This window comes from Bradyrhizobium sp. USDA3516, assembly GCF_057651995.1.
The window spans coordinates 1-57671 of sequence record NZ_JBYGYN010000013.1 but is presented as its reverse complement, the minus strand read 5'-3'; the positions used below and the strand labels follow the sequence as shown (position 1 = coordinate 57671).

At 58.0% G+C, this 57671-nt stretch carries 51 protein-coding genes and 7 pseudogenes (1 of these 58 running past the window's edge); 41 read left to right on the top strand and 17 right to left on the bottom strand.

Annotation, left to right across the window (positions count from 1 at the left end):
- Window positions 1-491 carry part of the coding region annotated (locus AC24YW_RS32320; RefSeq protein ID WP_487486512.1) for a Ulp1 family isopeptidase on the top strand (this coding region is incomplete at its 5' end). The annotated region extends 613 nt beyond the left edge of the window, so 491 of the 1104 annotated nt are shown.
- A 201-nt stretch (window positions 492-692) separates the two neighbouring features.
- On the opposite strand, the pseudogene AC24YW_RS32315 reads toward AC24YW_RS32320, so the two are convergent.
- The 3 genes and pseudogenes from AC24YW_RS32315 to AC24YW_RS32305 all read right to left on the bottom strand — a co-directional run.
- Window positions 693-1012: pseudogene (locus tag AC24YW_RS32315) on the bottom strand (IS66 family transposase); the annotation flags it as partial.
- Between the two features lie 503 nt (window positions 1013-1515).
- Entirely contained in the window at window positions 1516-1935 is a 420-nt protein-coding gene (locus tag AC24YW_RS32310; protein WP_271596584.1) for an SET domain-containing protein, read from the bottom strand.
- Between the two features lie 1167 nt (window positions 1936-3102).
- Window positions 3103-4476 carry a hypothetical protein gene (locus tag AC24YW_RS32305; RefSeq protein WP_487486511.1) on the bottom strand — a complete coding sequence of 458 codons (1374 nt, stop codon included), beginning with the start codon at window positions 4474-4476 and terminating at the stop codon, window positions 3103-3105.
- A 1452-nt stretch (window positions 4477-5928) separates the two neighbouring features.
- Between AC24YW_RS32305 and AC24YW_RS32300 the strand changes: the two genes are divergently transcribed.
- The 3 genes from AC24YW_RS32300 to rpoN all read left to right on the top strand — a co-directional run bounded on the left by AC24YW_RS32300 (window position 5929) and on the right by rpoN (window position 12011).
- Entirely contained in the window at window positions 5929-6552 is a 624-nt protein-coding gene (locus AC24YW_RS32300; protein ID WP_487486510.1) for a J domain-containing protein, read from the top strand.
- A 1148-nt stretch (window positions 6553-7700) separates the two neighbouring features.
- Window positions 7701-8486 (top strand): helix-turn-helix transcriptional regulator, encoded by a 786-nt coding sequence (locus AC24YW_RS32295; protein WP_487486509.1) that lies wholly within the window; start codon window positions 7701-7703, stop codon window positions 8484-8486.
- 2019 nt (window positions 8487-10505) lie between these two features.
- A complete protein-coding gene (gene rpoN / locus AC24YW_RS32290; RefSeq protein ID WP_487486508.1) occupies window positions 10506-12011 on the top strand; it encodes an RNA polymerase factor sigma-54 in 1506 nt (501 codons plus the stop codon).
- Here rpoN and AC24YW_RS32285 read toward each other — a convergent pair.
- The 3 genes from AC24YW_RS32285 to AC24YW_RS32275 form a co-directional block, all read right to left on the bottom strand.
- Window positions 11972-12472, bottom strand: coding sequence for a hypothetical protein (locus AC24YW_RS32285; protein WP_487486507.1), 501 nt, complete (start codon window positions 12470-12472; stop codon window positions 11972-11974). The two genes, rpoN and AC24YW_RS32285, sit on opposite strands and share 40 nt — an antisense overlap.
- A 584-nt stretch (window positions 12473-13056) precedes the next feature.
- Window positions 13057-13548, bottom strand: a complete 492-nt coding sequence (locus AC24YW_RS32280; protein WP_487486506.1) for a hypothetical protein — start codon at window positions 13546-13548, stop codon at window positions 13057-13059.
- Window positions 13549-14063: 515 nt separating this feature from the next.
- A complete protein-coding gene (locus AC24YW_RS32275) occupies window positions 14064-14363 on the bottom strand; it encodes a helix-turn-helix domain-containing protein (protein ID WP_487486505.1) in 300 nt (99 codons plus the stop codon).
- 378 nt (window positions 14364-14741) lie between these two features.
- Between AC24YW_RS32275 and AC24YW_RS32270 the strand changes: the two genes are divergently transcribed.
- The 4 genes from AC24YW_RS32270 to AC24YW_RS32255 all read left to right on the top strand — a co-directional run bounded on the left by AC24YW_RS32270 (window position 14742) and on the right by AC24YW_RS32255 (window position 19063).
- A complete protein-coding gene (locus AC24YW_RS32270) occupies window positions 14742-15317 on the top strand; it encodes a hypothetical protein (RefSeq protein ID WP_487486504.1) in 576 nt (191 codons plus the stop codon).
- Between the two features lie 725 nt (window positions 15318-16042).
- Complete coding sequence (locus AC24YW_RS32265) at window positions 16043-16759, top strand: DUF4145 domain-containing protein (RefSeq protein ID WP_487486503.1); 717 nt, start codon at window positions 16043-16045, stop codon at window positions 16757-16759.
- Window positions 16760-17119: 360 nt separating this feature from the next.
- Window positions 17120-17875: a type I restriction enzyme HsdR N-terminal domain-containing protein gene (locus tag AC24YW_RS32260; protein ID WP_487486502.1), complete on the top strand. Its 756-nt coding sequence runs from the start codon at window positions 17120-17122 to the stop codon at window positions 17873-17875.
- Window positions 17876-18793: 918 nt separating this feature from the next.
- A complete protein-coding gene (locus AC24YW_RS32255; protein ID WP_487486501.1) occupies window positions 18794-19063 on the top strand; it encodes a terminase large subunit domain-containing protein in 270 nt (89 codons plus the stop codon).
- Window positions 19064-19090: 27 nt separating this feature from the next.
- Here AC24YW_RS32255 and AC24YW_RS32250 read toward each other — a convergent pair whose 3' ends face one another.
- Both AC24YW_RS32250 and AC24YW_RS32245 read right to left on the bottom strand, forming a co-directional pair.
- A complete protein-coding gene (locus AC24YW_RS32250; RefSeq protein WP_487486500.1) occupies window positions 19091-19687 on the bottom strand; it encodes a hypothetical protein in 597 nt (198 codons plus the stop codon).
- A 716-nt stretch (window positions 19688-20403) separates the two neighbouring features.
- Window positions 20404-20880 (bottom strand): Lrp/AsnC family transcriptional regulator, encoded by a 477-nt coding sequence (locus AC24YW_RS32245; protein ID WP_487486499.1) that lies wholly within the window; start codon window positions 20878-20880, stop codon window positions 20404-20406.
- Window positions 20881-20976: 96 nt separating this feature from the next.
- Here AC24YW_RS32245 and AC24YW_RS32240 point away from each other — a divergent pair, with 96 nt between their 5' ends.
- Window positions 20977-21357, top strand: a complete 381-nt coding sequence (locus AC24YW_RS32240) for a ribbon-helix-helix domain-containing protein (protein ID WP_487486640.1) — start codon at window positions 20977-20979, stop codon at window positions 21355-21357.
- Between the two features lie 25 nt (window positions 21358-21382).
- Here the strand turns inward: AC24YW_RS32240 and AC24YW_RS32235 are convergent.
- The 4 genes and pseudogenes from AC24YW_RS32235 to AC24YW_RS32220 form a co-directional block, all read right to left on the bottom strand.
- Window positions 21383-21946 (bottom strand): annotated as a pseudogene (locus AC24YW_RS32235) (GMC oxidoreductase); the annotation flags it as partial.
- Between the two features lie 147 nt (window positions 21947-22093).
- On the bottom strand, window positions 22094-22642 hold the full coding sequence (locus AC24YW_RS32230) for a gluconate 2-dehydrogenase subunit 3 family protein (RefSeq protein WP_487486498.1): 549 nt from the start codon (window positions 22640-22642) through the stop codon (window positions 22094-22096).
- A 42-nt stretch (window positions 22643-22684) separates the two neighbouring features.
- On the bottom strand, window positions 22685-23080 hold the full coding sequence (locus AC24YW_RS32225; protein ID WP_487486497.1) for a VOC family protein: 396 nt from the start codon (window positions 23078-23080) through the stop codon (window positions 22685-22687).
- The gene (locus tag AC24YW_RS32220; RefSeq protein ID WP_487486496.1) at window positions 23081-23476 is read right to left on the bottom strand and encodes a c-type cytochrome; all 396 of its coding nucleotides are present in this window, start codon (window positions 23474-23476) and stop codon (window positions 23081-23083) included.
- 227 nt (window positions 23477-23703) lie between these two features.
- Here AC24YW_RS32220 and AC24YW_RS32215 point away from each other — a divergent pair, with 227 nt between their 5' ends.
- The 21 genes and pseudogenes from AC24YW_RS32215 (at window position 23704) to AC24YW_RS32115 (ending at window position 42767) form a co-directional block, all read left to right on the top strand.
- Window positions 23704-24756, top strand: a complete 1053-nt coding sequence (locus AC24YW_RS32215) for an NAD(P)-dependent alcohol dehydrogenase (RefSeq protein WP_487486639.1) — start codon at window positions 23704-23706, stop codon at window positions 24754-24756.
- A 1818-nt stretch (window positions 24757-26574) separates the two neighbouring features.
- On the top strand, window positions 26575-28245 hold the full coding sequence (locus AC24YW_RS32210; protein ID WP_487486495.1) for an aromatic/alkene/methane monooxygenase hydroxylase/oxygenase subunit alpha: 1671 nt from the start codon (window positions 26575-26577) through the stop codon (window positions 28243-28245).
- Between the two features lie 84 nt (window positions 28246-28329).
- Entirely contained in the window at window positions 28330-29370 is a 1041-nt protein-coding gene (locus AC24YW_RS32205; protein ID WP_487486494.1) for a 2Fe-2S iron-sulfur cluster-binding protein, read from the top strand.
- A 57-nt stretch (window positions 29371-29427) separates the two neighbouring features.
- Window positions 29428-30498 (top strand): aromatic/alkene monooxygenase hydroxylase subunit beta, encoded by a 1071-nt coding sequence (locus AC24YW_RS32200; RefSeq protein WP_487486493.1) that lies wholly within the window; start codon window positions 29428-29430, stop codon window positions 30496-30498.
- A gap of 6 nt (window positions 30499-30504) precedes the next feature.
- Window positions 30505-30876, top strand: a complete 372-nt coding sequence (locus AC24YW_RS32195) for an MmoB/DmpM family protein (RefSeq protein WP_456744895.1) — start codon at window positions 30505-30507, stop codon at window positions 30874-30876.
- Window positions 30877-31010: 134 nt separating this feature from the next.
- Entirely contained in the window at window positions 31011-32033 is a 1023-nt protein-coding gene (locus AC24YW_RS32190; protein WP_487486492.1) for an amidohydrolase family protein, read from the top strand.
- A 4-nt stretch (window positions 32034-32037) separates the two neighbouring features.
- Window positions 32038-32877, top strand: coding sequence for a metal-sulfur cluster assembly factor (locus tag AC24YW_RS32185; RefSeq protein WP_487486491.1), 840 nt, complete (start codon window positions 32038-32040; stop codon window positions 32875-32877).
- 97 nt (window positions 32878-32974) lie between these two features.
- The gene (gene groEL / locus AC24YW_RS32180; RefSeq protein ID WP_487486490.1) at window positions 32975-34606 is read left to right on the top strand and encodes a chaperonin GroEL; all 1632 of its coding nucleotides are present in this window, start codon (window positions 32975-32977) and stop codon (window positions 34604-34606) included.
- 143 nt (window positions 34607-34749) lie between these two features.
- Window positions 34750-35430, top strand: a complete 681-nt coding sequence (locus AC24YW_RS32175) for an aquaporin (protein WP_487486489.1) — start codon at window positions 34750-34752, stop codon at window positions 35428-35430.
- A 131-nt stretch (window positions 35431-35561) separates the two neighbouring features.
- Window positions 35562-36056 (top strand): hypothetical protein, encoded by a 495-nt coding sequence (locus tag AC24YW_RS32170; RefSeq protein WP_487486488.1) that lies wholly within the window; start codon window positions 35562-35564, stop codon window positions 36054-36056.
- A gap of 119 nt (window positions 36057-36175) precedes the next feature.
- The gene (locus AC24YW_RS32165) at window positions 36176-38224 is read left to right on the top strand and encodes a sigma-54-dependent Fis family transcriptional regulator (protein WP_487486487.1); all 2049 of its coding nucleotides are present in this window, start codon (window positions 36176-36178) and stop codon (window positions 38222-38224) included.
- A 10-nt stretch (window positions 38225-38234) separates the two neighbouring features.
- On the top strand, window positions 38235-38684 hold the full coding sequence (locus AC24YW_RS32160) for a hypothetical protein (protein ID WP_487486638.1): 450 nt from the start codon (window positions 38235-38237) through the stop codon (window positions 38682-38684).
- Window positions 38681-38989, top strand: a complete 309-nt coding sequence (locus AC24YW_RS32155; RefSeq protein WP_487486486.1) for a hypothetical protein — start codon at window positions 38681-38683, stop codon at window positions 38987-38989. The genes AC24YW_RS32160 and AC24YW_RS32155 overlap by 4 nt, the downstream gene beginning before the upstream one ends.
- A gap of 8 nt (window positions 38990-38997) precedes the next feature.
- Window positions 38998-40119, top strand: a complete 1122-nt coding sequence (locus tag AC24YW_RS32150; RefSeq protein WP_487486485.1) for a WD40 repeat domain-containing protein — start codon at window positions 38998-39000, stop codon at window positions 40117-40119.
- 56 nt (window positions 40120-40175) lie between these two features.
- Complete coding sequence (locus AC24YW_RS32145) at window positions 40176-40358, top strand: hypothetical protein (RefSeq protein ID WP_487486484.1); 183 nt, start codon at window positions 40176-40178, stop codon at window positions 40356-40358.
- A gap of 333 nt (window positions 40359-40691) precedes the next feature.
- Window positions 40692-40778, top strand: a complete 87-nt coding sequence (locus AC24YW_RS32140) for a biotin carboxylase N-terminal domain-containing protein (protein WP_487486637.1) — start codon at window positions 40692-40694, stop codon at window positions 40776-40778.
- A 203-nt stretch (window positions 40779-40981) separates the two neighbouring features.
- Window positions 40982-41152 (top strand): annotated as a pseudogene (locus AC24YW_RS32135) (ATP-binding protein); the annotation flags it as partial.
- Window positions 41153-41162: 10 nt separating this feature from the next.
- Window positions 41163-41474 carry a hypothetical protein gene (locus tag AC24YW_RS32130; protein WP_487486645.1) on the top strand — a complete coding sequence of 104 codons (312 nt, stop codon included), beginning with the start codon at window positions 41163-41165 and terminating at the stop codon, window positions 41472-41474.
- A 308-nt stretch (window positions 41475-41782) separates the two neighbouring features.
- A pseudogene (locus AC24YW_RS32125) lies at window positions 41783-41980 on the top strand (hypothetical protein); the annotation flags it as partial.
- A gap of 103 nt (window positions 41981-42083) precedes the next feature.
- Window positions 42084-42545 carry a hypothetical protein gene (locus AC24YW_RS32120; protein ID WP_487486636.1) on the top strand — a complete coding sequence of 154 codons (462 nt, stop codon included), beginning with the start codon at window positions 42084-42086 and terminating at the stop codon, window positions 42543-42545.
- Window positions 42546-42575: 30 nt separating this feature from the next.
- Entirely contained in the window at window positions 42576-42767 is a 192-nt protein-coding gene (locus AC24YW_RS32115) for a biotin/lipoyl-containing protein (RefSeq protein ID WP_487486483.1), read from the top strand.
- 133 nt (window positions 42768-42900) lie between these two features.
- Here AC24YW_RS32115 and AC24YW_RS32110 read toward each other — a convergent pair.
- Window positions 42901-43361: pseudogene (locus AC24YW_RS32110) on the bottom strand (LysR substrate-binding domain-containing protein); the annotation flags it as partial.
- A 378-nt stretch (window positions 43362-43739) separates the two neighbouring features.
- Window positions 43740-44090 carry a hypothetical protein gene (locus AC24YW_RS32105; RefSeq protein WP_487486482.1) on the bottom strand — a complete coding sequence of 117 codons (351 nt, stop codon included), beginning with the start codon at window positions 44088-44090 and terminating at the stop codon, window positions 43740-43742.
- A gap of 442 nt (window positions 44091-44532) precedes the next feature.
- Between AC24YW_RS32105 and AC24YW_RS32100 the strand changes: the two genes are divergently transcribed.
- The 6 genes and pseudogenes from AC24YW_RS32100 (at window position 44533) to AC24YW_RS32075 (ending at window position 50345) form a co-directional block, all read left to right on the top strand.
- Complete coding sequence (locus AC24YW_RS32100) at window positions 44533-45711, top strand: patatin-like phospholipase family protein (protein ID WP_487486635.1); 1179 nt, start codon at window positions 44533-44535, stop codon at window positions 45709-45711.
- Between the two features lie 35 nt (window positions 45712-45746).
- A complete protein-coding gene (locus AC24YW_RS32095) occupies window positions 45747-46529 on the top strand; it encodes an acetoacetate decarboxylase (RefSeq protein WP_487486481.1) in 783 nt (260 codons plus the stop codon).
- 1108 nt (window positions 46530-47637) lie between these two features.
- Window positions 47638-47790, top strand: a pseudogene (locus AC24YW_RS32090) (NAD(P)/FAD-dependent oxidoreductase); the annotation flags it as partial.
- A gap of 71 nt (window positions 47791-47861) precedes the next feature.
- A complete protein-coding gene (locus AC24YW_RS32085; protein ID WP_487486480.1) occupies window positions 47862-48014 on the top strand; it encodes a hypothetical protein in 153 nt (50 codons plus the stop codon).
- Between the two features lie 95 nt (window positions 48015-48109).
- Window positions 48110-48505, top strand: a complete 396-nt coding sequence (locus AC24YW_RS32080) for a cytochrome ubiquinol oxidase subunit I (RefSeq protein ID WP_487486479.1) — start codon at window positions 48110-48112, stop codon at window positions 48503-48505.
- A 958-nt stretch (window positions 48506-49463) separates the two neighbouring features.
- On the top strand, window positions 49464-50345 hold the full coding sequence (locus AC24YW_RS32075) for a TauD/TfdA dioxygenase family protein (RefSeq protein ID WP_487486478.1): 882 nt from the start codon (window positions 49464-49466) through the stop codon (window positions 50343-50345).
- An 857-nt stretch (window positions 50346-51202) separates the two neighbouring features.
- On the opposite strand, the gene AC24YW_RS32070 is transcribed toward AC24YW_RS32075, so the two are convergent.
- On the bottom strand, window positions 51203-51490 hold the full coding sequence (locus AC24YW_RS32070) for a helix-turn-helix domain-containing protein (RefSeq protein ID WP_487486477.1): 288 nt from the start codon (window positions 51488-51490) through the stop codon (window positions 51203-51205).
- Window positions 51491-52107: 617 nt separating this feature from the next.
- On the opposite strand from AC24YW_RS32070, the gene AC24YW_RS32065 reads away from it, so the two are divergent.
- The 3 genes from AC24YW_RS32065 to AC24YW_RS32055 all read left to right on the top strand — a co-directional run bounded on the left by AC24YW_RS32065 (window position 52108) and on the right by AC24YW_RS32055 (window position 53315).
- Entirely contained in the window at window positions 52108-52380 is a 273-nt protein-coding gene (locus tag AC24YW_RS32065; protein WP_487486476.1) for a DNA -binding domain-containing protein, read from the top strand.
- A gap of 163 nt (window positions 52381-52543) precedes the next feature.
- Window positions 52544-52738 carry a transcriptional regulator domain-containing protein gene (locus AC24YW_RS32060; RefSeq protein ID WP_487486475.1) on the top strand — a complete coding sequence of 65 codons (195 nt, stop codon included), beginning with the start codon at window positions 52544-52546 and terminating at the stop codon, window positions 52736-52738.
- Complete coding sequence (locus tag AC24YW_RS32055) at window positions 52674-53315, top strand: DUF2285 domain-containing protein (protein ID WP_487486474.1); 642 nt, start codon at window positions 52674-52676, stop codon at window positions 53313-53315. The genes AC24YW_RS32060 and AC24YW_RS32055 overlap by 65 nt, the downstream gene beginning before the upstream one ends.
- A 224-nt stretch (window positions 53316-53539) precedes the next feature.
- Here AC24YW_RS32055 and AC24YW_RS32050 read toward each other — a convergent pair whose 3' ends face one another.
- Together AC24YW_RS32050 and AC24YW_RS32045 are read right to left on the bottom strand one after the other, a co-directional pair.
- Window positions 53540-54448: a LysR family transcriptional regulator gene (locus tag AC24YW_RS32050; protein ID WP_487486473.1), complete on the bottom strand. Its 909-nt coding sequence runs from the start codon at window positions 54446-54448 to the stop codon at window positions 53540-53542.
- Window positions 54449-54607: 159 nt separating this feature from the next.
- Window positions 54608-54889, bottom strand: coding sequence for a helix-turn-helix domain-containing protein (locus tag AC24YW_RS32045; RefSeq protein WP_128931963.1), 282 nt, complete (start codon window positions 54887-54889; stop codon window positions 54608-54610).
- Between AC24YW_RS32045 and AC24YW_RS32040 the strand changes: the two genes are divergently transcribed.
- Both AC24YW_RS32040 and AC24YW_RS32035 read left to right on the top strand, forming a co-directional pair.
- Complete coding sequence (locus AC24YW_RS32040) at window positions 54888-55166, top strand: hypothetical protein (protein ID WP_487486472.1); 279 nt, start codon at window positions 54888-54890, stop codon at window positions 55164-55166. The two genes, AC24YW_RS32045 and AC24YW_RS32040, sit on opposite strands and share 2 nt — an antisense overlap.
- 2051 nt (window positions 55167-57217) lie before the next feature.
- Window positions 57218-57671 (top strand): annotated as a pseudogene (locus AC24YW_RS32035) (transposase); the annotation flags it as partial.

Sequence of the window (57671 nt, the reverse complement as noted above, 5' to 3'; positions counted from 1 at the left end):
AGCAGAACAATCCAGATCTCGCCGCCCGGACGCGGTTCGTGGATCCCCTGATAGCCCAAATGTTGCGATCTCCCTCCAAGGAAGTCGCCGAACGAGCATTAGGGTGGGTTCGCCATGATACAGCCGACTTCCTATTCTTGCCGGTAAGCGATGCCAGCGCTACGGATAGACATCAGCGCGGCAGTCACTGGTCGCTGCTGCTGGTTGATCGTCGCGATCGTGGCCGGCCGGTCGCCTATCACTATGACTCCACCCAGGGATACAATGACAGGCCCGCAGCGGAGATCGCAGGACGGCTCGACGCTTACGTGCAACAGGCCCCGATAAGACAGCAGCAGAACGGTTACGACTGCGGCGTCTTTGTCGTGGACGGCACCCGGGAACTGGTTAGGCGATTGGCAGCAAGACGACCGGACCTGAACCTCAACAATCTTGTCATCAGTCGGCAGGATCTGCGGGATCGACTAGGCGCTGATGTCGACTTCAACTGAACAGGTTGCGCGACCGAGTGAAATGCTGTTCTGGCTGATCGAAGATTCGCAATCTGTGTGTTTGCAGACCATCATAGTGTCTCACGTGAGGAGCTGAGTACGCACGACGAAGACCGCCTGATTGACGCATGCGCGCGGGCACAGCGAGCTCTATGATCGGCCGGGTGAAGGTCAGTGGCGTGCTGACCCGGCGGGCTTGTCGGACGCGGGACGATCGGCGATCGCGGCCAGGACCTTGCGGAGCCAGCCTTTGGGATCAACGTCGTTGGGGTGACGGGTCGTGATCATTGTCAGCATGATGGCGGCACGGTCGGCGCCACGCTCGCTACCAGCGAAGGTCTAGTTTTGCCTTCCCTGCCTCTCAATGCGCGCTCAGCGCATTGGTCAAGCAGATCTTGCCATCGTCGAGGAAGCGGGCGAAGTCGTCCCAGCGCCTGGGCATGTAGTTCATAGGCTTCAGGACGTCGGAGGGAGCGCGGGAGGGTTTCGCGCTCGCGCAACAACCAGGCGTGCATGTCTCGAGAAGCGGCTTGCGTTTTTGTCTGCGCTACGCGCGGACGTAAATCGAGGGGCAAAGCTCGAGCCGCAAGCGATCTCATCAAGTGCGTTTGTGAGCAGCACATCTGCGACTCTGACGTTGCGCAATCAGCGCATGCTAATGATACTTATCAGGCTCAGCTCCTGCGCCATCTCAGCAAGAGATTGGGAACTGATCGAGCGTCGTCAGATTCTGAAGTAAGTGCGAGATCAGGGGCATCTGCGGAGATCTTGCCTAGGGTAAGCTCTACAGATGTTGGGAACTCCACGTCGCGGCTACGTCATCGAAGGCACGTTCCGGCCGCGGGCCACCGCACTCCGTGCGCCAGGGATGTCGAACAAGGCTGCGCTCGCAATATCCTTCAGGCTCGAGGAGGCAGCCGCAAAAAGCTGGGTCGGTCGATGGCTGCAATTAGTTCGGCGAAACTCTTCCGTAAATTTCGCCGCCGAATCAAGTCGTCAGGCCGCGAATTCAATCCACTGCCGCCTAGCCCGTTGGGGCATCAACATTCACCGATGGTTCTTTAGCCCACGATAAGTCACACGTCGGATCGAAAAACAAGTAATTGCAAGTCAGTTCTTCACCAGGTTGTACGTCTCGTGCGGTTAAAATTCGGCAATGATCGTCCTGATATGTGTTTGGCTGACTGCTGTGGTTCATGAAGCGGGCATTGTCAGCATTGTACTCTATAACACCATCATTAGACTTGTAGTCTCTTGGATAGGCATGCTTATCGAGTAGAGCTCGAAATGTTGGAGCTAAAGCTTCGTACTGCTCAGGCGTCACCGCGATGTCAACGATTGGGTTATGAATCCAAATCAGCGAACCTTTGGGCAAAAGGGCAGCGGAGAAAAGTCCAATACCGCCAAACTGGTCTGGCTTTAAAACAGTTTCGATAATCAACATTGAAGAAGTCTCCCTAACACGCAGCAAACTAACTGACTTGAGCCCCGAAATCTCCTGCACAAATCGGTAGGGTCGTCTAATCGCGCCTCCGTCCCAAATTGGATTTTTTCGCATTCGTTGCGGCAGCCGCTGGCGGATCGCCTTTCGCGGTACCGCCATCTTGGCGGTGCTGGAAGGGGGCTGCAAGTCAGTGGGATTGCGAGCAAAGATCCGCGTCGATCAAGGCGGCGAGTTCATGTCGCGCGATCGTGACCGGTAAGCCTATCAGCGCGGCGATACGCTTACTTTCTATCAGCCGGACAGAGGTCGCTGCTGCTTGATGAGCTTCATCCGGCGCTCAAACTCCTTGAGGCGAGAGGTCATCTCAGGTCGTCGTCTTCGATGGGCAGAGTAGTGCCCAAGGCAGCCCACGCTGAACCGAACCGTCGTCCCGAAGGACGCGGCTCTCATCAAAGCGTCCAAAACTGGAGTAGCGACAGATACGGCACGGTCTATGCATTGCTCTTACAGGTTTCAGCGACCATCTACCCCGAGAAATGGAAACGGCATTGCTGACCGGCTTTCCGCGGGGACGTTGAGTGCACATGTCAATAGTATAACCAGAACAAGGGCGTTGGCAGCAGCGTCGAGATAGCACTGTGTGACGGAACACGCTAAGCGATGAAGATCGCGCACGGTATCCCGGACCATTGCTGACCCCTGAGATATGTACTGAAAGGCTCGAGGCGGATCGACGAGGTGCTGGGCAGCGCCTCGTTGGCCAGAGGAGCTTTCTGCGGAACGCCACGACCAGGATGTGCATCTGGGACTGATGGACGACCACACCCATCTGCAGCCAGCTAAGCTCAGCCGACGCGTGTTCGATGGGGGCAGGAAGCAGCCTCTTTACTCCGACGATGCTTTCCTGTCTTGGGGCCGCGGCCCCAATCAATGGCAATGCTGTAAAGCGCAACGGCGATAACACCGTAGGTGTTCTTCGCTTTGGCGTTCGGAGGATCAAAGAAGATCGTTGTGCGGCTCAACGAGGAGCCGCACAGCGATGATGCGCGCAAGTTAATCGGGCGGGTAGCGCTCACCCGGCCCCCGGAACCGCGCCAAGCTCGCTGGAGCAAGCTACGCTAGCTTAGCAAGTCTAATACCGGAGCTATGTGGTCGGGTTCCTAATTCTTAGCCTGGGGATTGTCTCTCGGCATCTACATTGCTTGTGTCATGGATGAGCCGAACGTCATTGGGGCCTCCAGGCCCCAAGAGGGCGGTGTAACGTTCGCCGCGAATGTCGTAGTTTATTGCCGGCTGCGCCTCGTTCGGCACCTGGCCCCAGCGGCGGAGCTTCGAGAGCATTGTGTCCGGGGCTGGTTGGTCGCCGTGCGAAAAATTCTTGGGAACGGCGAATGATGCAGCATAAATTTCGCGGGGCGCGGGGGACGTCCCCTCAGCCCTGGAGGAGGACGGCGGAGCGGCTTGCTCGATCGACCGTCCAAGCCGCGATGATGAGGCTCGGTTCGCTGGTTGCGCGCTGGGCTGCGGAGCGTTTTCCAGTCGAAATTGAGGAATGGCAGCGCCTGACGGATTGAGTGGGGTGCTTCGCCTTATCGTTGCCGCGGGCACGAACAGCGCCGTGTAGCGGTCATTGTGAACGATAAAACTGTTGGGTCGGCTGTCCTGGCTCGGCGGGACGTTGCTACGGTCAAGCGCAGCGGACGCGTGCTGGTCGCCCTGCCGGAAATTGAAGGGAATGACGGCCGGTTCTGAGCCCAGGCCGTGGTGATGACCCTCGGTTGGCTCGAGAGACGCCGATGGGCCGGCGTTTCCCACCATCGCCCACAGCAGATCCTGATCGTAGCCTTGAGGAAGGACGAGCCGATCGCTGGCCTGAAACGGTGCGCCGGCGTCTTCCATCGGTTCGCGAACGACTGAACTGCCGGGCTCGCTCACCTGGCGTTCGATAGCATCCCCTTCCGTATGGCTTAGTGTTCTTTGCCTCTTCGTAGGCCTCAACTCCCCGGTGTAATCCTCACCCGTGAGGACGTCGTGACTTGAAGAGGGAGCGCTCCCGGTCAGCTCGTTCCGAGCCGGTTGGTAGCCGTCGCTCCAGTTGAACTGGCGAACGGCTTTTCCGCGATCCGGTCCCTGGTGATCGCGCACGGTTGGGAGAGCCGATGTCAGGGCGGGTTCGCCCATCATGCCTCGCAGCGGGTTCTGATCGTGACCTTCCGCAGGTAGCTCTTTCGGCCAAGTCCAAGCTTCCCGCGGCGCGCTGTGCCAGGCAGCGGTGTCCCCGAGGTGTCTGGTGACGGCGTCTTCAGGCTGAGGACCGTAGGCCGCCTGGTGCCCAAGATCCAAAGCCTCGATAAGGCTACGCTCTTCCTCAGACAGAGGAAAATAGTAGGGATCTGAAGAAGCAGGAATCTCCGCAACGGCAGGGGCATCAAGCTGCGGCACTTCATCCAAGTACGGCTGAAACTCCGCTTGCTGCTCTTGCGGTTGTGACACTGCGGCGTGGTCACGGTCGAATGGGTTGATGGTGTTAAATGGGTCCATGTCAACTCCAGGTGTTTGAGTCGATTCGCAATGCCGAGCCGATAGTGACGCTCTCTCTCGTTCTATTGAGATCAGCTGTCGAAAAGCTGACGCGTTTAGAGACTTACGGATTGCGATCTCAGATCAATCATTTCGCCGCTCTTGACCACGACTCGTGACGGAACCGAGCAGGCGGCATGGCTTTGCGTCTTCGGGACGAGCACAATCGCGTCGGCACTCTGACGCCGCGACGATCTCGGCAACTGATCGTGGTTCTTCAGTCAACGCAGCGTTTCGACGCCCCCCATCAGCTTGCACCATCAATCTTACGGCTTGTGGCGACAACGCTTCCTTGGCTCGCAGGCTCGTGTGCTGCACCGCGGGCGGATGCTCTCGTTGGATTGCAGTTCTCAGCTGGCTCTGGTGCTCGGCGGGAAAGTCATAGAAAGCCAATGGGCTCTAGATTGGGCATCCTTGTCCGGCAATTAAGGTCACGCGCATGTTTAGCGCGGCTTTCGGCGAAGGTATCAAGTGCATGCTCCGCGACCGCCCCGGCTTGGCGCCATTGAGATCCTGCATAGCCTTCTTGCCACTCCAAACCAGTTCGCGATGTCCTTGAGCATGTTGACGGTCTTTGCTGCCGGCGCTCGTATTCAACCTGCGATTGGTCATTCAGGCCCGAAATCATCGAAGGTTCGGTGCATCCCCTCCAGCAGGACCGAGAGCGCCTCCTGGATCGCCTGTCGACATAGCGCGCAGCTAAGGGCGGGCAGCAGAGGATCGAGGCTCCTAGTTCGCCGCGCTCAGACTGGCAAAATCATCGAGGTGAAGCCGATCCAACGCGAGCCGCTCGCGCGCCGGTCCTCACCTTAGGCTTGGCAACCTCGATCGCGCCGATATCCCTTTGCGCTGTTGCGCGCTGGGCGATAGCTGTGCCGCACGGCCCGGCGCGACATCCGTGGCGGCTTCAGCTCGCCGGCGTCTCTGGAATGCGTGCAATTCCGTCCGGCCCGGACGAACAGATCACGCGCTATGTGCGGAGAATTTGTAGCAGTGCATGATCAACCGGTCACGGCTGACCTAAGGGCAGGATGTTGATCGTCTCGCTGGGGCCGTATCGGCTCCTTGAAGAAGTTCTCGCAGGCTTGCCATCCGCCTGGATACGCTGCCTCTCTGAGCGCGTTATCACCGAGATTCCTGCGCAGCTTCCGCATTCTTCGTATTCACCCGGTCCCGTTCAAGACCTCTATGTGCAGAACCCGACAGCAAATTGCAGTTGAGTCGATCTGAATCGCAAAGAGATGCTTGCCTGAACCAAGCTGCCAGCCCTGGCACGTCGATTGCTAAGAACTCCCTACAACATCATGCCACTAACTAGACGCAAAGGCCGAGACAGATCCAACTTGCTGTCCAAACGAATTCTCTAGCATACAAGCGGCGCTGTTAACTGCCGCTCCGCTAACGGAGCCAGTCATGCTGATCGACACCTCAAAGATCTTCGACTCCATTCGCATCAACAAGAAGGAAGCGCGGGAGCACCAGACCGCGGTGCTATGTGAATGGCCTGGTTGCCAAAACAAGGCTACCCATCCCGCGCCCAAGGGCCGCGACAATGCGCGCGAATATTGGCACTTCTGCATCGCCCATGTTCGCGAATACAATGAGTCCTACAATTTCTTCTCGGGGATGGACGCGGAAGCGGTCGCGCGCTACCAGAACGACGCGCTGACCGGCCATCGTCCGACCTGGAAGATGGGCGAGAACATCAGCGCCCGCAAAATGGCCGGCAGCGCGGCCGATTTCGAGGACGACTGGCATGGCTTCTGCACGCAACTCGAGCTGAACGGACGCGCCGGTGCCCGCCCTCGCGCGGAGGCCAAGCCTGAGGCGCGCAAGATTTTAAATGCCGAGCGGAAAGCGTTGCAGGTGATGGGCCTGAATGCCAACGCGACGCTCGGCGATATCAAAGCGAAGTACAAGGCGATGGTCAAGCAGCACCATCCCGATGCCAATGGCGGCGACCGATCTACGCAGGATCGCCTGGTCGAGATCATCAAGGCCTACCATTACCTGAAGACCGTGGTGCGCGAGAGCTAGGGCCGACTTGAACGGCTTCACCCCACCGGCCGCTACTAGCCCTTCATCGTGTGAAGGCTGCATCCGAGCTGGCGTGTAATCCGCTTCAGACCCCCGCGCTAGGCTGAGAGGCGCAGCATCTCCGCCACGTTAGCCGGAGTCTTTATCAACAGCGCGCTCCGGATCAATCCACGACGAGCCTTCCGTGATTCTTTCCTCTTTCATTTGCTCGCTCCTCGGCGTTGCAAGGAGGGGGCAAGTCCTCGCGACGCCGAAGGGGGCGGTTCGAAGGCGCGCCACGGCGAAACTGCTGAAAGTCGGTCCTCGGCTGCTCAAAGACCCCGCAAGACTAAACTGCTGCCCCGCTGTTCGATTTCAAGGATGGAAAGGCCCTCACTCGATTTGGCTTGCGCCTTAGGGCCGCACTCACAGGCAGCGCTCATCCGCGCTCCGCGTCGATGCAGGTGAGGCAACCGGCCTTTAATCACGCTCTTAATCTATATCGATTCGATGTCGCGCCTGAGACGTTGTCGCGTGTTTGACGTATGTCGCATCCGCTCGAAAACACCTCAGATGAGACCGTCTTTCTCCTGAGTGCCTCTCTCTTGAGGGGCATTTTGCCAGATCGGAAAGTGGTACGAGAATTGCTGTGCCCACCATGCTGGTTCTTGGAAGTCCTGAGGATCGCATGCACGCTGTCGTCCTTATCAAGCAGCTGGTCGTCAATGTCCGCGAGTGGCGGCCCAACATGCGCAAGCGCCTGAGAGGGGCTGCACCGGTCCGTGACCTGAGGTGTGCCGAGCTGCGCGAAGAGTTCCGTGCCGAGCGCACTTCTTTACGTCGGCGCTCGAGACGTTGCTATGTTCTTACGAGAAGTGCTGACCTTGTCCGCCGCAACCGCTGCAGCATCAATTGCCAGCCATTCTTTCGAGAGTCTGGATACGGACGCGACGATTCGGCAGCTCGGACAGCAACCGGACCGGCGGCAACGAACGAAGACAGCTCCGCGTTGGCTCAACCTGCGGGCGGCGCGCAGCGGTTTGCTCCACCTATCTGATCGGTGCGGGCCGGGACCGTGTCAAACGTTTCGGGCCCGGCGCTTTCCTTCGCGCGCGCGTCCAGCTGCAAGAAGCAGAGCCAACATCTGTAGAAGTAAATGGGAAACAGAAATGGATGACCAATCGCACGGCGCAATGCCACTCTCCTCAATCAGACGGGAAAGCCGCGGGCCAGACCTATTCAGCTTCGTCGAATGTGCTACACAGACCAGATCAATCAAAGCGCTGTTCGATCTTCTTGTGAATTGCGCGGGCAATGAAGGCTTTGACAAAGTCGCGTACGGAGCACTCACCTGCTCGAATGAGCGTCGTCTGCTGGACTATCTGCCGCCGCCGCCAACTATAAACTTCCCGTCTGATTGGTGCCAACGCTATGCTGAGCAAGAGTATCGAGCGATCGACCCGGTAGTCCGGCGGACAGCAATGCTGCCAAGGCCCTTTCTTTGGGATGAACTAACCCGTCGATATGAACTGCAGCCCCGTGAGCTGCGCGTCTTACGCGAGGCCAGAGAAGCAGGTCTTAAGCATGGCATAAGCGTGCCGTTGTTTGGATCGCAAGGCCGATTGGCTTTCGTATCGTTTGCCTCTCCCTTCGACGATGCCGATCCACGGGATCGCATGGCTCATCTCACGACATTGGCGTCGGCATTTCACAACGCTGTCGCGCAGATTACACAGCCGCTTGATGAAGATTGCGAGACAGACATTCCGCTAACAAAGCGAGAAATGGAGTGCCTATACTGGGTCGCAGAAGGAAAGTCAGCATGGGTAATCGGGAGAATTGTGAAGGTCAGCGAGAATACCGTCAACTTTCACATGAAGAACGTCGTCAGAAAGCTAGGGGCGGCGAACCGGACAAATGCTGTACACAAAGCAACCCAACGCCGCCTCATTTAACTCCGCCCCCGTTTAAAGGCACGATCAAAGGCTCCGTCTTCGGGCGGGCTCTTCTGTTATTGCCGCGGATCGGGACAACCGATCTCAAGTGGCTTCAACGATGTACTTCAACAGAAGCGGCTCAAAACAGATAGCTGGGCACGCAAGCGCATCAGGCGCGCGTATGCGGTGTCCCTCAACAGCGCCCGGTGTGGACTTGGGGCGTCGTCGTTGCATGCAAGTCTCGTTGCGCCAGACTCTCGATCCGCCTCTCAAGCGATCTAGTGTTGCTAAACAGGCGGCTCAACGAGACGGCGGAAGACGCCGACATCATCTTCATTCTCTCCAGCAACCGTCCCGAGGCGATCGAGGCCGCGCCAGCCTCCCGGCGTTATCGATCAGGCATTCGAGGTGCCGCTGCCTGATCCGATCCGCCGAGGCAATGGTTCGCCCTATGGCAGCGGCTTGCCGGTGGACGAAGCCATGGTCGCTGAAGCCGTGCGTTTCACCGCGGGGGCAGCGCCGTCTTACAATTGTGGCGCGATTTCCATCAACGTGAATCCACCTGCTCGTGCAGCGAGGTCAATCTAGGCATTGTGGTAAGGGTTCTCCAGTCATCGACCTTGCCGCATGCTTGATCTGGCAGGAGGTGAGCAGGCCAGGACAATATCGCCGTGGCGGCCGCTGATGGCAAACGGTCTTGATCTTGATCCGTCGCTTGAACTCTTCGTGCGGCTGCTCAATGCTGTTAGTGACCGGTATGAGATCTGCCGGTGCCAACGTTCCGCTGCGGTGTTCTATAGCGTGGTGTATGGTACTACCATCGGCACAGGGGCAGCAGGAGCACGGATCGTGGGTACGGCGATACAGGCAATGAGCCGGGAGTTCGAGTTGGGAGCTGGCCACCTCTGCGACTCACTGTGTTGTAGCAAGAGCGCCAACTCGCACTTTTCGTCTCGCCGCAGCTCAGATGCAGATGAGACGAGTGATTGGACTCGGCATCTACCGAAGCTTTGGAGGGATGTTTGGGGTGGCGGCAGGCTCCGCCGGCAGCACTGATATGACACGGAGTGCGTCAAGGGCTGGCAAGACTCTGCTGGCCAGCGATGAGGTGGTGCTCGACGTCATAGGCAACAGCATGGCGGTCTACGCGCGTGCGCACGCCTTTCGCCCCATGTGATTGTCCGCAGTCCGCTGCAAGCGAAGCAACTCGCGCAGGCTCTCGACAAACCGACAAGATCGTCCCGGTCACGCCGGCCAGTTTGAGGGAAGAAGGTAATCTTCCCAGATTCGGATGCGTGAGAGGCCCAGAAGCGACATCGCGAATAGTTGGGACCTTCGCCAGGATAAGCCGAAGCGCAGGCACAATAGTGCCCGCTGTTCGATCTTCCGCCGAGGCCTCAGCAACTTGGGGAAGGGACTTGTTCTCGACGCACATGGGGCAGGCGCTGCGCTAACAAGCGCCGGGCTTTAGGCAGCCGAACGCGACGATAACCTCGCAATCTCTTTTGGCGCAGGGCCGATCTCGCGGCCAGTTCAACCCGCCACCTCAACTGTTTTGACTGCCAGCCTTAGCGCCAATCCGTTTGGGCAACGTTCTTCCACGTTGGCTTCAAAGTTCGCGCCAATTCCGAGCGTGCAGCAAGGCTCTTTGTTGATGGGCTATCAGAGTGGCGGGCAGGCACCGATCCAGCGCACCTTTTTGCCGGTAGTCCTACGGGATGGGATCGCGGCTACTCTCAGAAGTCACCGAAACTGCCGCAGGCTGCCCAGTCCTTCATCCGAGTGTCGCCACAGTGAAACTGTCCTGTTGGTTCATGTCCTCGGGTCAAAGTGCCACCTCCTAATCTCTAGTTCTCTAGTCTCACGAACAACGGAACTTAACGAAGGAGTTCCGCAAGTGTTTCGGTGTCCAGCTGTTGGCTGCCTTCATTAAATATCTCAACTCGCATCTACTTTTGCGCGACATCAAATACGCGTGGATCAGCTCCTGACTAGATGAGCAAAACGCGGGCCAACTTCAGGAAAGGTTCTTGCTTCATGGCGCTCACGCAGAGATTAGAGTTCCGGCAGTCGCAGTCGCTGGTCATGACGCCGCAGCTGATGCAGGCGATCAAGCTGCTGCAATTGTCCAATCTCGACCTCATGACCTTCGTGGAGGAGGAGCTCGAGCGAAACCCGCTGCTCGAGCGAGCCAATGACCATGTAGCTGGCGCCGAAGCCCCGACTGAAGTCGATCAGGTCAGCGGCGAACAGCTGGCCGAGGCCGCGGCGCGCAACGCCCAGGATGCCGCGCCGACCACCTATACCGAATGGGGCGGCGGCGCCTCCGGTGACGAAGACTACAATCTCGAAGCTTTTGTCGCGGCCGAGACAACCTTGTCGGACCATCTCGCCGAGCAGCTCTCGGTCGCCTTCACCGGGCCCGCGCAACGCATGATCGGCCAGTACCTGATCGACCTCGTCGACGAGGCCGGCTATCTGCCACCCGACCTCGGCCAGGCCGCCGAGCGTCTCGGCGCGTCGCAGGCCGAGGTCGAAAACGTCCTCGCCGTGCTGCAGAAATTCGATCCGCCCGGCGTCTGCGCGCGCTCCCTTAGCGAATGCCTGGCGAACCAGCTGCGCGAGCTCGACCGCTACGACCCCGCGATGCAGGCGCTGGTCGAGCACCTCGATCTGCTCGCCAAGCGCGACATCGCGGCGCTGCGCAAGATCTGCGGCGTCGACGACGAGGACATCGCCGACATGATCGGCGAGATCCGCCGCCTCAATCCCAAGCCCGGCATGAAGTTCGGTTCTGCGGGCCTGCAGACCATGGTGCCCGACGTCTATGTCCGTCCGGGTCCCGACGGCGGCTGGCACGTCGAGCTCAACAGCGACACCTTGCCGCGCGTGCTCGTCAACCAGACCTATTATTCCGAGCTGTCGAAGAAGATCGGCAAGGACGGCGACAAGTCCTATTTCACCGATGCGTTGCAGAACGCGACCTGGCTGGTGCGCGCGCTCGACCAGCGCGCCCGCACCATCCTGAAAGTGGCGACCGAGATCGTGCGCCAGCAGGACGGGTTCTTCACCCATGGCGTTGCACATTTGCGGCCGCTCAATCTGAAGGCCGTCGCCGACGCCATCCAGATGCACGAATCCACGGTGTCGCGCGTCACCGCCAACAAATACATGGCGACCAACCGCGGCACGTTCGAGCTGAAATATTTCTTCACGGCCTCGATCGCCTCGGCCGACGGCGGCGAGGCGCATTCGGCGGAAGCGGTGCGTCACCACATCAAGCAGCTAATCGATTCGGAGGAGCCCTCCGCGATCCTCTCGGACGACACCATCGTGGAACGCTTGCGCGCCTCGGGCATTGATATTGCCCGCCGCACGGTCGCGAAGTACCGCGAAGCCATGCGCATACCCTGCTCGGTGCAACGCCGCCGCGACAAGCAGTGGTCAACGATGAACAGTCGAACACCGGCAGGAACTGGCCTCCATGAAGAAACTCCCAGCCCTCAATTTGGAATCAACAAGCTACGCCTTGGACTTCCCTGAAAGGGCGTCTTGGCACGACATTTGTTGATTGGTGAGTGAACGAAGCCGCTCGCGCCGACTCCCGTCTGAGAGGTCCCGTCCTCCACCGTGTCACACATTTCGTAAGCGTAAAATAGGCTGTTGCTGCCTTGAGCCCACATCTGCGCACCGGGATCGATCAACATTTCGAGCAACTCATGGGACACGGTGACGCTCACCTTCTCCCCGGCCGCGACGGTACTCTTGACGAAGACTTTCGACACAGGCTGGCCGTCCTTGGTCAGATCATGATAACCGAGGGCATCGGCCGCATCAGAATCATCCAGAAAGACAATTTGCCATTCATCGGGCTTCGGCTTGTCGGCAATCTGAAGCTTCGCAGGATAACCCCATAGGGGTGCGAAATCTCGCTCCAATTGCTTTTCTAATGCTGCCACCAGTTTCTTGAGGTCGACCTCAAGGGGTGCCTTCGCCAGATTCACAAAAGTTACGGTCGGAAATTTCCCTTGATTGAATGCGGCTGCTCTAATCTCGCGAAGCTCCTTCGAGTAGCGTTAAAAAGGGTTAGGTCTGCATGCGCGGGGGGAAATCACAAATCACCAAATGGATCTTCATCTTTGTCATGCGGAATTGGGTCCACCACCCTAGGCGTTCGGGTCTTCGTCTTTGGTCGCTTGATGACCAGTGTTTTTGCCTTCTTTGTGCGCCTGGAGGGGCGAGGTGGGGCGCGCTTTTGGGCTTTCGAGGTTGGTTTTGCCATTCGGAGGTGATCCCTTATGGAGCGCGAATGAGTTGGAGCTCGCGACTTTTCAGTTGGTCGACTGCCCTGGCCGCAAGTTCTTCGGCCCAATTACGAGCCTGCGCAGTAAGAGTAGCTCCGTCCGCCGATAGGCGTGGCGTGCGGACAGGGCGGGGCGGCAACCTTGCCATGCGCACGGAAGGGGAGACGACGGAGGCATCGCCGCTTCGTTCTCGGGAGAAGAGGTAGCTACGCAGCGAAGTAGATAAGCTAGGACGTCCTTATCTACAGCAAGGCCCACAGTGACTTTATGGGTGTCCGTCCGGTTTAGCGAACCAGTGAGCGAAGCGTCGGCGAGTTGGAAGCCTGAGCCACGGGAGTAAACGTGACCTTGGGCGTTGATGATCCGTCAATTGTCGTCGTGAAGGTAAGTTTATCGGCAATGGTTGGAGCGCCGATCGCGCCGGCTGCGGCGTCCTTTTCAGACAACTGCCCAAGATAAACCAGCTCGAAGAAGGTCTTCACAAGTTCATCGACACCGATATGGCCGGCGATAGGATAGACGTAGTTGGCCTGCTTTATTTGCCCGTCGCAGTATCGGTGACCTCGAACAGGCACATTTACTCTTACTAAGAGCTCGCTGAAGGTGTCGGTGATCGTGAAGGCACGCTCGTTAGTTCGATTCCTGTTGAAATCGCCTGACACAGCAAGTTTCAATTTTCGTGCCCAAGGACCCAACAGATTCACGGTGGTGCCAAGATCATTTTGTTCACTCATGGTGAGATCAAAATTGTAGGCAATCGCGGTCGAGTAGATCACCCGGTAAAAATTCGCACTTGTTCATATTTCGGACCCGGAAATCGATCTGGATTGAAGTTGCTAATCGAGTCGGGATCCGCTTGGTAATCCGCTAGTACTTGTCGGGCGATTGGATCGCCGAGTTGATCATCATGATCGGTGCCAAGCCGCGTAGCTGTCGGATCAGAAACTGTAACGCGGCCTCGCGCGTTTCACAGCGGATTTGCCGAGCAATATGATACGTATTTACACCTGTGACGTCTTCTGGCAGCGGATGGATGGAGCAATTCACCAACGGCAATGCAGCCGCACTCGCGGCAAGTATTCGAATAATCATCGGATGTCCCCTGCCAACGTCTAATCCTCTGATTGTACGCACATCGTGGTTGTCTTGTATGTCGTATTCGCGCGACAGGCCGTGAAATTCACAAATCGTTGGGGCAAACCGTGCTACCGCGCACGGTACCGATGGCAATGGTACTTTTGGTTTCTCCGCCGGGCTGGCTACCTCCAGCGATTTTTGAAGCGAGACGATGTTAGGCTCTCGTGAAGGTAGGGGCGCAGTCGGCGTTAAGTTCGCTGGCAGCGCCACCCCTCAGACGTAGGCCGAGCCGACCCGGCGTCAAATTCACCGGCCACGCGCTCTTCCTGCGACGCAACGGCTGAAGGCCCTTAGGCATGGTCTTGGGAGTTCTCGTACGCTCGGGCGGCCGATCAATGAGCTCCGATAAATGGACAGCCAGCGTTCCGGAGATGCGGTCCAGAAGGTCAATTGTTGGATTTTTCGCTTCTCGCTCAAGACTGGCCAGGTAGGAGACGGTCAATCCCAGCCTCATAAGCCAATTTCTCCTGCGAAAGACTGCGTTCTAAGCGGATGAGACGCACATTCCTAGCCACAAGCACACGACGTTTCAGGCGCCCAGCCATGGCATTCGGCCAGCCGTCAAGCCACTGGCTATGGGCCTCCCTGGTCTGACGCAATCAACGATCGATACTCAAACCACCTTTAATCTAAGCACGGTCTCGAACAGGTTGTTAACCTGCTGCGAGAATCTGTCCAAGTCAACGCGCCTGGAAGCGCGCGAATGGCAACGTTGATGTCGGCAGCGGCTTCGCTTGTTGAAATACTGCGCGACACCGGCGAGAATCGCTGAAGTTCTGCGCCGCTTGCAGGCTAATCATGTCGTGGATAGCAAGGTTATGCTGGGGGTCTGATGGATTTCAGCGCGGTTTGTATCGTCGGCCTGGTTGTGACTGGCGTAGCGACGATCGGCTTCTTCGGTGCAAACCATAACTTCAGGGCGGCGGTCGACCGGTCGGTCGCCCCGATGAAAGTCCCTGAGCGGCGATGGCGCGGATATAGCGCCCAGGACCTGAACGAGTTCAGGATAGCCGCGCTCAAACAGCCGACAGCGCTCGGGAAATCTGCGCTCGATCTGTATCGCGACCGTGTGTTGCTACTTGATATGGGTTTCGCCGTTGCCTTGGGCCTTTTCAGCCTGCTGTCTTGGGTTGTGGCTACGCAGCAAGCCGGCTCGTCGTTCGTGTCGTCCCTCGCGATGTTCTGCGGAATGGCGGGCGTCATCTACGGTCTGTCCGACCTGGGTGAGGATATCATCCTTCGGATGCTTCTCCAGCCTGGACGCGCTATCCGCGATGACGATGCCAAGAGAGCGACTGCTCTTACGTGGTTGAAATTCGCAACGATCTGCATATCCATTGTCGGAGCTATAGTGTTCGCGCTCCTGTCCATTGTGCTAAAAGCGATGCCATCCAATGCCAAGTCATAGAGCTTGGGAGGCGAAGATGTCGGCCTTGCTCTCGTGACACTCGGTCTCTGACTCTGTTTGTCTTGGTTCGAATCCAGGTTGCCTGACAACACTACGGAAGATATATACGAGACAAAACACGACGGAGCTCTCGTGCAGGCGGACGATTGCAGGGCGGCTTTGGAGCGCATTGGGTGGCCCAACGGTCCCGTATGCCTTCATTGCAAAGCATCAGGCCGTGCCATTAGCGTGGTTGGTGATGCGTCGCACCGCCCCGGCCTCTGTCTGCCTCTGCTCTGAATGCCGGCAACAGTTCGCGGTCACTGTGGGCACTCCGCTAGAGGGGTCTAAGCTCCGCTTGGCTTCATGGATTCAGGCCGCTCACATGCTCAACGCGTTGCCAGCAGTGATCACCGCAGGAGAGGTTGAAAAGGCGCTGGACGTTACTTACAAGACGGCATGGCACACCGATACAAAAGCTCTTGAAGGCTGTGGAGACCTATTGAGGTCCGTTGCCACTGTTTGGCGCGACGGTTAGGGCTCATGTGGAGCCGTTGCTGCCGAAGAAAAGCAACACACGGGCTGCTTGGGTGCGGAGAAAGGCGAAGAAGACTGCCGGGACCTATAAAGCTCCACGAGTGCCTGTAGCCACTGGAGCGCTGTCAGGATTGCAGTTCACGCCACCGGCCACCAAGGCCCATGTAGAGCGCACGGAGCGGTTCTTGTGGAGGGTGCTGGAGGCTTAGATGCGATACGACCATCTCCGAGATACGGATGGCGTGCTGAGGACTGATGGAGGATTTGTTGTGGCGGTAGATTTCGGATGTCGGTTTGAGGACTTGAGCAAACAAGCTGATGCAATTGACGCCTCCAAGAAGTATGAATCAGGAGGCGAATATGGCTTTGCCGGCCATCGCATCGATCAAAACGACCTTATTAGTTGGTCTGTAAAGGTCCGACATCTGCTGGTCACGGTCTGCGGCGAGACTTCACAGCACTTTCAGGAGTTCGTGAAGCGCGAAGAGCCGTCGATGTACACGACCAACTATGAGACATTTCTCAAGCAACGAGCGGTGCTGTCTGCGGCAAGAGAAGATTTCGAGGGTGGCTACCTTTCCAATCTCAAAACACTGATCCAGAGTGAAGTCTTTGACAGTGAACTCGATCAGGCGGCCGAGCTGTTGGCTTCGGGTTACGAAACTGCTGCTGCCGTTATTGCAGGAGTCGTGCTAGAAACTAGTCTCCGTGAGATGTGCACCGAAAATGGCTTGCAAGTTGGGAAGCTCGACAGGATGAACGCGGATTTGGCTAAGGCTGGCATCTACAATAGGCTCCGTCAGAAGCAAATCACGGCATTTGCAGATATTCGCAACAGTGCTGCACATGGGGATAGCAAGGGCTTCAAGAGAGAAGACGTTGCCAGCATGATTAGAGACATTCAGAGTTTCCTCGCTGAACGCTGATATTGGTCAGTCCGCAAAGAGTTTTGCGACCTCATCGGCTTCCAACGCTTCTTGTCGGGCAATGCGGTAACAAGTCGCTCAACCATTGCGCAATGCGAGAAAACAAGGTCAGAGGCACGGGCGTACCCTTGATGCTTCATTCGGACTTGCTCCTCCTCCTCGAAGTCTTCTAGTAGCCCGACCATCTTTCCATAGTCACCCCCAGCCTGCTCCTTCGTGCGTAGGGGCGTCGAAGAGCTCTTGAGCCTCTAAGCCACGCGATGCGTGTTCGGCGACGTGCCTACACATCGAATCACTGTAATAGCGTAGGGCGGAAGTTTTGTTGTGCATTGCGAAAGCGCCTCTGAAGGGACGAGACGAATGACCCCGAACTTCGATGCGATGAACGAAACGGACGTTCGAGAAATCATCGTGCGTCCTCTTCTCCACCGACTTGGCTATGCACCCGGATCAGTCGCCAATATCCGCACCGAAGTCCCGCTGCGGTACGACAGGGCCTTCCTGGGGCGGAAGCAGCCAAAGAAAGATCCTCCCTTGGCAGGGCGAGCGGACTATATCTGCGATGCGACGTCCTATGGGCGCCGGGCCGTAGAGGTTAAAGCGCCTTCGCAGCCACTTACTCAGGACGATGTTGAGCAGGCTCACACCTACTGCGCGCACCCCGAGATTAGCGCAGCATATTTCCTATTGACGAACGGTCGCGAGTTTAGGCTGTACGCGACGGGGCGGCTTAAGGAGCCCTATCTGAGTTGGACTTACGAAGAGACTGAACTGAAGTTAATGAACCTCTTCAACGTCGTGGGCTACGACGCTATCCGAAGGCTCACAGAGATAACTCGCCCAGACATCAATAAGCCCTTAGGGCCGGGACTTCCTTCCGAAGTGAAGATTGTGGGCGAAGAGATTTTGTATGGCGATCACCGATCTGACCATCCCTTGTTTCAGACCAACGCGCTGAAAGGGAACGGTTACGGGCGGCCAAGTCAAGCGGAACGAGGATGGGCGCCTTCTCGCAATAGTAGGCGTGAGGAGTCCCTTTCAGCAAATTGCAGCCCTGAACAAGCTCGCGGGTCTGGAAGACTTCAGCTTCTATTGTGCGGACGAGTTCATTTCTAGAAATGTCGAAAGGCCAACGATCTGTCAGAACGTGGTGAGTGGTGAGCTTCCACCGGGACACAAAGCCCAATTGTTGCCCGGGTTGCCCCCGATTCCTGTCCCTGGCTTCCAGTTCACAGTATCTACCTATGCAACGGGCTACGTGGATCGGACCACGTTCGTAGGTGTGCTCGCATTCGACTACCAATACCAGCTTATTCGGGGCTTCTCATCCGGCAATCCGACCCTGGATGCCGCAATTGCAGCCACTCCGGCAACCGCGCGAGTAGAAGGAGAAGGCACGTTCAAGGTGCTTCTCAATCTGCATGGATAGAGAAACGAGCGGTCGCGCCTGAGAACATTGATGTGGGGCCTGAGTGGAAGATCTAGAGCGCTACCTAAATGAGATTGTCGAGCCAACCGTGAACGACTTCCGGGAAGACCCGTCAAGCGTGAGGAAAGGTTTCCTCGCCTGTGTGGCGATAGATCATTCCGTCGACTATTTGGCGTATCCGGGAGACCGCTCGCAATGGGACGGAAAGGCGCATCGCGATAGGCGCGCGAAGCTGCGAAAGCAATTCAGAGAAGAATGCGAACAGTTCCGAGTAGCGAGCGAGGCGGCCAACGCGTTCAAGCACGTCAAAACCACAAGCCAGAGCGGGCTCGAAGCTGCCGAAGTGTACGAACGACCGCCCGCAATGGCAGGCAGGGCTATGGCTGGCATGTCAATGGCTGGTGATGTGTGGGGGGCAGTCGTAGTAGATGGTCATAACCTCCTTAAGATCGTCACCGAAGCTCTAAGCTTTCTGCGGTCGAAGACGCGGTAATCCCACTGTGCCTTTCGGCCTGTGCGCTTGCAAAACCTCAGCTCGCCGCAAGCGCGAACGCTTTGGAGGACATTAGCCCGCCCACATAGCTCTCCAAACACGCCAGGGCAGAATGGCGGCGCGTGATGCCCGATTTGTGCAAAGGCCGATAGAATTTAAGCTAGATGACTCTTTTCTTGAGGAAATTGATGGCGAGGGTGCACCTGCACATGGTCGCACGCCGGCTTTCATCTTCGTTGACGAGCTCCACATCTGGAAAAATGCTGAGTTCTGGAAGGCGCTAGCCTCGGCGCTTCCGAAGACGCAGGGTTCGCTAATGGTCGTCGTCACGACAGCGGGGCGTGGCCAAGAGAACATCGCGCATGCAGTGGACCTACGGTAAGGCGCGGCGGGTCATGCGTGTCATAGCTTATTGACCGATGTAGCCATTAGTCACACCACCCTGTGGTGCCGGCACTGTGCAAGGTCCGCCTATCGGCCCGGTCGGACCGGGGATTCTCCCCATGACAGTTATGCAAGCGTTGCCAAGTCCCTCCGGGGGCTTTTGCAGCGCCTCCTGAGATCCCTGCAGGTTTTGTGCGGCCACACCGTCCAGTCGTTGAGTCAGGCCCTTATTTACGTCTTCAAGGAATCCAGCTAGTTGCGCTTTGACCGGTGCCGAACGCACCTCGTCAGCGTATGCAACGGAAACAATGGAGAGGGAGGCATGCTGGACTGCGGGGGGCTTAGCTGGCGTCGCGCCATTTATAAATGATGTGACGAGTGCAGGTGCGGCGATGCCGAGCTGAACAATTGCGAATGGCTGTTTCACCTCATTGTTTAGCAATGCCATCATGCCGCCGAGAAAGATCAGCACAACGACCCGTATTACATAGCCTACATAATTGCCGACACTAAGGACTTCAGGGTGATCGATAAACGGCGCAAGATCGACGGCGAGCACGGTTACCAATATAGGTAACAACCCACCGAGTGCGCCTAACAAAAACGCTCCGGTGCGCGACATGACTCAACTCCCATGCCGGATAAAGGACTTCCAGAAACAACCAAATGGTAATCCAAGGGCGGATCAACTGCAACGGGAGGTCAAGGGGCGGGAGGCGCAGGGCGCATCAAAAAGGGGTGCAAGTGCTGACTAATCGTAGAAGAATTCGTGGGGAGATATTGCGATGGTTAAGCCTTCCGTTTCCCGTGACGCCTTTCGAGGCTTGTTCGCCTTTTATGCGGCCAAGACCCACGTCGTCTGGATGGGGGCTGCAAGCGCCATGCACGATAATTGTGGCACCGTGCCAGCGTCCCCCAAAGCACTGCCGAAATACTCTCGGATCCTTCCAGATCGAAGAAGCGGGACGAAATCTCTTTTTCCGCGTGCTTGTGGTTCTAGACGCACTCTATCTCGACAACCAATTGCCTTCCCCATGACGGGCAATGTTTCAGTGCGTACAGGTAGCGAATGACGCCGGCGTTCGACAACGACAGCGAACCAGCAGAATTTGTGAGGCTGCCCGAGGCGGGTCTGTGAGCGAAAGGCGAATCTTGCGCATGAGCAAGAAGATCTTGGGGTGCATGCCAATCCCAATTCCGGAGGGATCAAGACAAGACCAACGGAATTTAAGCCGATGCTAGAGCATCGCAGGGACGTTTTTGTGTTTTACAACGGTTGAGCGACGGAAAAGGCGCGAACGCGTCGACCGGCGCAGGAGACACCGTATCAGCGATCACTCAATCCTGGTACGGACTCTCAACTGGAATAGCGAAGCCGGCTTTCACGCGATCCAATACGACCATCGTCTTGAACCCCTTGATGTCCGGGTTCACATAGAAGAAGCGCCGAGTGAACTCCTCGTATTCTTCCATGCTAGTAGCGGTAACGTATAGGACGAAGTCCGCGTTCCCCGTCACGTAGAATCCGTTGACAACCTCGGCTGACAATTTGATGGCCCTCTTGAATCTATCGATGATATCTGAACGCTCCCGCTCCATAGTCACTAGCACAAGCATTTGAATCGGCCGTCCAACGGCCTTCGGCGAAACGATCGAGACGTCGCCTTCGATGATACCTTCCGAACGAAGCCTCTTCAGGCGCCGTTGACATGCGGTGGCAGAGAGCCCGACAAGTCCGCCGATCACCTCGGAAGTCAGACGGTTATTCTTTTGGACGATCTCAAGGATGCCGGCGTCGATTCGATCGTATGGCATTTCGGTTCCAGTTCCGGCGAATTTCACCGCGAAAAGGCTGCGCGACGCAGCCGATTATGTCATCATGTCCGGATCAAGCATTCCGAGGGAACCGCCGTGTGCAACTTATTTGCGCGACAGCCTCAGCGTAATTACGAAACCCAGACGCGTTCGTTGCGGATCGGAGGTCATTGCACATCAATCCGTCTCGAACTCGCATTTTGGGACACACTTGAGGAGATTGCGGCAAGGGAGAGGATGAGCGTCGCGAAATTCCTTACCAGTCTCCACAATGAGGTCCTCGAACATCACGGCGAGGTGAATAATTTCACCTCGCTCTTGCGATGTTGCTGTCTCATCTATCGTTCCGGCGGTAATAGCGCACAAACCGATTTCGTTGCTCCTGTGTCAGGCTTGCGGAGCAGCCAACCGGAGCCCCGACTATCCACGTTGGAGCGCGGGCAGCAAACCGACGCAGCTCTGTCACTCCCGAAATGACAGGGCTGCTCGCCTTCAGTCGCGTTTAGATCTCTTTCTTTTGCACCGCAGTAGCCATGTAGTCCGCCTGCCGGATCGCCAGCGACAGATCGTCAGCGTTGGGATTGCAGGCCGCGCCAGGGGTGAACTGACTGCCGTCAGAGATAAACAAATTCCTGATGTCGTGGGTCTGGCCGAACTTGTTCACCACGCCATCCCTGGGGTTCTCGCTCATCCGGTTGGTGCCGAGATTATGGGTGCTCGGATAGGGCAGGGTCGGGTACGTGACTGTCGCGCCGACCGCCTCATAGACTGCGGCGCCCTGCTTGTAAGCGTGAGCCCGCATCGCAATGTCATAGGGATGATCGTCGAAATGCACGCTCTCGTCCGGAAGGCCAAACTTGTCATTCACCTTGGGAGCGAGCGTGACGCGGTTGGTCTCCTGCGGCATTTCCTCGCCGACCAGCCACATGCCGGCCATCCGCGGATAGCTTTCTATGGCGCTGATGTACTCGCGTCCCCAGGCCCCCGGCTTGAGGAATGCCGCCAAGAAGGGCACGCCCAGCGACAGCGTTTCCATCTCGTAGCCGCCGACGAAACCGCGGCTCGGGAGAATGACGACCTTGATGCCCTTCTGCGCGAGTTCGTTGCCCAGCGTACCGCCGCCGGCGCCAGATCTCACAATCACAACTACGCCCGAGTCGTTCAAACCGAATCTTGCCATGGTGCGCTCCTCCTGATGGGATGTTGACCGGGCTTAAGCCTTCGGCAGCCAGTCTATGTCGGAGAAGCCGCGTTTGATGTAGCCGCCGTGTTCGGCGGAGGAGCCCTCATAGCCGAATTTGGGCCACAGCTCCTTCTGGTTATACAGCGAGATGACCAGATCGCCGCACACCGTCTTGAAGAAGCCGCTTTGCTCAACGCCGCGGAGCAGCGCCACGCGGTCAGTCTCCCATTGCACCTCGGCATACGGCACCAGGTGGCGCGCCCAGGCATCCTGATCCAACCTGGCGATGCCGTCCGCAATCAGCGATTTGATCGCCGGATCCTTCGCCGCCTTTAAGTCCCACGGCTTGATCGCCGTGACGTAGTCATTGTCGCCAAGCATGTCGTGCGGAAAGATGTCACGCGCGACCTTCACCAACGTCTTCAGCTGAGCGGGTGTCAGCGCAACTGCATCGTCCGCCCAGGCATCCTGGATGCCGAGCCCTGTGGTGGTCGCGGCCGCGACAATCGGCACCGTGCTTGCCGCACCCTTGAGAAAGACTCGGCGGTCGAACTTGCTGCGACGATCAACTTCCCTCATGAGCTCCTCCAATGCTGTTTGTCTTGTTTTTGTTAGTTTTTGTTAGGCGAAACGCCCGCCCCGCTGGATCACCTCGATCTTGTAGCCGTCGGGGTCTGAGACGAAGAAGAAGCGCGCCAGCGTGCTGCCATCGTGCTTGAAGTCGCGCAGCGGCCCCGGTGCGAGCTTCTCGCGCTCGAACCGGGCATGTTCGGCGTCGAGATCCTCGACCACGACGGCGAGGTGTCCGTATCCGTCGCCGAGCGCGTAAGGCTCCTTGCGATCGAAATTGACGGTCAGCTCGATCTCGAACGGCGAAGACGGATGCCGCAGATAGATCAGGGCGAAGTCGGAGAACTTCAGGCGATCGGCGACATCGAGGCCGAAAGCCCGCTTGTAGAAGTCCAGCGATTTCGCTTCGTCGAGCACGCGGATCATCGAGTGAACCGGTTTTGACACTCAGTTGAACTCCTTGAGATAGGCGATGATCACCGCGCGGATCTCCGATTTGGACTGTCGATAGGCCATCACCGCACCCGGAATCACTGCCTGCGGATTGGTCGGCCAAGCGTCGAGCCTGGTGTCATCCGACGTAGTCTGCGTTGACGAATCCGTCCGAATAGTGAAATCCGTCCGCTCTGCTGCAGGCCGCCCAATGATCTTGTAAAGCGATGGTCCTTGTCGGACCGGATGCGACAGGTATGTTGTATGTAGACGTTGCGCATTGCTGCTCGAACAGTGCTGTCGGGAGGGCCTAGTGGCAGGCACCGGCGTCTCGGCACTGGCCATCTGCGCGGACAGGAAAGCACCACAAAAACCGGCTGAAGTTCTTTTTATCGAGACGAGCTTGGCCATCGATCCATCCCCATTGGTTGAGCACTCTAGGTGATGCCAATCCATGTTTGGTAGTAACGGGTTGTTTCATCTGAGGTGAATGACGCCCTAAGAAGTACACTGCACTAGGTGTTGCTTCGCTTCGAAGAAGGGCTGTCGGCTCCTCGAAGAAAATCTGCTGGCATGAAAAATGCTGAGGCTCGATCGCCGATGGCGAACCCAAGTTCGCCGGCGAGACGGAGGAGATGATGAGAGCCCAAGTATTGAGAGCGTATGACGAGAAGCTTTCCAACGAGCAGTGGGTCAGCGAAGAGATAGTGCCTGATCCGAAGCTGACGAAATCGACGGACGTCATCGTCCGCATCGGTGGTGCGGGCGTATGCAGGACCGACCTTCATATTATCGAAGGCGTCTGGAAGCCGCATATGGATCCGAGCGGCGACAAACTGCTACCCATCATCATGGGACACGAAAATGCTGGCTGGATCGAAGAGGTTGGTAAGGAGGTCGAGGGACTGAAGAAGGGCGATCCAGTCATCGTCCATCCGAAGATCTCCGGCGGCACGTGTCTCGCATGTCGCCGAGGCTTCGACATGCATGGTCCTGGCACGTTTCCGGGGCTTGATTGCAACGGCGGCTATGCAGAATTCCTTTGCACCTCGGAGCGCAATATTGTCCCACTGCCACGGACTCTCGCGCCAAAGGATGTCGCGCCATACGCGGATGCGGGCCTCACGGCCTACCGCGCGGTCAAGAAGGCCACGCGTCACCTCTTGCCAGGTGAATTCTGCGTGGTTATCGGAGCAGGTGGGTTAGGCCACATCGGAATCCAGTGCCTCAAGGCAATGTGCGCGGCCGATGTTGTCGTCGTCGACAAGTCCGAGGCATCGCTGAAACTTGCCGAAAAGTCAGGCGCTGACCACTTGGTCAAGGCTGATGGCAACGAAGTGGCGGCCGTTTTGGCGCTGACTGCCGGAAACGGCGCGGAGGCGGTGATTGATTTCGTCGGAGAGAAAGGCACAACTTCCAAAGGGCTCTCAATGACGCGTCCTATGGGGAGCTACTACGTTGTTGGTTACGGCGAGGACATCCGTGTCCCGACCGTCGACATGGTGATTACCGAGAAGAACATTATCGGAAACCTGGTCGGAACATGGGCTGAGCTAACCGAGTTGATGGCGCTTGCGGATCGAGGCTTGGTTGAACTCGCCACGGCCGAATATCGCCTCTCGGATGCAAACAAGGCGTTGCACGATCTCAATGCCGGCAGGATCCATGGACGCGCGGTCCTGATTCCCTGATACTAGAACTACGTGATCCATCGCGAGCATGCATTCACTTGCGGTGGATCTGACGTTCGCATGCCCGTGCGATGGTCGGCCACTGTAGCCGACGATGTCACCAGAAGCCCGTCCGACAATTTTCGCGCGGCGGGCGCGAAGCGCTCGTCAGATCTGTTCCGTGCGAGCGTAATCTCTGCGCGGTGAACAAAACCTGCCGGTTCGCAGAGAGTCTCATTCGGCATCATTGTCGCAATTTGCGCCGGCCGGCGTGGCTCTATCGGTGGCTTGTCCGGAATTCGCCCGCTGAGATGTCCTCGAACGATCTGGCACGCCCGTTGCACATCCCCTGTGCAGGTATCCCTCGGCGAAGCACACGGCCAACAGCGAGCCGCTTCGCTTTGAGGCGCAAATCAGAGATCAAACGCTTGAGACTTAAGCTCTTCTCCCGGCGTCGGTAGACGTCGCGAGACATGGAGCGCCACGACCATAGCTGACGTCGGGTGCGGGCGCGGTGCCGGGGGCGGCTCAGGAGAATTGTCCAGGTGATGCTTCCAGGAGGCCGAAATGCGAGATAGCTACCGAAATCCCGTTCACGGCACAGCGAGCTGCTGCGCCGTCTGCGGTGGAAAGTTTGGGCTCATACGTTACTACTGCTGGCGAAGGGCGCTCTGCTCCAAGAAGTGCGTCGACCGGTTCAGAGTACGCCGGGAGGCTGACCATAAGTGGCTCCGCTGGCTGCGAGCTGCTTAGACCGTTCTTCAACAACACTGTGGCATGGTGGCGCTTCGCATTGGGAGACGCACATGACGTTCATTCTGGTGAACGGCAGGGCGCCGTGCCCGAAGACCTTTTGCATGCTTTGCTGTGAGCCGATTCAGGCGAGCTATCTGCGAGAATGCAGCACTGGGCTACCTTTCTGCGATCACAGCTGTTACACTCTTTATTCCGGCCGCTGGATCTCGAGGTGCGAGCAAAGAGAGCGCTCGGCCGTTATGGAGGATTACCGCTAACCGGACCATGCGCGCGAGGAGCCGGCCGCGCTGTTGCCGATTGCAGGCAGGCCTGTCACCTCGTGAAGATCGAAGGAGCGTGCGGATGACCTGCAGGTTCAACATAGCGCATCGGAACGGCAGTCCCGAAACAGGGAATCGATCGCCATCAATGTGATCTCCACGCCCCAGGCGCGTTCCACAAGGGAGCTTTGAGCTTTGGTCCACTCTCTGCGGCTATGTGGCGGCTGAGAGCCGATCTTGGGACACCTTTCCGGACGCGTGCAGCGTTCTACGGGCAGTAAAATCAATTTCAGTGTCCGAGCGAACTATCGCGACGCAAACATTGCAGTGCAAACTGGCGCGCTCTCGTAGTTGAGAATCTCATTCTGAAAATCTGTCGCAATTTGCATCTCGGTTCGGCGCAAAGCTGGGAGCTGTGATGTCTCTGTCCACGGTCATCCGCGCATCCGTTCAGCCAGAAACCAGTTTTGGCGAGATACCGAACTCATTGGCACGCCCATTGCAAAGCTCCGGAGCACAACAACGCTGACTGCTCCGTCTGGGGCGAGCCGCGACAAGAACGAGGGAAGGGGATGCCTGGCTGAGGGCGCATCTTGTGCGGAATGATGCTTGTGATCGGAACGTCTGTTGGACCGAAGATCGCTGCTAATCATCTTCCGGTGCACCACAGTCATCCCAAGACCCTTGCCGATATCAAACGTCCGGTCGCGCAAACGGCCGTGAGGTGGCCCGTAACGCACGGGTAAGCACTGCCCGGGCCATCAAGGTTCTGGGTAGGCGGAATATCGAAGTGGTTTCTGACCCGATCAGGAGGAAAGACTAAATGTCTGGAACGCTAACACTCAACAAAATCACAGCCCAGCGCGGCATTTCGGTGGGTGAGGCCGCAAAGAAGATCGCAGACCTCGGATGGAATCCTTCCTACGTCCAGGAGGCGATGACCTTTCCCACGGACTACAAGATCACGAAGGCGCCGAAGGATCCGATGAAGCAGGTCCTCCGCTCATATTTTCCAATGCAGGAGGAAAAGGACAATCGCGTCTACGGCGCGCTTGACGCGGCGCTCCGCGGCGACATGTTCCGCAATGTCGAGCCGCGATGGGTTGAGTGGATGAAGCTGTTCCTGGCGATCATCCCCTTCCCGGAAATCTCTGCGGCACGTTCCATGGCGATGGTCGGACGCCTGGCGCCCGGCGAAGATCTCCGCACCGGTTTCACCATGCAGATGGTCGACGAATTCCGTCATTCGACCATCCAGATGAACCTGAAGAAATGGTACATGGAGAACTACATCGACCCGGCTGGGTTCGACATTACGGAGGAAGCGTTCGGCAAGTGCTACGCCACAACCATCGGTCGCCAGTTTGGCGAAGGCTTCATCACTGGTGACGCCATCACGTCCGCGAACGTCTACCTGACCGTGGTCGCCGAAACCGCGTTCACGAATACGCTGTTCGTCGCCATGCCGTCGGAAGCCGCCCGGAACGGCGATTACGCGCTGCCAACCGTCTTCCTATCGGTCCAGTCAGACGAGAGCCGCCACATCGGCAACGGCCACTCCATGCTGATGTCGATGCTGAAGGAGCCGGAGAACCACCTGCTGCTCGAGCGCGACCTGCGGTATGCCTTCTGGCAGAATCACGCCATTGTCGACGCGGCGATCGGGACGTTCATCGAGTATGGCACCACGAACCGCGACAAGACCAAGGAGTCCTACGCGGAGATGTGGCACCGCTGGATCTTCGAGGACTACTACCGGACCTATATGCTGCCGCTTGAAAAGTATGGCATCAAGATCCATCATGACGATGTGCAAACGGCCTGGAAGCGCCTAACCGAAAAGCACTACGTGCATAAGGTTGCGCAGTTCTTCGCTGTCGGCTGGTCGGCGAACTTCTGGCGCATCGAGGCGCAGACCGACAAGGATTTCGAGTGGTTCGAACACAAGTATCCGGGCTGGTATGCGCAGTTCGGCGAGTTCTGGAAGTGGTACGAAAAGCTGTCGCACCGCGGTCAGACCAACATCCTGTTCAATAGTGATGTTGGGTACGTCTATCCGCATCGTTGCTGGTCGTGCCTCGTTCCATGCCTCATCCGCGAAGACATGGTCACCGACGAGATCGACGGCAAGCTCTATACGTTCGCCCATGAGCTCGATCGCTGGACGGCTGTCGAAGCCTTCGCCGGCGAATACCAGGGACGTCCGACCCCCGCGATGGGGCGCTTCAGCGGTCGCCGCGAATGGGAAAGCGTCTACCATAATGTGGATATCGCCGACGCCATCAAGGACCTTGGCTTCGTGCGCACGGACGGCAAGACGCTGGTGGCCCAGCCGCACCTGCGGTTCGAAGAAAAGCAAATGTGGACGCTTGACGATGTCCGCGGCCACATTCTCAAAAGTCCGCTGCTTACGCTGCGGGAGATGAGCCCAGCCGACCGAGAGAAGCATCTCGCCGAGTATCGCAAGGGATTCACTATCAATCCCTGCAACTAGGTGAAACAGAAGGGGCCGGTTCCGGCCGGCTCCTTCCCGATCGATCCCCTGAAGATGTACAGCCTTGGTTTGAGGAGGCCCCTTATGGGTGCGCCCGCTAATGTCGTTCGCCTGCAGCCGGTAGGTATAGAGTTCGAGGTTGAAGAGAACGAGACCGTCCTCGACGCCGCGTTCCGCCAAGGCATCGCACTCCCGCATGGTTGCAAGGAGGGCCAATGCTCGGCGTGCAAATGCGTCCTCACCGGCGGCGATGTCGAGTTGAAGAAATATTCCACGTTCGCTCTCAACGAGATGGAGCGAGGTCAGGACTACATCTTGCTCTGTCGGACCTTGGCCTACTCGGATCTCGAGGTGGAACTTCTCAACTACGACGAGGAAGTGCTATCGAAATCGATTCCCGTCAAAGAGTTCAAGGGTACGGTGACCAGCATCTCTGCGCTGACCCATGACATTCGCCGGCTCGAAATTACACTGGAGCAACCTCTGAAGTTCTGGGCGGGTCAATATGTCGACATCACGCTTCCGGGACCAGAGACGATTACGCGCTCGTTTTCCATGGCAAATTCGCCGAGCGAAAGCCAAAAACTCGCGTTCATCATCAAGAAGTACGCCAACGGACGCTTCTCCTCACGGCTCGATGGAGATCTCGCCGTCGGAACCGAGGTCGGAGTCAAAGGACCCTACGGGACCTGCTTCCGGCGAGAAAACAAGACCGGGGCCATGATCCTGGTCGGCGGCGGATCCGGAATGTCGCCGCTGTGGTCGATCCTGCATGATCACATTAGCTCCGGGGAAGTACGTCCGGTGTACTTCTTCTACGGGGCCAGGACGCAGAACGATCTTTTCTACCTGGATCATTTCGCGGAGCTTGCCAGCAAGCATCCTGAGTTCACCTTCGTGCCGGTTCTCTCTCATGCGGCCGACGATACGGCCTGGAGCGGAGCAAAGGGCTTCGTGCACGAGGCGGTCGGAGAGCACCTTCGTAGCACGAACTACGGTGAAGACGTCGACGTCTATGCCTGCGGACCATCGCCAATGATCGAGGCCCTAACGCCAGTGTTGCAAATGAACGATGTCGAGTCGGACCGCATCTTCTTCGACAAGTTCACGCCGGCCAACAACTAAGACGCCTTGACGGCCTAACGCAACTCTAGAGCCAACAACAGGAGGAGGAAGACGACCATGACTGCCGTTCAAACCGCACCAGCCAAGTCCGGTGCCGCAGGTTCTGCGCTGTTTCCGGATTCGGATAGCCGTCGATATCGCTATTTCGAGCCACGTAGCAAGCGCGCCACGCATTACGAAGACGTGACGGTCGACGTGCAACCGGATCCGGAACGTTACCTATTACAGGACTGGATCATCTCCTTTCCCAATGGCAAGGGTGCATACACCAAGGACAACACCGCGGCTCTCAGCTCGAATTGGCATGCGTTCCGCGCCCCCGACCAGGAGTGGGAGCGCACTCACTACCAGCGCCAGTCCAAGATCGAAGCCATGGTCCAAGCCGTGATCGCCAACGGGCGCAAGTCGGGGGCGCCGAAGAGCTTCGACAAGGCCTGGATCAAGATCCTGCAGAACCATCTCGGTGCGTGGAAGCACGCTGAGTTCGGTCTCGGCACGTCGCTGATGCAGGCTCAGCGCTACGGCTACACCCAGATGATCAACAATGCGACGCTGACAAACTCGTCGTACAAGCTTCGCCTTTCCCAGGATATCACGCTCTATCTCGCCGAGATCGGGATGGACATTCCGGGCTTCGACGACACGGCCGGCAAGCGCGCCTGGCTGGAAGACAAGGGCTGGCAAGGAACGCGGGAAGCGATCGAGTCGATCATGGGGTCGGCCGACTATCTCGAGCAGTACTTCGCCACGAACATCGTGTTTGAGCCATTGGTCGGCGAACTGTTCCGCAGCGGCTTCCTCATGCAAGTGGCTTCGTCGAACGGCGACTTCGTCACGCCACCGGTGATTTCGTCCGCGGAAGCGGACTACGAACGCAATCTCGCCAATACGATAGATCTGATACACCTTCTGGTGACCGACGATCACCACGGCGCCCACAACAAGCAGCTGTTCCAGGGCTGGGTGCACAAGCATGTGGCCCTCGCCAACAAGGCGGCTGCCGGCCTGCAGCCGATCTGGTCGCAACCGCATTCGAAGCCGGTGCAGTACGCCGACGCGCGCGCGCAGTCGGTCGAACGCATCAAGAAGATCCTCGGTGAGCTAGGCCTCACTTTTCCCAAGGAGTAACTTGCGATGTCTGTCGTTTCCAGATCTGCGACTAACCAAAATATCTTTCAGAAGATGGGGGACCTTCGCTTCGAGCAAACCATTTCCCATCAGTGCGGCGTCACCATGAATGACAGCGTCGAGGCGCGTGCCATCGCCGAGTTCATGAGCAAAAAGCCGAACGTGACCGTGACCTATCAGCCGGCCCTGATCCGCATCGATGGCGAGGGCAAGCTGATCTTCAAGATGGACGAAATCAGCGAAATTCTCGGCAAGGAGATGACAGCCGAGATCTTCGAAGTGAACACCTCGACCCACTACGGGCGGATGGTGCGCATCGATGATAACACGGTGACGCTGTTCGGCAACATGGACGAGGTTTTCGAATACATCGAGTGAGCTCTAGTTTCTCCCTGACTGGGCGGGGCCGCATCCGCACGTGGCTGTAGCCCCGCCGCTTCTCGAAATGTCCTCGCGCGACCATGGCGTGGATCGAACGAAATAGGCTTAACCAAGAATTCCTGGAGACCATCATGTTCATCACTCCTACCGGCGAGGAAGTTTTCGTCATCGACGGTCACACCCATTTTTGGGACGGTAGCCCGGCGAACCAGCTCAACGTCCACGGCAAGCAGTTCATCGACTGCTTCTACGCTTATCACACATCGCTGAGCCCCAAAGAGAAGCTCTGGCCGAAAGAGCAGTTCGAGAAGTACAGCGCCGATCAGATGTACCACGATCTGTTCGTCGACGGACCGGACGACATGGCTGTCGTTCAGTCGACCTATCTGACGGAATTCTACAAGAGCGGGTTCAACACCATCGATCGCAATGCCGAGCTGGCAAAGAAGTACAAGGATCGCTTCATCGTCAACGGTGCTTTCGATCCGCGGGATGGCGAGAAGGCACTTGAATATATTCACTACATGAAGGAGACGTTCGGCATCAAGGGCGTCAAACTGTACACGGCCGAGTGGAAGGGCGACTCGCGCGGGTGGAAGCTTACTGATCCCAACGCCTATCGCTGCTTCGAGCTGTGCCAGAAGCTCGGTATCACCAACATCCATGTCCATAAGGGACCGACAATCATTCCGTTGGATAAGGATGCGTTCGATGTTCACGACGTCGATCATGCGGCGACCGATTTCCAAGGTCTCAACTTCATCATTGAGCACTGTGGTTTGCCGCGGCTCGATGATTTTTGCTGGATCGCTGTGCAGGAGACGAATGTCTATGGCGGCCTCGCGGTGGCGCTACCGTTCATTCACGGACGCCCGCGCTATTTCGCTGAAGTGATCAGCGAGCTGCTGTTTTGGGTCGGTGAAGACAAGCTTCTCTTCGGGAGCGACTACGCGATCTGGACGCCGCGCTGGCTGGTCGAGAAGTTCTGGAATTTCGAGCTACCGGAAGATTTAAAGCAGGAGCACGGCATCGACCTTACGCCTCAGGCGAAGAGGAAGATCCTCGGTCTCAATGCTGCGCGCCTCTATGGCGTCGATATCGACGCGCAGAAGGCGAAGCTTGCGAAAAGCGCCCTTGCGACCGCAGCGGAGTGAGGGGATGGATGAAGTCCTTCCACATCGTGACGACAAGACCAGCGAAGTGTGGCAACGCCTTTCCCTGGTCACCGATCCCGAGCTCGATGAGTCCGTGACCGAGCTCGGGTTTGTCGAGCGGGTCACCGTCGATAATGATGGCGGTGTTGATATCGTCTTTCGTTTGCCAACCTACTGGTGCTCGGCAAATTTCGCATTCCTCATGGCCGATGACATGCGTCGGGCGGTCTCGACACTGCCGTGGGTTCGCGAGGCGCGACCGCAGCTTCGGGATCATATGGTCGCCGAGGAGATAAACCGAGGCGTCAGGGAAGGCAAATCATTCGCAGAGGCACTCAAGGAGTTTGCACCTGGAGGGTCACTTGACGACTTGCGGGCGAAGTTCCGCCGCAAGGCGTTCGAGCGGCGCCAAGAGGTCATAATACTCGCCTTGCGCGGCCTGGGCTATGAGGATCCAGAGATCTGTCGGATGAATCTTGGCACCTTTGACGAGGTCGACTTCGGCTCGGAGGATGTTACACGGCAGAGGGCGCGGTATCGCGAGATTCTCGTCGAGCGAGGCCTCGCCCGTCTCCCGGACGATCGCGCGCTGGTCACCTACGAGGGGCGCTCTCTTAGGCGCGACGAATTGCCTTCCTATCTTCAGCGGTTGCGAGGAGTGCGCATCAATATGGAATTCAACAGCTCATTGTGCCGAGGCCTTCTTGCCGTCCGCAATCGCGAACTGGATGGCGGGCACGCCGAACGAGAGTCTGCTCCCTGCGGAGGCTGCGGCAGTAGCTGCGCCGAGAGGTCCACCGGGCTATGTGTGAGGACGGAGGAACCGTCCGTGGCTCGAGCATGAGGCGCTCGTATCGCAAGACCTGCGGGCGCCAATAACAGAGCGGTGAGGAAGCCGCCCGACCAGACACAAGTGACCACCACGTGGGGAGTGAAACGCAATGCCGAAAGTTCTGCTTCACGACATAGAGGCTCGTCGCGCACTTGCACGCGGGGTCCAAAAGCTTGCAGCCGCCGTCGAATCGACCCTTGGTCCCAAGGGTATGAACGCGATGGTGGATAGGCCGATCGGCACGCCGATCGTGTCACGCGATGGTGTCACGATAGCTTGCGAAATCGAATTGCCGGATCGCTTCGAGAACATGGGCGCGCAAGTGGTGCGCGAGGTTTCAATGCAGACCAACGAAGTCACCGGAGACGGTACAACCACGGCGATGGTGCTCGCAAATGGGCTCATTCAGGGCGGCGTTGCGGCCCTGGAGCGCGGAGCCAAAGCGGTGGATCTCTGCAAGGGTATTGAAAGGGCCGTGGATGTCGTTGTCGAGACCCTGAAGAGTTCGGCAATGGCCATACCGGACCGCAAGACGTTGCAGGCGGTTGCGACGATTGCATCGACCGATTCCCATCTGGGCGGTCTGATCGCTGAGGCGGTGGAGCGCGTTGGCAAGGACGGCATCATAAGCTCGGATTACGGGCTGACGACGGACACGACGCTTGAGGTCGTTGAGGGCATGTCGTTCGACCGCGGCTACATATCCCATCACATGGTAACGGATGTCGAGAAGATGGAGGTAGTGCTGGATCAACCCTACATTCTTCTGACCGACCTAAAGGTCAAGACGCCGGGCGAGCTGTCGGCAGTGCGTGCGGCGGTAGCCTCGACCGGGCGACCGCTTCTCATCGTCGCTGAAGAGATTGCGCCGGAAGTCGTCCCGACACTGCTTGGTGATAGCAATCGCGGCAAGGTCCTGGTCGTCAATCCGCCGGACTATGGCCACTGGCGCAAGGCGATGATGGACGATCTCGCCATCATAACTGGGGGACGGGTGATCGCCCGCGAGCTTGGTGGCAGGCTGGAAGAGACCAGCCTTGCTGATCTTGGCACTGCGCGGCAGGTTCGTGCCAGTGCGCGTGAAACGGTGATCATTCGCGGCGGTGGCGACAATGCGGCGATCGCCGCGCGGCGCCAGCAGGTGGCCAAGCAGCACGACTTGGCACCACCAAACATCGAACAGGACAAGCTCAAGGAGCGCCTCGCAAAGCTCTCAGGCGGCACTGCGGTAATCTTTGCGGGTGGGGTCACGCCCGTGGAGCAGAAGCGTACGATCCAGCTGATCGACGATGCACTTAGTGCAGCGCGTGCCGCAGCCGAGGAGGGCATCGTGCCCGGCGGCGGCACCGCATTAGCCCAATGCGCACCCGTGGTGGAGCGCAAGCTCGGGAACATCAACGGCGACCTGGGCGAGGGCATCAAGCTGGTGCGCGAGACACTATCCCGTCCCGCCGCCTTCATTGCCCGGAATGCAGGCCATGATTCAATGAAGATCATAGCCGAGCTACAGAACGCTCCAATGGGCGTCGGATTCGACGCGGCTGAAGGCAAGTTCATCGATATGGTCTCAGCCGGCATCGTCGACCCCGTCCGCGTGACCTATACCGCTCTCCGCAACGCGGCGTCCGTCGCCGCACTGGTGCTGACGACCAACACGCTGGTTGCCGACGTGCCGGAGTACATCGATCCAACACAGGGACCAGCGCTCGGCGGCGGAGCAGAAAAGCTTGGCCGTGCATGAGGCATGTCTACGCGGTTCGCGTTCCGCCGCGGCGTCTGTGCCGTCGACGGTATCGTGGCCGGGTGCTCTGCTCTATCGCCGATGCGTCGCGACTTTCGGATCGGTCGCTTCAGACTCGAAATCATCACAAGGGAGGGGAAGTCATGCATAAGTATGTTGCGGAATCCATCGGCACGTTCGCATTGGTATTTTTTGGCTGCGCGACTGTGATCTTCATGCGGGCGGAGGTCGGGCTATTGGGCGTGGCGTTCGCATTTGGTCTGTCAGTCGTCGCGATGGCCTATTCGATTGGTCATATTTCCGGGGCTCACCTCAACCCCGCCGTCAGTCTCGGCATGCTCGTCGCTGGTCGGATGTCGCCGCGAGATTTCACCGGCTATATCATTGCGCAGTTCATCGGGGCGATTGCGGCTGCAGCGGTGCTGTATCTGATCGCCGAAGGCAAAGTAGGGGGCTACGACGTCGCGGCAAATGGCTTTGCCCAGAATGGCTGGGGTCAATATGGCGTGCTTTCCGCATTTGTGTTCGAGACCGCGGCAACTTTTCTGTTCCTGACGGTCATTCTTGGTGCAACGCAAAACGGCGCGAGCGCTGCTTACGCCGGCCTGGTGATCGGCCTCACCCTGGTGGCGATCCATCTCGCCGGCATCGCCGTGTCGGGGTCATCGGTCAATCCAGCCCGTTCTCTGGGCCCCGCGTTGTTTGCAGGACCAGATGCGCTGTCGCAGGTGTGGCTCTACTTTGTGGCGCCGTGCTTTGGTGCCACACTGTCCGGTTACGTCTTTAAGGCCGGAGTGACGCGCCCGATGGCGGCGACCGCGTGAGCTTTGCAACTCGGTGATCGGCCGGTGACAACGAGCCAGAACAAGCTACAATCTTGAAAAGCTCCGGCCGGGGCCGAAGGAGGCGCTATAAGCTTCCCCGACCATTGGGCCGAACCGGAGGAGGAAGGCACATGGTCTATATCATCTCCAAGCAGGATGGTCCGCGCCGTGAGGACGTGGCGGCGAAGGACTTCATTGATAAGAACCGGACCAAGATCGATGCGCTTGCCAATCATCTGACGGGTGGGCGCTGGCAGGAGCTGCGCAGCCGCACACCTCCTCCGGAGCCCCAGCCATCGGGTAAGCTATGGTACACCCCGAAGGGGCGCTTGCCGGAGACAGAGCCCTATATACGGATCAGTCTCAACGGCCGTGTTGTGGTTGCTGATCTCGCGTCAGGCCGACAGCTTCATTTTGTTGGCGAGCTGCGAGGTCGAGGCCAATCTCGACACCTGGCGCTGGCGACACGCGAGAATGGGCTGTTCGACCCGCTGGATGAGGGCATCTACAAGGTCCTTGCGGATCTTGAGGGGATGCTCGTCCCCGACGAGCCATCTGAAGAGCGCTTGGAAGGGATTGTCGCGGCGCGCCTCGGGTTGGACGCGAACGACAAGGCCGCCGAATGATCAGTGAGCCGGGCCTGCGGGGATGACACATCCCGGTCAAGCCTGGTTCGATCGTTTCTGTTGATCGGGTTGCTGCCTGCCAACGAAAGTATGGTGCTCCAATGCTGACGGAAACGCTCATGGCTAAGCCGCCATTTTTCCTGGAAGGCTACAATGATCCGGGCGCCACGGACGCAGAGCAAGCGCGGCCATATGATGAGCGAGAGACCAATAGGGCCTGGGAAAACTTTCTGACCTTCGGAGACCTTAGGCGCGAGAACGCGCCGGTGCGAGGTGTCATCGAGAGCTCATGGCAGCGCAGTCTCAAATCGGGCGTCGATGCCCACGGCAAAGGCAGCAGTCTCGTCGCCTCGCCGGACGACCTCTACGAGCTGCGTCTGAAGAATGAAGATCTGATGGCTGCAAGCGCCCAGACCTTTCGCCGCGTCGCGGAGGTGCTTGGCGACGCCGCCACAATGCTGCTGATCACCGACAGGAATGGCGTCGTGCTGGATGTGGCGGGCGACCAGCGGACGATCGATGCGGGACATGACATTCGTCTTGAAGTCGGCGCCGCTTGGGGCGAGACGGTGACTGGTACCAACGGCATCGGGACCGCGCTCGTCACGGGGAAGCCAGTTCATGTCCATGCGGCCGAGCATTTCTCTGAAGGCATCAAGGCATGGACCTGCGTTGGCAGCCCGATTCGGAGTCCGATCGACGGCAGCATCATCGGCATCGTCGATTTTTCCGGGCCCCAGGCGATCTTTCACCGGCACAACGTGGCCCTCGCGGTCGTGGCGGCCAATCACATCGAACTTGCACTTTCAGAGAAAATTCGCATCGAGAGAATGCGGCTGCTTGAGGCGAGCATTTCGCAGATGCCGGGAATGAACAGGTCCGACGGCGTCGTCATTCTCGATCGGTTCGGTCGGGTCGTCCATCACAACGACATGGCCCCGGGGCGCTGGCGGCGGATCGCGCATACTCCCGACTTAAGCATCGGAACTCAGATCCTCCCCAGCAGCGAAGGCCTATTGGGCAAGGACCTAACTAGTGGATTGCCCGAGGAGCTGCGCGAGCAGCAGATCGAACCCTTGGTTGTGGACGGCGTCGTCAAGGGTGCAATGCTCGTGCTCGCGTCAAAACCGCGGATGAACGCGGGGGCGGCTCAGATGTCGCCGACCGCGCAAAGCGCTCTTATCTCGGCAAAAGAGGCCATCATTGGATGCAGCGAAGCACTGCTCGATGTCGTGGAAAAGGTTGAGCGGGCGGCACTCGGCCGCACGGCAATCCTGCTTGAAGGCGAGACCGGTGTTGGCAAGGAACTCTTTGCCCGCCTGATTCACGCCGCTAGTCAGAAGACAGGCAAGGAGCCCTTTGTCGCCTTCAATTGCGGTGCGGTCTCCAAAGAGCTTCTTGGCGGCGAGTTGTTCGGCCATGCTCCGGGCGCCTTTACCGGCGCGACCCGCGAGGGAAAGGCCGGACGCTTTGAGTTCGCTAATGGCGGGGTGCTCAGTCTCGATGAAATTGGCGAAATGCCGCTTGACCTCCAGCCCTATCTGCTGCGCGTGCTCGAGGAGCGGGCGGTCTATCGGCTCGGTGACAGTAAGCCGCGTCCGGTCGATGTGCGACTTGTTGCATCGACCAATCGGAATTTGAAGCAGGAAGTGGCGGAGGGGCGTTTCAGAAGAGACCTGTATTTCCGGATCGGTGTTGTCAAATTCACCATCCCGCCTTTGCGCGAGCGCCTGGGCGATGTCGAAATCCTGCTCGATCATTTTAACACGCATTTCGCAGCCACTTATAATACCCAACCGCTGCGTTTCGAGGCGGCCACGATGGAATTACTGCGGCGCTACAGCTGGCCGGGGAACGTCCGCGAACTGCGCAATCTGATTGAAAACCTCGTGCTGATGACGCTTACCGGTGTGGTCACGCCCAGGGACTTGCCGGAGGATTTCTTGGAAGCGGCATCTCAGCCGACTACGCCGACATTATCAGGTGATCGTGGTCAACCCCTGGAACGCGAGGAGATCGCGCGCTTCGACGAGATGGAACGTCGTGCCATCGAAAGGGCCGTCGCAAACGCCGGCGGCAATATCGCGGCGGCCGCCGAAAAATTGGGGCTTTCGCGCGCCACGCTATATCGGAAATTGCACCAATACCGTTCGCAAACCTCGGGATAAAGGCTTGGATATGGCGACGGTCGGGGATGGACAGAAGCGCGAAGGAGAGCCGATCGCCGCGAGCATGCTCGCCTCACAGATTCTCGCACGCGCCGACCGCGACGTAACCTTCATGGTGCATCTAGTTGGCGAAAGCCAAGATCTGCTCGTTCGTAATTTCGTTGCGTTCATCGAGAGCGAACTCGCAGAGCGCGGTACCAGCTATGGCGCGCACCCGCTCTTGCGTCCCTTCATCGAGACGCATGCACGCGAGCTGACGGATTTCGTTTTGCAGGGCATCGGATTACGGCATCAGTTCGGTCTGCAGGCCTTGGAGAGGATGGCCGGCGATCCGGCGCGGTTGCTGAGGGTAGATCTCTGGGACTCGCTGCACTCTCATATCAATGACGCGCAGGAACACTTCGTTGCTGGAACAGGAGGCTTGCAGCGGATCCTGACTGCAATCAAGTCGGGCGCATGACCGGCGACAGGCCGCTGCTTCGCGACATGCTGAATGAGCGGTTGTGCATCGTTCAGGAGATGTCGGCCGTTCAATCGCGCATCCTTCTGAACCGTCAGCTAAGTGGTGGAGCGGAATTCGAGATGCAGAGAATCGAAAGGGAGATTGCAGCGACGGGCGGCTCGCTGGCGCTTAGCAAGACGTTCGATGAGTCGCGTGAGTGCTTCGAGAACGCCAACGCTGCCATAGCCACGTGCGAGGCTCAGTGCGCTGCGCTCGAGGCTGGTCTTAAAGACGTTGATGGGCGAATTGCAGCGCATAAGTGAGACAACCGATGGACACGATGGAAGCGGAAGCAGGGAGCGCAACGCGTTATGGTTTGTTAGGGCGGCACTGGAAAGTCGGCGCCCCGGTCAAGAACGTGGCGTTCGACGCTGCTGGACAGGCAGTCGCGTTCGCACTTGCCGACGGCTCTCTGGCCATTGCGCCGTTGGCGGACAGTGAACCGCCGATAGATCGTTGTCGTATCGCCTTGGACGAGGGACGGGCCACGATCTCACCGCGACGAAATCCGGTGCCTCCGCTGATGAAAGTCGTGATCAGCGATGGTCGGCTTCATCTTGCTTCGGTCAAGCCGTCGGGGTTCATCGCAAGTGACGGCGGCGAGTTGCTTCACGTTTCGACCGCCGGTGTCACCCGGCAGATTTCGAGACTGCGGGCCGCGATTGATCTGGTTGTCCCGGTATGTGCGGGCGGTGTACTCGTTTCTTCTGGCGGATCACTCATACACTACCAGCCCAATGGTGAGATCGGATGGCTCCAGGAGCGCGGGGGAGGAAGTTCATCCGCGATGGCCGTATCTCCTGATGGCCGGAATTTCGCAATAGGAGCGGACGGTTGTCTGCTTATACGAGCCTTTGGAGCCCGACCGGAGCCTGCTGCTTCATTCGATGTCGGGTTGGTCTCGACGTTGTCGTGGAGCCCCGATGGAAGCTGGTTAGCTGCATCGGTCGAGAATGCGGGCGTTGTTTTGGTCCGTCTTGCCGATGCATGGATCGTCCGAATTCCCACCTACCCCGCCCACGTCGCCTCTCTTTCATGGAGCGCGGATTCCCGAGCCCTTGTTACGAGCGGAGCCTATCGGATAATCGCCTGGGACGTCTCCAGCCTTGCTGACGACAGCGAAAAGCCGACGAATCTCGCTACCGGGCGCGCCCGGTTCGTCCTCGCTGACAGGGTGGATATCCATCCGGAGCGTCAACTGGTTGCGGCGGGCTACGCCGGCGGAATGGTCGCGGTTGCGAGGATCGGACACTCCGACGAAATGGTCGTCAGGCCGCCAGGCGGAGGTGCCATTCACGCCCTTCAGTGGTCCAGCGACGGCCAGCATCTCGCCGTCGGAACAAGTGAGGGCGAGGCTGCGATCGTGACGTTTCCGCCGCATGTCTTCAAATAGCTTTGCGCTCCAGCAAAAGTGCGCGCGTGGCAACGAAATCGTGAGGAGAACTAATTATGACGACTAATCGCACTCTAAGCGAAGCCGAAAGTAAGGATCTATTCTTTAGAGAGTTGGCCGAAATCTCCGAACGCATGATAGCTGCGCATGGGAAGGACTTTTCGATGGGGGCCCTGGTGCTGGCTGCAAGATTTATCGCCGAGAACAAGCCCTTTGAGCGAAGCGCGATGACACAGTAGGGGGTGTCCTGCTTCAAAGTACATTTTGCAATTGAATTTGCGTCTAATGGTCGTGAGTCCGAGTTTGCGGCCAAACCATGCTGTTCAAGAGCGTTCGTGCGCAAACTCGGTCTTTACGAGCGGTACCATGAAGAATTGTATACAAAGCTCCTCGTTGCCAACCGCTCGGAAATCGCCATCCGCGTCTTCCGAGCTGCGACCGAACTTGGATCCAGACGGTCGCGCTCTATGCCGAAGAGGACAAGCTTTCGTTGCACCGCACAAAGTGGATGAGGCATAGCAGGCAGGGAAGGGAAAGGGACCGCTAGAGGCTTATCTTTGATCGAGGAGGTAATGCGCGTCGCCAAGGACGCCAAAGTCGAAGCCATACATCCCGGCTACAGTTTCCTTTCCGAGAATTCAGAGTTCGCCGGAGCCTGAGCAGCAGCGGTCCATCCCCGCATACGATGCGGACGCTTGGCAACAAGGTGGCCGCGCGAGATCTTGCGATTTCTGTCGGTGTGCCGGTGATGCCCGCCACAGGCCCGCTACGCCAGGATCCTGTCGAGATTAGACGCCTTGCGGAAGAGATCGGCTACCCGGTCATGCTCTAGGCCTCATCATGGGGCGAGGGTGGACGCGGCATGCGGCCAATCGACGACGAGGGCAAGCTCCTCGACGCCATCAATAGCGCGCGTCGCGAGGCCAAGAGCGCTTTCGGCACGGATGAGGTCTATCTAGAGAAACTCGTGCAGCGCGCCCGCCACGTGGAAGTGCAGCTTCTCGGTGATGCCCATGGCACCTTATGCATTTATTCGAGCGTGATTGCTCGATCCAGCGACGGAACCAAAAGGTCATTTGAGCGTGCCCCAGCGCTATCCCGACGACGTGGTGAGGCATTTTGTGCAGCAGGCGGCGGAAGCCGGCATGGATGTCTTCCGCATCTTCGATTGCCTGAATTGGGTCGAAAACATGCGCGTTGCTATTGATGCCTTGTGCGAGACCGGAAAGCTGGCGGAAGGCGCAATTTGCTATACGGGTGATATTCTCGACCCAGCTCGTGCCAAGCATACTTGCAACACTACGTCGATCTCGCAAAGCAATTGGAGAGAGCGGATGTCATGTTCTTGGGATTAAGGACATGGCCGGCCTACTTCGTCCGGCAGCAGCAGCTGCGCTCGAAGGCGTTGCGCGAAAAAGTTGGGTGGCTTCCCATTCACTTGCATACCCATGAGACATCGGGGATTTCGGCTGCGAGTGTACTGGCTGCGGGTCAAGGCAGAAATCGATGCATTCGATGCAGCGATGGACTTTATGTCCGGATTGACGTCCCAGCCGTGTCTCGGCTCACCGGTCGAGGCGTTGCGTCACACTCCTAGAGAAACCGGCCTGGATCCACGCGCCATCCGCGGCATAAGCTATTGCTGGGAACAGGTACCAAAACAATGTGCTGCGTTCGAGAGCGGTCTCAGATCGGGAGCGTCAGAAATCTACTGCACGAGATGCTGGGCGGTCAGTTCACCAACTTGAAGGAACAGGCGCAATCCCTGGGTTTTGAGAATCGTTGGAACGAGGTGGCGGAGACCTATCGAACGGCGAACGATTCTTTCGGCCACATCATCAAGGTCACTCCATCCTCGAAGGTCGTCGGCGACATGGCGCTCATGATGACGGCCCAGGCCTTGACCCCCACAGGATGTGCTCGACCCCTCCGCCGATATCGCGTTTCCGCCCTCGGTTATAAAGATGCTGCGCGGAGATCTTGGAAAACCGCATGGTGCGTGGCCGGCTGGCCTGCACGAGAGAGTCCTGAAGGGCGAGCGTCCGAGCACGGCACAACCAGGAGCACTGATTCCGCGGGCCGAACTTGCCTATGCACGGCTTGAGGCGGCCGATCGCTGTGGCCGCGCGGTCACTGAATCCGAACTCTCATCGTACTTGATGTACCCTAAGGTTTTCACAGAGTTTTGCGCCGCGAACGGCAAATATGGACCCGTATCTACCACATTTTTTCGCGGTATGCGCGGTGACGAGATTTCCGTCGCGATTGATAAAGGCAAGACACTAATTATTCGCTTGCGAGCGATTGGAGAAACGAACGAGGAAGGCCAAGTCCGAGTCTTCTTCGAATTAAACGGGAAACCACGCGTCATCACGGTTCCAAACCGCTCCGCGGCGGCCAGCAGTCCCGCGCGCCTCAAAAGCTGATGCGACAAAGGAAAAAAATGTACGGCCCAGATGCCTGGCGCAATATCCGCAGTCGCGGTCAAACCGGGACCGGAGATCAAAGTTGGCGACATTCTAGTCACTATCGAGGCTATGAAAATGGAAACGACCATTCCCGCGCTGAAGGCGGCGGTCATTTCCGAGTTATTGGTTAAGGTGGGTGATCACATCGAGGCCAAGGACTTGCTCCTGACCATTATCTAGCCATACCTCGACAAACAGCGGCATTGTACGGAGCGCGTTTAGATCGCATGACTATGCAGGTGCATCCGCGATCGTAACCACGTGCAACCGCCGCCGTGCGGCGCCGTTGCCGCGAATATCCGTCAGCATGCTGCTAGCGCAGCGCGCTTGCCGAACGACGAACCACCTCCGAGATGTGCAGCAGCTGCCCGGCCAGCCGGATCGTCTTGCGTCAGACCATGCCGATAGTTCGCGAAGGTTGCGGATTGCCGAAGCGGGCGATCGATACGGGTGCCGAGCGCGTCTCTACGGAAGTCGCTATCTCCGGGATCAGGGTAACACCGATGCCTGCTCCCCCATTTGAGCGAGCGTAGACAGCGAGTTCGCATCCAATGCCTCCCGCGATGGTGATGATCGCGTGTTGCAGAACGACAGGGCTTGGTCTCGAAAACAGTGCCCTTCCTCCAAGAGCAGTAGCCGCATTTCGCGCAGAGTTTCGCTGTTGCGCACCGGCGATCCCTCATCCTCGCTCGGCCGCACTGCCAGAAACTTCTCCGAAAACAACGCTATTTCGGTTAGCGAAGGTTCGCACAAGGACAGAGCGACAACGGCTGTCCGGGTGCACCGGTGGTCTTCAGATGCCTGCCTCTTGCAATCGAAGCACTGAGGACCAAGCCTCATCGTGACGTTTCCACGGCAAACTGACAGATAACGAGAGCTGGTGGCAGACACCGAGCGTTGCCGCGATATCAGGAGCAAATTCACCAAACCTACGACACTGCAAACAAAGCAAAGGCAAGGATCAGTGTTTTTGAAAGCTCGCAGGGCTTAAACGGATGTTAGCTGCGCATTGAGAACGAGTTCACGAAGTGGACGTTGGTGCTGCGGGGGCGTTGGTGCTGGCCGCAAGAGCCATTGCCGAGGATAAGACATCGCGACGCCCTTAAGCATTGTCATTCTATTGCGGCATCGGGCATCCTGGCGGCGTAGCCTTCACGAGCAAGCGCGACATTCCGGCGCGCGGCGGACCTGGTTGCGGTAACACGACGCTTGTAGCGCAATCCGCGCAACGACGGTCATCCCAGGAATTTGGCCGAGAGCTTCAACAATGAAGAGATGTCCGTCGCAAAGGTCAGAGAAATAAAACTGCAGACGATCGCAGAACGCGTACAAACGGGCGGCAGGCTGGAGCGTCACAGCCCAGAGCAAATCTTCTTTTTTCATTGAGAGTGGCGCGCCGCAGTTGCGGAGAAAATGGCGAGCGATGATCGAGCGCTTTTTAAAATCATGTGTGCCCGTGCGCGGTTCAGGCTCATCAAATATCGGCAAGGACGGACTGGCCAATCGCCGCAATCGTTCAAAAGATGCGTCGGGAAACCGACGTGTGTCGTATAGAGAACCAGCGCATTTCACACAAATGAGTCCGCACCCAAGCGGTGGCCGATCACGTCTATAACTGAGGCTACTATGTCCTGCGCAACCATATGAAGGCCAAGGGCGGCAGGCGGCACAGAACGGGCTCCTCTTTACGGCGCGCATGCGTCGCCGGCGCGGAATGTCTCAACTCATTCCGTGCTGGCATGGAGTTTGCGTAGCCCCTTGGCTGAAGGAATTCGAGATAAGCGATCATCTACCCAACGCTTCGCGTGACGTCAGGCAGCGGCCCGCACCCTCTAGCGAAACGACAATGTCGTCCAATTCCACCCGCTTCTGGATATGTTCAAGTGCGATTTGCGTGTCAAGGAGGATCGAGCTTGGCGAATTTCCAACGGAACATGCGCAGACTATGAATTTACCGCCTGGCCACCATCACGTCGAAGGGGTTGATCAGCGGCTGCCATTTCACTGCATAGCCCTGGTCTTGCAGGGGGCTGGTGCTCTGGGGGCATACCAGGGAGGCGTCTACGAGGCCTTGGTCGAGGCCAACATCCATCCTAATTGGGTCGCCGGTATCTCCATCGGAGCGATCAACGCTGCCATCATCGCGGGCAACCCGCCCGACGCGCGTCTTGATCGCGTACGAGAATTTTGGACGCAAGTGACATCTGGTGGACCTTGGTATTGCACCAGCAATCCCTTTATCGACTTAGCCCGCAGCGCCGGTGCGCGCAATTTCTTCAACCAGGTGAGCGCAAGCTTTGCGGTAGTATGCGGTGCAACGGGATTTTTCTCCACGCGGACCATGCCCCCCTGGTCGCAACGCGACGGGACGAGCGAGGCCACCAGCTTTTATGATACTAGCAGCTTAAAGATGACGCTGGAGCGCCTCGTCGATTTTGATCGTCTTAATGCTGGAATGATCCGATTCAGTGCAGGTGCAGTCAACGTACGAACAGGCAATGTCGTCTATTTCGATAACAGCACTCACACGATCATGCCGGAGCACATCATGGCGAGCGGAGCGCTGCCGCCAGGTTTTCCGGCCATAGAGATAGATGGTGAGCACTACTGGGATGGTGGCCTCGTATCCAATACACCACTGGAATGGCTACTTGAGTCTGACGCTCCCCAGGACATGCTCGCGTTCCAGGTCGACGTGTGGAGCCCTCGCGGACAGATACCGCGCAACATGGCGGAAGTCGCCGCGCGCCAAAAGGAGATTCAATATTCGAGCCGCACGCGACGAAGCCTCCGCCAGCTTAGGCGCGTGCAGCAGCTACGGCGTGCACTCGCTGCCCTGTTGGATCGGATCCCCGAAGATCTCAGCGAAGATGAGACTGTGAAGCTTCTGAGAGCTTCTTCTATCTGTCATAACGTCTATAACGTCGTCCAATTGACCTACCGTGCGCGGAAGCACGAGGGACACTCAAAAGATTACGAGTTCTCCCGCGTTTCGATGCAAGAGCGTTGGCGCGCAGGTTATAAGGATGGGTTACGCGTGCTGCGCCATCCCGAGGTGTTCGGTCGCCCCGCAAGTCCTGACGGCGTCTTTACGCTCGAGCTTGACCAGGATGGCCGCGAGTAAAGCAAGCTGGTAATTCCCAACCTCAGGAGAACTGAATGCGCGAGAACGAAGTGCTCCAACGGGCGTTCGCGATGCCGCTCACCAATCCAGCGTATTCACGAGGGCCGTATCGGTTTGTCGATCGCGAATACCTTATAATTACATACCGCACCGATCCAGCAAAGCTGCGAGCAGTGTTACCTGAGCCGCTGGAGTTCGATGAGCGGCAAGCGCTTGTGAAATATGAATTCATTCGCATGCCGGATTCAAACAGATTTGGCGACTACACAGAAAGCGGTCAGGTGATCCCTATATCCTTTCGAGGACGTAGCGGTAGCTACACGCACTGCATGTTTCTTAACGACGAGGCGGCCATTGCAGGTGGACGAGAACTGTGGGGCTTTCCAAAAAAGCTCGCCCAACCGATGTTGCGAACCGAAGTTGAGACGATTATCGGTACACTGGACTATGGGCCGCTGCGAGTTGCAACAGGTACGATGGGCTACAAACACGGCGAGGCCGACTTGGCTCAAGTCAAAGCCGCGCTCGAGGAGCCGAATTTTCTGCTCAAAATCATCCCACATGTCGATGGCAGTCCGCGCATATGCGAATTGGTAGAATACAGGCTTGAGGAAATAGCTCTAAAGGGAGCCTGGACCGGGCCGGCGGCCTTGTCCCTGACCCCTCACGCATTGGCTCCGGTAGCTGAATTACCGGTTCTCGAGATCGTAGCCTCTATCCACATCCGCGCCGACCTTACACTTGGCCTCGGGCGAGTTGTCCATGATTATCTCCAGCAGGAGAATCGTAGCGCCCGCGATAAAGCGTTTGTCACCTGACGACAACACGGCCTGAATGCGATTTTGTCGCAAGCAAAGTTGTTGGCTCGTTGTCGTTCCGGGTCGGAAGGGGAGGATAGTGAGAAAGGAGTAGTGGCGCAATCCGCGGACCGACAACGAAATCAGCTGAGCCGGTGATGACGGCCCTTCTCTGGCTCTTGCCCTCCCTCGACTTGGCGTTTACCACAGCGTGTATGGGAGTTGCAGCGACGCGAGGGTTCATAGCTGCCGAGCGACGCATTCGGCGGCATGCATGCGGGAAAGGCCGTGCGCTCGAGCCACGGGTGCACCTGAAAGCAGCGCTCTAGTGGAGAATCGCCCTCGCGTGCCAGAAGCGGGTGTTGCCCGCAGACATTCGATCGGTCAGAGCAGCATCATCAACTCCATTTCATCCCCGACCGCCTGATCCGCCTTGCCGGCCGCGACGCCTGGCCACGACCGTCCAATATTCCGGATCGCTCCGCCGGCCGGCCTTCCGGCGCTTGGGACCGATCGTGGCTCCAGAGGTCCCGGAGCTACCGTGCCCTGAGAGCATTTCCCGGCAAAACGAGGAGATGCACGATTATCGCCCTGCCTCCGTGGCCTGGCACCGATGCTGCTTTTAGCATCGACGAAAGGAGCATCGGCTCCAGAACAAGCAATGCGGGGGACCTCTGACGCGAGCCAGCATTCGATCCTTCACGTAACAGCACAGGCGAAGTCGCCTGAACAGATTTGCGCCTCTCCGCCTTTCGCGGAGCGTGATGACTACTGACGCTTGAGTCGGCTTCGTACATAAATGGAGAAGGTGATGACAGTTGCAGGCGCGCACGACCTGGATCCGTAGGAAACCCAGGAGTGTCTGGATGCGCCGTCAGCCATCAAGGGACATCGCGGCAACGAGCGGGCCGAGTTCGTCGTCAACACGAAGGTCGATGCGGCTCGCAAAGGCGGGCTTAAGATTGCGCAGACGCTGACGACGTCCTATTGCAACACCATTCCGCTGACCCAACAGCCGCCCTTGCCAGGCGAACTCGCCATCGAGCACAAGCTGCGCTCGATCATCCGCTGGATCGCGCTCGCGATCGTGCTGCGCGCTAACAAGGAAAGCTCGAGCCCTGGTCGGCGGAATCTCGTCTTCGAGGGCCTGTTCGCCAGGATGATGTACCTCTCGCTCTACAAGATACGCGAATACGCGCTGCATGGTCTGGTGAAGGTGACGCGCGACTCGCTCGCCCGCCGAATCACGCGCCGGACTGAGCCGCATGTGAAGCTCCATTGATCGAGGGGCACGGCCAGGAGTCGTGCCGTTGAGAAACTGCGCGAGGACGATAGCGCTTGGGAGGAACGCTGATGGACGCTGTGGTCCTTGCACACGTGCAGTTCGCCGCAAACATCACGTTCCACATCCTGTTTCCGTCGATCTCGATCGCGCTCGGTTGGGTGCCGCTGTTCTTTTGCCTGAAGCATCTGCACGCCGTCGATCAACCGGCCAAGCTGGACTAGCTCCATCCTACCGCCCTGGACCAAGATCTTCGCCTTGACGTTCGCGCTCGGTGGAGCGCGTCGGCAATATCGCAAGTCCTTTGCTGAGCTATGAGGTGCTGACCGCATTCTTTCTCGAGGCGGGCTTTCTCGGCTTGATGCTGTTCGGCCACAGGCGGGTTGGCAAGATGATTCACCTCGGCTCAAGCTGTCTCGTCGCGCTCGGAACGTTGTTGAGCGCGTTCTGGATCCTCGCGCGCGATTCCTGGATGCAGACGCCTGCGGAATACGAGATGGTGGATGGCGAATTTCACGCCCGACGCAGGCTCGAGATCGTCCTTCAACGCCCTCCTCGTGATTACAAGCTCGCGATCCTCGGCGCCGGTCCGGACGATGGACGCTTGGTAGCCAGAAAAGACTCCGGGCACCGGTACGAGATTGCCAACGTAGTGGTTGACCACCCAAAGCAGGGTGCTGATCGCCGCCTAGTTGGTGATGAGGGAGTAGATTGAGCTATGATCTGGATCCGACGTGCCCTTCAGTGTCGGGGGTCGCTCATAGTGAGGCAAAATAGCCAGCCGGAATTTGCGGCTTGCAGTCCGAGAGCGCAAAACGCCACGTTATCTCAGAGGAGCGATATTCCTGAGCGGTCGGCGCGCTGTATCATATGTGTACTCAACTGCTACAAAGCCAAATGGCATGCACAAGGAAAGTCTAGGTCTCCGTGCAGAGGCAGGTTACCCCGGGACACCTACATTCCTGCCAAGTGCAAGTTTCGAGAAAATCGAGGGATTAAGTCCGTTGTTTAAGTTGCATCAAAAGTTGCAACTTCCTTATTGTGCGCTTCTCCCGCTAGTTCAAGGCACGACAGTAGGTGATCAGCTGATGAAACAGTCGCGGTTGAACAACTCCAAGTCGCGAATATATGATTGCGGCGCATTGAAGTAGTTGTGGATACAATATACATCTTCAAGTAGATTATACTTTCAAGGCGACGGGTCCTTATTCCGCTCGCGAGTGCATGCCGCGAACCAGTTCTAATCTTCATCGTGCGCATGAGTCCGTGCAGGATGAATGGAGCACGACGCAGCCGTTGTTCGGGCATTTTCCAAGCATGAGTTCGGAGACGAGGCGAACGTCGCGCGAGCTCAAAAAGAAAGCTGGTTTCGTTTCATGGACTGGACATGGATTGCGTTTATGATCTGCACTGTTGATCGGGCTGCAAATCGATCTGCCGGCCTCACATGCGAGTGTCCTTCGATGAGAACGGCACTAGGCGTGTCGACACGCACAGGGATCGGGATTCTAAGGTGCTGGTGGTGTGTATCGGAATTCAGCCGCCTAATGGAGCGGCGCGGTGACCCACGTTCAAACAATTCGGGTGTGTAGCATCAAGGTGTTTTTTAGAGCTTGTCGCCAGACTGCGACCACCACTGTGCCTGTTGAGACATCACAGAAAGAGGCCTCGTAATGAGTGGAACAATCGCTGTTGAAAATGTCATTCCGCGAGCAGACATCGTCAAGCACGCGGAGCGGCTTGGTGCCGAAATCAAGAACATCACGATCTCGGACGATCTGCAAGACGATGTCATCGTAGCGTTCAACCGGCTGCTGCTAGACCACAAGGTCATCTTCTTCCGTGATCAGGGTCATCTCGATGACGCCCAGCAACACCGTTTTGTGCTCCGGCTCGGCTCGCTGTTACCGAATCCCACAATGACGGATAAAATGGACGGTTTACGGCAGGAGCTGTCCGATCCCGTCTGCAGTCATGTCAACCAGATGAATGACGAGCTGGTCCGCACAGCCATTTCGGTGCTGCGACTCGCGGCGGTCCCGCCTTTTGACGGTGACATTGCTTGGTCGAGCAGGGCCGCCGCTTATCTTGACCTTCCCGATCCCCTGCGGATGCTCGCGGATAACCTCTGGGCCGTGAGCTGCGTCGCATCTGATCTTACTACGACAGAGAGAGTCACCGATGGCAACAAGCGGCCTTCGTGGGGCGTATCCACTGGAACGATCTACGAAACCACACATCCGATTGTTCGTGTTCATCCCGAAACCGGCGAACGCATGCTATCGCTCGGTCGTTCCGTGGAGAGCTTCGTCGGCCTGCAGCGCTATCCCAGCCAAAGACTGTTTGAACGGCTGCAATCCTACCTCATTGCGCCCCGGAACACCCTGTGCTGGAACTCGAAATCAGGCGACGTCGTAATCTGGGATAGTCGCGCGACTGAGCCGTACCCTATCAAAAAAACCGGCAGTCCTCACTGGGCCACGGACCAGCATGCCTTTGACGCCCGCGTACCGCACGAGAAGAGGCGAAAAGCACGGGCCGCAAAGGCTGCCTGACATTGTCCGCATCTCCCGGATCGTAAGACGCCGGAGACCTCACACTAAGTCGGGACCTTGCAATGTCGAGTGAGCCGGCCTTATGCGCCAGACCGGCTAATAGGCTCAGCTGCAACCGCAACTTCTTGCAGGCCCAAGAGCATTAATCTTCAGGCATCGTCTCTGCTCAACGGTCAAACCGTTGCTGCAGGATCTCATGCAACCGTTGGCTCTCGCTCGGCGGGCAGCATGCCCTCCATCGTAGCGGGATAGTCAGGCCCGGCTTAACTCACACCCAATTCAGGCGACGTCTCGGATGGGCTCGATTCACAGCGCCCGGCGGCGGTTTAAACTATCTCGCTCGCGATCGTGCCCGCGTCTTACGCGTCCCATAAACAAACCGTCAGTCGAGCCTTTCGAGAAGGCCTAAATTGCGCCCTGCATGGGCATCCCGCGCTCCCGAAGGTCCCATCCTCAAGCCGCTTACCAGCTTGATCTACCGACCGACAGCTCTGGTCTACGGACCTGCTCTCATGCTCTTCCCCACGAGGGTAGCAGTGCCCTCCATCCCCTTGCGGAAGTCTCTTGCTTGTGGCGTTCCGATCACCCGAATGCCGCCCGACTAACCGATCACAGTTCCGAACAGACTGTTCGAAAACCTCGGTTTCAAGCGGCTCGGTAGGCTTACGGCGAGCGCCCTACGAGTTCATTTTTGAAGATGCTCGTGCCTTACGCCAGGCTGCCCTCGGCTCGCTAGGCGGAACCCCGCCGGGACGACATCCGTTGGAGCAGGTGAGCGGAATCGTCGACTATAGACCGATGAAGCGCGTGGCCCTCCGGCTCGATTCCGCCCAAGCGTTAGCCAAAACATGGCTCGCTCAATAATTACGTTTGTTTCGGGCAAGCCGTGTCGGCTTGCGCCCTCTGGACATCGGCTTGGGGGGCATTGCACCCTTAGCCGGCTGGGTGAATAATTCAGACAAGTGAACGCCCAAAGTCGCGGCGATGCGTTCCAGGAGATCAATAGTCGGGTTCTCTTTCTTTTGCTCAATGCGCCCCATGTATGAGCGGTCGATCCCGGCATCATAGGCCAATTGGTCTTGCGGAATGCCGCGCTCTACGCGGATCCGGCGCACATTCCAGGCCACAAGCGCACGAGCGTTCATGCGCAGAGGCAGCCATTCCGATGATTATCAAACCACTGGTTATAGCCAGACTATTACGATAAGCTCGAGCCGGTGGTGATTGGTCTTCCCCAATTGCTTCGAGGAACGAGGCAACGTGAGATGCAGACGCAGCTAGCGGGTACCCGTCTTCTCGTTGACCATCACAAGCGGTTCTCGTGAGGCAATAGCTTGCCATCAGCGGCAGAGAAAAACAGCGCTCAAAGGTGCCTGCGGCGTTTTCCCGAGACGGCGACCATATAGGACGAATGTTCAACTGTGGGTCGAAACGGAAACGAATATTCTCCAGTTGGCGGGTTCTGGTTATTTGCCTTTCACGAGTGAGACCTGACCCGTCACAACGGACCACCAGCCCTCCGCCAGGAACAAGGGCAACCTAGTTACAGGGCACATCTGCAATCGCTTGCAGTATGGACTGCGATGAAAAAGGGAAAGCGCAGGATCGAGCCACCAGCTCAATGTGAGCCGATATGCGATCGCGATCTCAGCGCGAAAAGGAGGTCGGCGTGCGACCATTGAGCAGGTACCAAAGCGACCTCAGATTAGTTATCGTTGCTGTGATTTCGGTAGATTTTTCAGCTGGGTAGGAGTTTCTGGCAGTGCCAACCGAGCCGAAGATTGCGGAATTGGCGCCCAGCGTCGACGAACTCACGTCATATGACAGGGAGCACGCCGTCGCTTACGTGCGACTGCTTGATGCGGACGCTGACAAGGCAGATTGGTGCGAAATAGCGCGAATCGTGCTCGGACTTGACCCCACCGTTGAACCGGATCGCGCGCGACGCACATTCGAAAGTCATCTGACTCGGGCCAAGTGGCTAGCGGGCCACGGCTATCGCGGTCTGCTACGTAGCGGTTGGCCCAAACAATGATCAGCGCGGATGTCAGGGGCGCCGGAATGTGTCGCGATCGCAAAAGTCGATCATTCCATCGATTAAGTGCCTGCAAGGCGCATACACGATAAGCAAGCACCGGAAAGAGCCACAATCATCGGATGCATTTCGCCGCGTCTGAAGATTTTACGGGAAAGGTGCGATGCCGGATACTGACTGGAGATCTGAGGAAGCATACAGCGGCCTGATGAAGGCGGATGCTGCCGACCTGGCCTGGGAGTGGCTGCGCCGGGATCGCGACTACCAAGAGGATTATCAGCGGCTATCTCGCCGTGAACGTTCAAGCGCAGCGGCGGGCCAGTTCCGACGCAAGTGGGGACTCTCGTTTTCCTGCTGATCCGCAAAGGACTTTCGACGAGCACTCAGTCTTTTGGGCACCCGAGGTGCTGCCGACCGTACTGGCTGTGCGGGCGGCCAACGTCATTGCGCCCAAAAGCTATCAGCTCGATTTCGACAATCTGCCGGGCAGCGAGCTTCGTCGTGCGCCGGATGGATGGCATGCGATCCTGCCGCTTGGGGGCACGAAGCATCGCCTTTGGCTAAGGGAGCTTCCGGTGAGCGGATATTCTGTCGATCTGCCGCTCGACGCCGATTTCGAGCTGCGGTTGGGGGCCGCGCGTCGATTTTGGCTCGCCCTTGAGCGTCGGGCGCTCGGAATGCCTCCTCTTGCTTTGCCTGCTTTGAAGCAGCGTCGGCTGATCCTTGCGCTGCGTGCTGTGGATGGATGGCACGAAGGAAATAGCTACCGCCAAATCGCGCAGGGCCTGTTTGGAAGCCGTCGTATTGCTGAGCGCGCCTGGAAAACAGGCGATTTGCGCAGCCGAACCATTCGACTTGTTAAGCTGGGGCGGCGCCTCATGCGCCTTCGCTGGCGAGCATTGCTCGACAAACGCAGGGGCAGGGATGACAAGTAAAGGGCTGCGGCGCAATAAACGGCCGACCTCCGTTTGCCTGCCAATTCTTCTGCCACGGCACGATGGCGGCCAGAATAGAGTTTTGCGCTACGATCTCTCATTATTGGCGTCTTGATTGCTGCACCAAGCGGCGACGAATGTGCTCGAATAGCTTTCTTAAGGTGAGCGATCTCAAACTGAGCATTGATCTCCCGCTGTGCCGGATCGAGGGACACCGCTAGACCTCAGGCAGCCTGCACAGGTGCGACCTTTTTGCAAAGACGAGACAGCCATCGGCAAAAAGAACGTGCGATCTCGGGGTGCGCGCTGCGATCTACGGCATAGGCGCGATATTGCATGCCACTTGGAGCGCGGGTGCCAGGGACGATTTGCAAAGCGCCCCCTCGCACGAGGTCACTGACGATGATTTCCGGCGCGACAAGAAGGCATTTTCCTGTCATGACGGCCGGCAGAGCAAGATAATTGTGATCATACCGCGCGCCCGCTCGTATGTCGCTTGAAGACAGGTTCATGGCCCTCAGCCATGTCGGCAGGATGTCGGGGCGGGATGTGATGTTCAGTATAGGGGTTGAGCGGACAAGCGAGAGCTCTTTACCCCCGACGAGATTTGGCGGGCCGACGCACACCAGCTCCTCTTTGTAGATCTCCCAACTGTCGGCGGGTTCGATGACGGATAGGTCCCGTGTAATCAAAATATCGAAATCATCCGAAGATGTCGGCGGCGCCAGCGAGCTGACGATGTCGACGATAACGCCACCCGCTTCAGAAGAGAAAGCCTGCAGATTTGGAATAAGAAAAGAGAAAGCAAAGGTCGATAGTGACGTGCGGACCACAATCCGATTCGTTGCTGTGCCGGCACGGCGTCGCATTCTCTTCGCGGTAAAGCCAACCGTTTCGAGCGGCTCAGACACTGCGTTCGCGAAAAGCCTCCCAAACTCGGTCAAATCGCTGCGCCGTCCACGCCGCTCGATGAGATCAGCGCCCAGATAATCCCGCAGTACAGCCAAATATCGGCTGACCGAACTTTGCGTTGTTCCCAAACTGGTGGCCGCGCGCGTGACGCTGCCTTCCTTGGCAACGGTCACAAACGCGCGGATGGCATTTAAAGGAACCTCATCGTCTTGAGTCGCCATTGTCTGCTCCGGCGTCAGAATGAGCATCCATCACATTATTCGATGCCCATAGCGGATCGCCGCGTATCATGGGTCGGCCACGCATGAAATCCTCGTGGAAACGAGATACCCTGCCCCAGTACCGCACAAGACCTGCGTCTCAGCTGGTGTTTGTCGGGGCTAAGTCCTTTTGCCGCGTGCCGGCTTCGGCTTGCGACCTTTAGGTAACGTTGCAGGTGGCGGCGCCCCCTTGGATGGCCGAACGAAAAGCTCGGAGACAGCGACGCCGAGCGTCTCGGCAAGCCGATCGAGGAGATCAATTGTCGGGTTCGCCTGTTGACGCTCAAGTCCGCTCATATAGGAGCGATCAACACCTGCATCGTAGGCCAATTGCTCTTGCGGAATACCGCGCTGGACGCGGATCCGGCGCACATTGTAAGCCACAAGCGCACGAGCTCTCATGCGCGAAAGCAGCCATTTCGACGGTCATCAAACCACTGGCTATAACCTACAAAAAAACATCACCGGATTTGAAAGGTATGCGAGCCACCGTATCGCCTTTCCCCGACGCTATGGGAGCGGGCCGCATATGCGCCGGTATGTCGACCGTCTTTCAATTCGCGGCGGCGCCAGTTTTCTGGGCTGGCCGAAGCTCACCCAAACTGCTGCCTCGGCAGCGGTTCGATTCCGCTGCCCAACTCGCACGAACAGCCTCGAGCCAAGCAAAGATGCTGGCTGAGCGAGGCGAGGCTCCTCCATTCATCGCAATGGAGTTGTAGCTCCGATGAAATGAGCTGGCGCACTGACTATCGCGATCGCAGCGACAGCCGTTCAGCCATCTTTGTAGCGGTCTTTATCCGTGGATCGGCGCAGACGGCGCGTTTCAGGGACCCTAATCTCGTTCATTCTCCGGACTCAGAGAATTTCGTCTACCGGTACAGCATCTTTGTGGACGTTCCGCACGCTGCCTTCAGCGATGAGACGGACTTCTAGGCCCTCCCGTCCGCTCAAGAGGCAGGACGGCGAACTCTCTTAGCTGAGGCTCAAGGAACGCGCGCCGGTCGGGTCATCAAGTATAACGACAAGTTCAAATCAAACGCGGTACGGCAAGTCATAACCTATTTTGGCAGCAGCCACCGACCGCACAAGAGTGGCGTCCAGAGAGCAAAGTCTCGCAGTGTCGACTTGGAACGCGGAGGCGCTAGCGCGAGGGCAAGCGGCGAGAGGTCGCGACTTCGATCCGCCAATGAAGTCGGATAGATGCCACGCGTATCGTTACCCATGATGTATGAGCCTGAACGAACCGCTATTCGGCGCGCGCTTGAGACTAACTGAGAGGTTTCGGCTTGGGCGTTGTCCGGACCATTCGAACGCCGCGGGCCGGCTTAGCCCAAGGTCACTCGGCTGAGAGACTTCGATGTTGCCCAGCGACGCTAAGAGTGACAAGGATGCAAGGAAAGAATTGTTGCAGAACACGAGAGCGCTGCAGACACGACTGGCGCGATGGAAGGAACTCCTGCTCGGCCGGGAGCTGCTCTTCTTGCTCGTCCCCGCTTTGCCTGATCGCGCGGCCTGTGCCTGCAATAGCGGGCTGCGGATACAGCGTGCCGACCGACGGCGAGGTGGGAAAATTCAGACCCATGGCTCGACAAGGTCGAGCCGCGGATTAGGTTGCCATCCGGGTGAACACGGAGGCCGGTCAGGAAAAAGTTATCCTCTGTCGCCAGAGCCTGGCTTGTTGGCGCCCTTCGGCATGTTCATCTCCTCGATGTTTACCCAGCCTCAGTGAACGAATCCGATTCTGCTCCTGCTAGCCGCTAGTAGTTCTACCGGGCGGCTTGGCGATCGGGTAGTGAAGCCCTGAAGGCGAAATCGCTGTTCCTGCCCGATGCCGCAAGCCTCTGTGTCGCTGGCCACTTTTGCTCCCGTGAGCGGCAAGCCGCTCGCGGTGCTACAGAATATTGCCGACAGGTACCGCAGGGCACCTACCTAATTAGCGGGCAAGCCTTCGAAGACGCTGTTCCTACCGCGTCAGCGACGTCAAGGGTTAACGGCGGGCGACTCGACACTCAATCCCTGGAAAAGCGCTGTCCCTGCCACGCGCCGCTAACCTTGGCAACAGCCTTGCCCCATTCAGTATCAAGCTCACACTTCGTCTCTCTAGAGTGCCGCCAAGTTGTAGGCTTAGTACGACTGCCAATCACCTACCTGAATTGGTTGGATCGTCTGCTACTCTCTAGGCTGGTCCGCTACCTTCGTGGAAATTGGCGATGTCCAGTAAAGTAAGCCGCTTCGCTTCATGAAAAAGACTTCCACGTGCCGCTCATGACAGAGCCCAAGAATGTTGAAGGAGTAAGATGGGAGGCATGGAAGTGATCGCTTGAAAGACCACACCGCCGCAGAATTTATGACCAATCGGGAAGCAGCGCGGGCGCGAGTCGGCGCCGGTCGGTTTGGGACTGGATCGGCGCTGTCCCTGCCGCGCCTGCGCTGCAAATTGAGGTTAGCAGGAGCGTGACTCGGCGCTGTCCCATTCTGGTAGTGGCGCTGTCTCTACCACGCCTCGCTAACCCTAGCGGCTCTGTACTCACGCTAGCTTTCCAAAAGCTGACGAAGCCTGTGCGGCAATTCACAGGTCGTGTCCCAAGTGATGGTGTAGCTCGGTAGAGCAAAGCCGCCTGCACGCGCGCCCCCAACAGCGCCGTAGCGGGCGGGCGGCTTTGCGGTGGTCATCGATGATTCGCCGGTAGGGTCGGGTTGCTGACACCAACCTGATTCGAGGAACCACCGATGACCGATGAGATGATGAACCTACGCACGCTCGTGGAGAAGACCCCTGATGCGGATCTGTTGCGCGAGATGATCGTCTTCGCCGCCCAGCGGCTGATGGAGCTGGAAGTCGAAAGCGAGACCGGGGCGGCCTAGGGCGAGAAGAATCCCGAGCGTCTGGCCCAGCGTAACGGCTACCGCGACCGGGTCTGGGAGACCCGCGCCGGCACTGTCGAACTGCGCATTCCCAAGTTGCGCAAGGGCTCCTATTTCCCGGGCTTTCTGGAGCCGCGCCGCATGGCCGAGAAGGCGCTCACCGCCGTGGTCCAGGAAGCCTATGTGCAAGGCGTCTCGACCCGTTCGGTGGACGATCTTGTGCAGGCGATGGGGATGAGCGGCATCTCCAAGAGCCAGGTGAGCCGGCTGTGCGGCGAGATCGACGACAGAGTGAAGGCGTTCCTCGGCCGCCCGATCG

Coding starts and splice junctions, on each gene's coding strand:
- AC24YW_RS32310 (WP_271596584.1), bottom strand. CDS start 1,935: ATGTTGATTATCGAAACTGTTTTAAAGCCAGACCAGTTTGGCGGTATT.
- AC24YW_RS32305 (WP_487486511.1), bottom strand. CDS start 4,476: ATGGACCCATTTAACACCATCAACCCATTCGACCGTGACCACGCCGCA.
- AC24YW_RS32300 (WP_487486510.1), top strand. CDS start 5,929: ATGCTGATCGACACCTCAAAGATCTTCGACTCCATTCGCATCAACAAG.
- AC24YW_RS32295 (WP_487486509.1), top strand. CDS start 7,701: ATGGATGACCAATCGCACGGCGCAATGCCACTCTCCTCAATCAGACGG.
- rpoN (WP_487486508.1), top strand. CDS start 10,506: ATGGCGCTCACGCAGAGATTAGAGTTCCGGCAGTCGCAGTCGCTGGTC.
- AC24YW_RS32275 (WP_487486505.1), bottom strand. CDS start 14,363: ATGAGGCTGGGATTGACCGTCTCCTACCTGGCCAGTCTTGAGCGAGAA.
- AC24YW_RS32270 (WP_487486504.1), top strand. CDS start 14,742: ATGGATTTCAGCGCGGTTTGTATCGTCGGCCTGGTTGTGACTGGCGTA.
- AC24YW_RS32265 (WP_487486503.1), top strand. CDS start 16,043: ATGCGATACGACCATCTCCGAGATACGGATGGCGTGCTGAGGACTGAT.
- AC24YW_RS32260 (WP_487486502.1), top strand. CDS start 17,120: ATGACCCCGAACTTCGATGCGATGAACGAAACGGACGTTCGAGAAATC.
- AC24YW_RS32255 (WP_487486501.1), top strand. CDS start 18,794: ATGGCGGCGCGTGATGCCCGATTTGTGCAAAGGCCGATAGAATTTAAG.
- AC24YW_RS32250 (WP_487486500.1), bottom strand. CDS start 19,687: ATGTCGCGCACCGGAGCGTTTTTGTTAGGCGCACTCGGTGGGTTGTTA.
- AC24YW_RS32245 (WP_487486499.1), bottom strand. CDS start 20,880: ATGCCATACGATCGAATCGACGCCGGCATCCTTGAGATCGTCCAAAAG.
- AC24YW_RS32230 (WP_487486498.1), bottom strand. CDS start 22,642: ATGAGGGAAGTTGATCGTCGCAGCAAGTTCGACCGCCGAGTCTTTCTC.
- AC24YW_RS32220 (WP_487486496.1), bottom strand. CDS start 23,476: ATGGCCAAGCTCGTCTCGATAAAAAGAACTTCAGCCGGTTTTTGTGGT.
- AC24YW_RS32215 (WP_487486639.1), top strand. CDS start 23,704: ATGAGAGCCCAAGTATTGAGAGCGTATGACGAGAAGCTTTCCAACGAG.
- AC24YW_RS32210 (WP_487486495.1), top strand. CDS start 26,575: ATGTCTGGAACGCTAACACTCAACAAAATCACAGCCCAGCGCGGCATT.
- AC24YW_RS32205 (WP_487486494.1), top strand. CDS start 28,330: ATGGGTGCGCCCGCTAATGTCGTTCGCCTGCAGCCGGTAGGTATAGAG.
- AC24YW_RS32200 (WP_487486493.1), top strand. CDS start 29,428: ATGACTGCCGTTCAAACCGCACCAGCCAAGTCCGGTGCCGCAGGTTCT.
- AC24YW_RS32195 (WP_456744895.1), top strand. CDS start 30,505: ATGTCTGTCGTTTCCAGATCTGCGACTAACCAAAATATCTTTCAGAAG.
- AC24YW_RS32190 (WP_487486492.1), top strand. CDS start 31,011: ATGTTCATCACTCCTACCGGCGAGGAAGTTTTCGTCATCGACGGTCAC.
- AC24YW_RS32185 (WP_487486491.1), top strand. CDS start 32,038: ATGGATGAAGTCCTTCCACATCGTGACGACAAGACCAGCGAAGTGTGG.
- groEL (WP_487486490.1), top strand. CDS start 32,975: ATGCCGAAAGTTCTGCTTCACGACATAGAGGCTCGTCGCGCACTTGCA.
- AC24YW_RS32175 (WP_487486489.1), top strand. CDS start 34,750: ATGCATAAGTATGTTGCGGAATCCATCGGCACGTTCGCATTGGTATTT.
- AC24YW_RS32170 (WP_487486488.1), top strand. CDS start 35,562: ATGGTCTATATCATCTCCAAGCAGGATGGTCCGCGCCGTGAGGACGTG.
- AC24YW_RS32165 (WP_487486487.1), top strand. CDS start 36,176: ATGGCTAAGCCGCCATTTTTCCTGGAAGGCTACAATGATCCGGGCGCC.
- AC24YW_RS32160 (WP_487486638.1), top strand. CDS start 38,235: ATGGCGACGGTCGGGGATGGACAGAAGCGCGAAGGAGAGCCGATCGCC.
- AC24YW_RS32155 (WP_487486486.1), top strand. CDS start 38,681: ATGACCGGCGACAGGCCGCTGCTTCGCGACATGCTGAATGAGCGGTTG.
- AC24YW_RS32150 (WP_487486485.1), top strand. CDS start 38,998: ATGGACACGATGGAAGCGGAAGCAGGGAGCGCAACGCGTTATGGTTTG.
- AC24YW_RS32145 (WP_487486484.1), top strand. CDS start 40,176: ATGACGACTAATCGCACTCTAAGCGAAGCCGAAAGTAAGGATCTATTC.
- AC24YW_RS32140 (WP_487486637.1), top strand. CDS start 40,692: ATGCGCGTCGCCAAGGACGCCAAAGTCGAAGCCATACATCCCGGCTAC.
- AC24YW_RS32120 (WP_487486636.1), top strand. CDS start 42,084: ATGCTGCGCGGAGATCTTGGAAAACCGCATGGTGCGTGGCCGGCTGGC.
- AC24YW_RS32115 (WP_487486483.1), top strand. CDS start 42,576: ATGCCTGGCGCAATATCCGCAGTCGCGGTCAAACCGGGACCGGAGATC.
- AC24YW_RS32100 (WP_487486635.1), top strand. CDS start 44,533: ATGAATTTACCGCCTGGCCACCATCACGTCGAAGGGGTTGATCAGCGG.
- AC24YW_RS32095 (WP_487486481.1), top strand. CDS start 45,747: ATGCGCGAGAACGAAGTGCTCCAACGGGCGTTCGCGATGCCGCTCACC.
- AC24YW_RS32085 (WP_487486480.1), top strand. CDS start 47,862: ATGGACGCTGTGGTCCTTGCACACGTGCAGTTCGCCGCAAACATCACG.
- AC24YW_RS32075 (WP_487486478.1), top strand. CDS start 49,464: ATGAGTGGAACAATCGCTGTTGAAAATGTCATTCCGCGAGCAGACATC.
- AC24YW_RS32070 (WP_487486477.1), bottom strand. CDS start 51,490: ATGAACGCTCGTGCGCTTGTGGCCTGGAATGTGCGCCGGATCCGCGTA.
- AC24YW_RS32060 (WP_487486475.1), top strand. CDS start 52,544: ATGCCGGATACTGACTGGAGATCTGAGGAAGCATACAGCGGCCTGATG.
- AC24YW_RS32050 (WP_487486473.1), bottom strand. CDS start 54,448: ATGGCGACTCAAGACGATGAGGTTCCTTTAAATGCCATCCGCGCGTTT.
- AC24YW_RS32040 (WP_487486472.1), top strand. CDS start 54,888: ATGCGCGAAAGCAGCCATTTCGACGGTCATCAAACCACTGGCTATAAC.
- AC24YW_RS32045 (WP_128931963.1), bottom strand. CDS start 54,889: ATGAGAGCTCGTGCGCTTGTGGCTTACAATGTGCGCCGGATCCGCGTC.